Source organism: Streptomyces sp. P9(2023), assembly GCF_032436795.1.
In the GTDB taxonomy this organism is placed as follows: domain Bacteria; phylum Actinomycetota; class Actinomycetes; order Streptomycetales; family Streptomycetaceae; genus Streptomyces.
Genome location: NZ_JAUPWM010000045.1, coordinates 1 through 56,192, shown reverse-complemented (window position 1 = coordinate 56,192; position 56,192 = coordinate 1). Strand labels below are relative to the sequence as shown.

Annotated in this window: 55 protein-coding genes, 1 tRNA gene and 1 pseudogene (1 of these 57 running past the window's edge); 27 read left to right on the top strand and 30 right to left on the bottom strand. The window is 71.2% G+C overall.

From position 1 onward, the window contains the following. Positions 1–690, bottom strand: the 5' portion of a protein-coding gene (locus Q5762_RS33100; protein WP_315895986.1) for a hypothetical protein. 597 nt of this gene lie to the left of the window's left edge; 690 of the gene's 1,287 nt are visible here — the first part of the coding sequence; the start codon lies at positions 688–690; its stop codon lies off the left edge, out of view. 308 nt (positions 691–998) lie between these two features. Here Q5762_RS33100 and Q5762_RS33095 point away from each other — a divergent pair, with 308 nt between their 5' ends. The 6 genes from Q5762_RS33095 (at position 999) to Q5762_RS33070 (ending at position 9,146) form a co-directional block, all read left to right on the top strand. Continuing rightward, positions 999–3,416 carry a bifunctional SulP family inorganic anion transporter/carbonic anhydrase gene (locus Q5762_RS33095; protein WP_315895985.1) on the top strand — a complete coding sequence of 806 codons (2,418 nt, stop codon included), beginning with the start codon at positions 999–1,001 and terminating at the stop codon, positions 3,414–3,416. A 228-nt stretch (positions 3,417–3,644) separates the two neighbouring features. Beyond that, entirely contained in the window at positions 3,645–5,600 is a 1,956-nt protein-coding gene (gene acs / locus Q5762_RS33090) for an acetate--CoA ligase (protein ID WP_315895984.1), read from the top strand. 315 nt (positions 5,601–5,915) lie between these two features. After that, complete coding sequence (nhaA, locus tag Q5762_RS33085) at positions 5,916–7,331, top strand: Na+/H+ antiporter NhaA (RefSeq protein ID WP_315895983.1); 1,416 nt, start codon at positions 5,916–5,918, stop codon at positions 7,329–7,331. Positions 7,332–7,383: 52 nt separating this feature from the next. Then, positions 7,384–7,881 carry a phage holin family protein gene (locus Q5762_RS33080; protein WP_315895982.1) on the top strand — a complete coding sequence of 166 codons (498 nt, stop codon included), beginning with the start codon at positions 7,384–7,386 and terminating at the stop codon, positions 7,879–7,881. Then, positions 7,878–8,837, top strand: a complete 960-nt coding sequence (locus tag Q5762_RS33075; protein ID WP_315895981.1) for an alpha/beta hydrolase — start codon at positions 7,878–7,880, stop codon at positions 8,835–8,837. Before Q5762_RS33080 ends, Q5762_RS33075 begins: the two co-directional genes overlap by 4 nt. Positions 8,838–8,957: 120 nt before the next feature. Then, positions 8,958–9,146, top strand: coding sequence for a hypothetical protein (locus Q5762_RS33070; protein WP_315895980.1), 189 nt, complete (start codon positions 8,958–8,960; stop codon positions 9,144–9,146). A 65-nt stretch (positions 9,147–9,211) separates the two neighbouring features. On the opposite strand, the gene Q5762_RS33065 is transcribed toward Q5762_RS33070, so the two are convergent. From Q5762_RS33065 to nth, 3 genes are all read right to left on the bottom strand, one after another. Beyond that, positions 9,212–10,411, bottom strand: coding sequence for a MarP family serine protease (locus tag Q5762_RS33065; RefSeq protein ID WP_315895979.1), 1,200 nt, complete (start codon positions 10,409–10,411; stop codon positions 9,212–9,214). A 62-nt stretch (positions 10,412–10,473) separates the two neighbouring features. Beyond that, positions 10,474–11,220, bottom strand: a complete 747-nt coding sequence (locus tag Q5762_RS33060; protein ID WP_315895978.1) for a CoA pyrophosphatase — start codon at positions 11,218–11,220, stop codon at positions 10,474–10,476. A 94-nt stretch (positions 11,221–11,314) separates the two neighbouring features. Continuing rightward, positions 11,315–12,262 carry an endonuclease III gene (nth, locus tag Q5762_RS33055; RefSeq protein ID WP_399495322.1) on the bottom strand — a complete coding sequence of 316 codons (948 nt, stop codon included), beginning with the start codon at positions 12,260–12,262 and terminating at the stop codon, positions 11,315–11,317. A 230-nt stretch (positions 12,263–12,492) separates the two neighbouring features. Here nth and Q5762_RS33050 point away from each other — a divergent pair, with 230 nt between their 5' ends. Beyond that, entirely contained in the window at positions 12,493–13,167 is a 675-nt protein-coding gene (locus Q5762_RS33050; RefSeq protein ID WP_315895976.1) for a Crp/Fnr family transcriptional regulator, read from the top strand. Positions 13,168–13,347: 180 nt separating this feature from the next. Here the strand turns inward: Q5762_RS33050 and Q5762_RS33045 are convergent, their stop codons facing one another. From Q5762_RS33045 to Q5762_RS33025, 5 genes are all read right to left on the bottom strand, one after another. Continuing rightward, positions 13,348–14,232, bottom strand: a complete 885-nt coding sequence (locus tag Q5762_RS33045; RefSeq protein ID WP_315895975.1) for a prohibitin family protein — start codon at positions 14,230–14,232, stop codon at positions 13,348–13,350. Positions 14,233–14,325: 93 nt separating this feature from the next. Then, positions 14,326–15,156 carry an MBL fold metallo-hydrolase gene (locus Q5762_RS33040; protein ID WP_315895974.1) on the bottom strand — a complete coding sequence of 277 codons (831 nt, stop codon included), beginning with the start codon at positions 15,154–15,156 and terminating at the stop codon, positions 14,326–14,328. Further along, the gene (locus Q5762_RS33035) at positions 15,153–16,103 is read right to left on the bottom strand and encodes an NUDIX hydrolase (protein ID WP_315895973.1); all 951 of its coding nucleotides are present in this window, start codon (positions 16,101–16,103) and stop codon (positions 15,153–15,155) included. Before Q5762_RS33035 ends, Q5762_RS33040 begins: the two co-directional genes overlap by 4 nt. Positions 16,104–16,199: 96 nt before the next feature. After that, positions 16,200–16,700 (bottom strand): RidA family protein, encoded by a 501-nt coding sequence (locus Q5762_RS33030; RefSeq protein ID WP_315895972.1) that lies wholly within the window; start codon positions 16,698–16,700, stop codon positions 16,200–16,202. After that, complete coding sequence (locus Q5762_RS33025) at positions 16,700–16,858, bottom strand: DUF4177 domain-containing protein (RefSeq protein ID WP_164409936.1); 159 nt, start codon at positions 16,856–16,858, stop codon at positions 16,700–16,702. Before Q5762_RS33025 ends, Q5762_RS33030 begins: the two co-directional genes overlap by 1 nt. 72 nt (positions 16,859–16,930) lie before the next feature. On the opposite strand from Q5762_RS33025, the gene Q5762_RS33020 reads away from it, so the two are divergent. Together Q5762_RS33020 and Q5762_RS33015 are read left to right on the top strand one after the other, a co-directional pair. After that, positions 16,931–17,893 carry an ArsA-related P-loop ATPase gene (locus Q5762_RS33020; protein ID WP_315895971.1) on the top strand — a complete coding sequence of 321 codons (963 nt, stop codon included), beginning with the start codon at positions 16,931–16,933 and terminating at the stop codon, positions 17,891–17,893. Then, positions 17,890–19,221 (top strand): ArsA family ATPase, encoded by a 1,332-nt coding sequence (locus Q5762_RS33015; RefSeq protein WP_315895970.1) that lies wholly within the window; start codon positions 17,890–17,892, stop codon positions 19,219–19,221. The genes Q5762_RS33020 and Q5762_RS33015 overlap by 4 nt, the downstream gene beginning before the upstream one ends. A 169-nt stretch (positions 19,222–19,390) precedes the next feature. On the opposite strand, the gene Q5762_RS33010 is transcribed toward Q5762_RS33015, so the two are convergent. Then, the gene (locus Q5762_RS33010; protein WP_015034550.1) at positions 19,391–19,735 is read right to left on the bottom strand and encodes a WhiB family transcriptional regulator; all 345 of its coding nucleotides are present in this window, start codon (positions 19,733–19,735) and stop codon (positions 19,391–19,393) included. Positions 19,736–20,277: 542 nt separating this feature from the next. Between Q5762_RS33010 and Q5762_RS33005 the strand changes: the two genes are divergently transcribed. Beyond that, a complete protein-coding gene (locus Q5762_RS33005) occupies positions 20,278–22,509 on the top strand; it encodes a transglycosylase domain-containing protein (RefSeq protein ID WP_315895969.1) in 2,232 nt (743 codons plus the stop codon). A gap of 119 nt (positions 22,510–22,628) precedes the next feature. Here Q5762_RS33005 and Q5762_RS33000 read toward each other — a convergent pair whose 3' ends face one another. Then, the gene (locus Q5762_RS33000; RefSeq protein WP_315895968.1) at positions 22,629–23,093 is read right to left on the bottom strand and encodes a GatB/YqeY domain-containing protein; all 465 of its coding nucleotides are present in this window, start codon (positions 23,091–23,093) and stop codon (positions 22,629–22,631) included. Between the two features lie 73 nt (positions 23,094–23,166). Between Q5762_RS33000 and Q5762_RS32995 the strand changes: the two genes are divergently transcribed. The 3 genes from Q5762_RS32995 to Q5762_RS32985 all read left to right on the top strand — a co-directional run bounded on the left by Q5762_RS32995 (position 23,167) and on the right by Q5762_RS32985 (position 25,067). Next, the gene (locus Q5762_RS32995; protein ID WP_315895967.1) at positions 23,167–24,105 is read left to right on the top strand and encodes a metallophosphoesterase; all 939 of its coding nucleotides are present in this window, start codon (positions 23,167–23,169) and stop codon (positions 24,103–24,105) included. Between the two features lie 112 nt (positions 24,106–24,217). Next, complete coding sequence (locus Q5762_RS32990) at positions 24,218–24,955, top strand: Pr6Pr family membrane protein (RefSeq protein ID WP_315895966.1); 738 nt, start codon at positions 24,218–24,220, stop codon at positions 24,953–24,955. Between the two features lie 38 nt (positions 24,956–24,993). After that, positions 24,994–25,067: transfer RNA gene (locus tag Q5762_RS32985), tRNA-Pro, on the top strand. Between the two features lie 77 nt (positions 25,068–25,144). Here Q5762_RS32985 and Q5762_RS32980 read toward each other — a convergent pair. Further along, positions 25,145–25,384, bottom strand: coding sequence for a hypothetical protein (locus Q5762_RS32980; protein WP_315895965.1), 240 nt, complete (start codon positions 25,382–25,384; stop codon positions 25,145–25,147). 97 nt (positions 25,385–25,481) lie between these two features. Between Q5762_RS32980 and Q5762_RS32975 the strand changes: the two genes are divergently transcribed. The 3 genes from Q5762_RS32975 (at position 25,482) to Q5762_RS32965 (ending at position 27,726) form a co-directional block, all read left to right on the top strand. Next, positions 25,482–26,591, top strand: coding sequence for a protein kinase domain-containing protein (locus Q5762_RS32975; protein WP_315895964.1), 1,110 nt, complete (start codon positions 25,482–25,484; stop codon positions 26,589–26,591). 101 nt (positions 26,592–26,692) lie between these two features. Then, positions 26,693–27,385, top strand: a complete 693-nt coding sequence (locus Q5762_RS32970) for a TetR/AcrR family transcriptional regulator C-terminal domain-containing protein (protein WP_315895963.1) — start codon at positions 26,693–26,695, stop codon at positions 27,383–27,385. A gap of 122 nt (positions 27,386–27,507) precedes the next feature. Then, on the top strand, positions 27,508–27,726 hold the full coding sequence (locus Q5762_RS32965) for a hypothetical protein (RefSeq protein ID WP_315895962.1): 219 nt from the start codon (positions 27,508–27,510) through the stop codon (positions 27,724–27,726). A 19-nt stretch (positions 27,727–27,745) separates the two neighbouring features. On the opposite strand, the gene Q5762_RS32960 is transcribed toward Q5762_RS32965, so the two are convergent. Beyond that, a complete protein-coding gene (locus Q5762_RS32960; protein WP_315895961.1) occupies positions 27,746–28,012 on the bottom strand; it encodes a hypothetical protein in 267 nt (88 codons plus the stop codon). A 23-nt stretch (positions 28,013–28,035) separates the two neighbouring features. On the opposite strand from Q5762_RS32960, the pseudogene Q5762_RS32955 reads away from it, so the two are divergent. The 3 genes and pseudogenes from Q5762_RS32955 to Q5762_RS32945 all read left to right on the top strand — a co-directional run. Then, a pseudogene (locus Q5762_RS32955) lies at positions 28,036–28,551 on the top strand (Lrp/AsnC family transcriptional regulator); the annotation flags it as partial. A gap of 175 nt (positions 28,552–28,726) precedes the next feature. Then, positions 28,727–30,577, top strand: a complete 1,851-nt coding sequence (locus Q5762_RS32950; protein WP_399495324.1) for a S9 family peptidase — start codon at positions 28,727–28,729, stop codon at positions 30,575–30,577. Positions 30,578–30,599: 22 nt separating this feature from the next. Beyond that, positions 30,600–31,340 (top strand): SURF1 family protein, encoded by a 741-nt coding sequence (locus Q5762_RS32945; RefSeq protein WP_315895959.1) that lies wholly within the window; start codon positions 30,600–30,602, stop codon positions 31,338–31,340. A gap of 108 nt (positions 31,341–31,448) precedes the next feature. Here Q5762_RS32945 and Q5762_RS32940 read toward each other — a convergent pair whose 3' ends face one another. The 9 genes from Q5762_RS32940 to Q5762_RS32900 form a co-directional block, all read right to left on the bottom strand. Then, complete coding sequence (locus Q5762_RS32940) at positions 31,449–32,711, bottom strand: hypothetical protein (protein ID WP_315895958.1); 1,263 nt, start codon at positions 32,709–32,711, stop codon at positions 31,449–31,451. Beyond that, on the bottom strand, positions 32,708–33,445 hold the full coding sequence (locus Q5762_RS32935; protein WP_315895957.1) for a SigE family RNA polymerase sigma factor: 738 nt from the start codon (positions 33,443–33,445) through the stop codon (positions 32,708–32,710). The genes Q5762_RS32940 and Q5762_RS32935 overlap by 4 nt, the downstream gene beginning before the upstream one ends. A 280-nt stretch (positions 33,446–33,725) precedes the next feature. Further along, a complete protein-coding gene (locus Q5762_RS32930) occupies positions 33,726–34,805 on the bottom strand; it encodes an aspartate-semialdehyde dehydrogenase (RefSeq protein WP_315895956.1) in 1,080 nt (359 codons plus the stop codon). Then, positions 34,802–36,073: an aspartate kinase gene (locus Q5762_RS32925; RefSeq protein WP_315895955.1), complete on the bottom strand. Its 1,272-nt coding sequence runs from the start codon at positions 36,071–36,073 to the stop codon at positions 34,802–34,804. The genes Q5762_RS32930 and Q5762_RS32925 overlap by 4 nt, the downstream gene beginning before the upstream one ends. Positions 36,074–36,297: 224 nt before the next feature. Next, a complete protein-coding gene (locus tag Q5762_RS32920) occupies positions 36,298–37,743 on the bottom strand; it encodes a tetratricopeptide repeat protein (RefSeq protein WP_315895954.1) in 1,446 nt (481 codons plus the stop codon). Continuing rightward, positions 37,668–38,375, bottom strand: coding sequence for a hypothetical protein (locus Q5762_RS32915; protein WP_315895953.1), 708 nt, complete (start codon positions 38,373–38,375; stop codon positions 37,668–37,670). Before Q5762_RS32915 ends, Q5762_RS32920 begins: the two co-directional genes overlap by 76 nt. Positions 38,376–38,385: 10 nt before the next feature. Next, a complete protein-coding gene (locus tag Q5762_RS32910) occupies positions 38,386–39,045 on the bottom strand; it encodes a DUF5063 domain-containing protein (protein WP_315895952.1) in 660 nt (219 codons plus the stop codon). A gap of 44 nt (positions 39,046–39,089) precedes the next feature. Next, positions 39,090–39,689, bottom strand: coding sequence for a recombination mediator RecR (gene recR / locus Q5762_RS32905; protein ID WP_315895951.1), 600 nt, complete (start codon positions 39,687–39,689; stop codon positions 39,090–39,092). Positions 39,690–39,796: 107 nt separating this feature from the next. Beyond that, positions 39,797–40,153, bottom strand: coding sequence for a YbaB/EbfC family nucleoid-associated protein (locus tag Q5762_RS32900; RefSeq protein ID WP_315895990.1), 357 nt, complete (start codon positions 40,151–40,153; stop codon positions 39,797–39,799). Between the two features lie 302 nt (positions 40,154–40,455). Between Q5762_RS32900 and Q5762_RS32895 the strand changes: the two genes are divergently transcribed. After that, positions 40,456–41,232 carry an SLATT domain-containing protein gene (locus Q5762_RS32895; RefSeq protein WP_399495323.1) on the top strand — a complete coding sequence of 259 codons (777 nt, stop codon included), beginning with the start codon at positions 40,456–40,458 and terminating at the stop codon, positions 41,230–41,232. Between the two features lie 77 nt (positions 41,233–41,309). Here Q5762_RS32895 and Q5762_RS32890 read toward each other — a convergent pair whose 3' ends face one another. The 3 genes from Q5762_RS32890 to Q5762_RS32880 all read right to left on the bottom strand — a co-directional run bounded on the left by Q5762_RS32890 (position 41,310) and on the right by Q5762_RS32880 (position 44,242). Beyond that, positions 41,310–41,960, bottom strand: a complete 651-nt coding sequence (locus tag Q5762_RS32890; protein WP_315895949.1) for a hypothetical protein — start codon at positions 41,958–41,960, stop codon at positions 41,310–41,312. A 131-nt stretch (positions 41,961–42,091) separates the two neighbouring features. Beyond that, positions 42,092–42,787 (bottom strand): GntR family transcriptional regulator, encoded by a 696-nt coding sequence (locus Q5762_RS32885; protein WP_315895948.1) that lies wholly within the window; start codon positions 42,785–42,787, stop codon positions 42,092–42,094. 93 nt (positions 42,788–42,880) lie between these two features. Further along, a complete protein-coding gene (locus Q5762_RS32880) occupies positions 42,881–44,242 on the bottom strand; it encodes an aspartate aminotransferase family protein (protein ID WP_315895947.1) in 1,362 nt (453 codons plus the stop codon). 149 nt (positions 44,243–44,391) lie between these two features. On the opposite strand from Q5762_RS32880, the gene Q5762_RS32875 reads away from it, so the two are divergent. From Q5762_RS32875 to Q5762_RS32865, 3 genes are all read left to right on the top strand, one after another. Next, entirely contained in the window at positions 44,392–44,985 is a 594-nt protein-coding gene (locus Q5762_RS32875; RefSeq protein ID WP_315895946.1) for a DJ-1/PfpI family protein, read from the top strand. After that, on the top strand, positions 44,982–45,464 hold the full coding sequence (locus tag Q5762_RS32870; RefSeq protein WP_315895945.1) for a MarR family winged helix-turn-helix transcriptional regulator: 483 nt from the start codon (positions 44,982–44,984) through the stop codon (positions 45,462–45,464). Before Q5762_RS32875 ends, Q5762_RS32870 begins: the two co-directional genes overlap by 4 nt. A 150-nt stretch (positions 45,465–45,614) precedes the next feature. Beyond that, entirely contained in the window at positions 45,615–46,820 is a 1,206-nt protein-coding gene (locus Q5762_RS32865) for a serine hydrolase domain-containing protein (protein WP_315895944.1), read from the top strand. Here the strand turns inward: Q5762_RS32865 and Q5762_RS32860 are convergent. Together Q5762_RS32860 and Q5762_RS32855 are read right to left on the bottom strand one after the other, a co-directional pair. Next, positions 46,711–48,339 carry a DUF4157 domain-containing protein gene (locus Q5762_RS32860; RefSeq protein ID WP_399495321.1) on the bottom strand — a complete coding sequence of 543 codons (1,629 nt, stop codon included), beginning with the start codon at positions 48,337–48,339 and terminating at the stop codon, positions 46,711–46,713. The two genes, Q5762_RS32865 and Q5762_RS32860, sit on opposite strands and share 110 nt — an antisense overlap. A gap of 108 nt (positions 48,340–48,447) precedes the next feature. Next, complete coding sequence (locus tag Q5762_RS32855; protein ID WP_315895988.1) at positions 48,448–48,840, bottom strand: hypothetical protein; 393 nt, start codon at positions 48,838–48,840, stop codon at positions 48,448–48,450. A gap of 182 nt (positions 48,841–49,022) precedes the next feature. On the opposite strand from Q5762_RS32855, the gene Q5762_RS32850 reads away from it, so the two are divergent. Next, entirely contained in the window at positions 49,023–49,859 is an 837-nt protein-coding gene (locus tag Q5762_RS32850) for a helix-turn-helix transcriptional regulator (protein ID WP_315895943.1), read from the top strand. Then, the gene (locus Q5762_RS32845) at positions 49,856–50,092 is read left to right on the top strand and encodes a DUF397 domain-containing protein (RefSeq protein ID WP_315895942.1); all 237 of its coding nucleotides are present in this window, start codon (positions 49,856–49,858) and stop codon (positions 50,090–50,092) included. Before Q5762_RS32850 ends, Q5762_RS32845 begins: the two co-directional genes overlap by 4 nt. 75 nt (positions 50,093–50,167) lie before the next feature. Here Q5762_RS32845 and Q5762_RS32840 read toward each other — a convergent pair whose 3' ends face one another. Next, positions 50,168–51,052, bottom strand: coding sequence for a glycoside hydrolase family 19 protein (locus Q5762_RS32840; RefSeq protein WP_399495320.1), 885 nt, complete (start codon positions 51,050–51,052; stop codon positions 50,168–50,170). Positions 51,053–51,211: 159 nt separating this feature from the next. Next, complete coding sequence (locus tag Q5762_RS32835) at positions 51,212–52,153, bottom strand: NADP-dependent oxidoreductase (RefSeq protein ID WP_315895941.1); 942 nt, start codon at positions 52,151–52,153, stop codon at positions 51,212–51,214. Between the two features lie 188 nt (positions 52,154–52,341). On the opposite strand from Q5762_RS32835, the gene Q5762_RS32830 reads away from it, so the two are divergent. Next, positions 52,342–53,886, top strand: coding sequence for a substrate-binding domain-containing protein (locus tag Q5762_RS32830; RefSeq protein WP_315895940.1), 1,545 nt, complete (start codon positions 52,342–52,344; stop codon positions 53,884–53,886). A 38-nt stretch (positions 53,887–53,924) separates the two neighbouring features. Beyond that, positions 53,925–55,787, top strand: a complete 1,863-nt coding sequence (locus Q5762_RS32825) for a serine/threonine-protein kinase (RefSeq protein ID WP_315895939.1) — start codon at positions 53,925–53,927, stop codon at positions 55,785–55,787. Here the strand turns inward: Q5762_RS32825 and Q5762_RS32820 are convergent. After that, complete coding sequence (locus tag Q5762_RS32820) at positions 55,784–56,122, bottom strand: hypothetical protein (protein ID WP_315895938.1); 339 nt, start codon at positions 56,120–56,122, stop codon at positions 55,784–55,786. The genes Q5762_RS32825 and Q5762_RS32820 overlap by 4 nt on opposite strands. Positions 56,123–56,192: the final 70 nt, after the last annotated feature.

The window sequence follows — 56,192 nt, the reverse complement described above, 5'->3', positions numbered from 1 at the left end:
CTCCTTGTCGTAGTCGAACGGCAGCGGCTGCTCGGCGGTCAGACCGGAGTTGGTCTTCCAGTTCTTCACGAAGGACTTGGCCTGGCGGATCTCGCTCTTCCAGTCCTCGACCGACCACGCGCCGACGCCGCTCTCCGGTCCGCAGAAGTGGCCGTTGAAGTGCGTGCCGACCTCGTTGCCCTCCTGCCAGGCGCCACGCAGCTCGCGCACGGTGTCGCGGATGCCCTGGGCGTCGTTGAAGCCGATGTCGGAGCGGCCGGCGGCGTGCTGCGGCGGGTCGTAGAGCTTCCGCTTCTCCTCCGGAAGCAGGTACACACCGCTGAGGAAGTACGTCATGGTCGCGTCGTACTTCTGGCCCACCTTGCGGAAGTGGGAGAAGAGCTTCTGGCTGTCCTCGCCCGCGCCGTCCCAGGAGAACACCACGAACTGCGGCGGCTGCTGACCCGGCTTCAGCTTCTCCCAGACGGGCTGACGCGGCTGCGCGCCGGTGAAGGCGGTGGAGCCGTCGCCGATCAGGCGCACCGCGTTCGGCGGCGCGGCGGCGGGCTTCTTCGCTCCGGGGGCGCCCTTGGGCGGGGCCGTCCCGGTGGAGTCCGAGCATCCGGCGAGCCCGGTCATCAGGGCGACGGCGAGAGCGCCGACGCCGAGTGCCCTCCTACGGACAGTGGTCCTTCTCCCGGCGGCTGACATCCGCCCACCTCTCCTCGGATTCCGTACGGCGTGCGAGCGGCGTCAACGTCGCACCACGGACACCGGAAATATGAAACGACAAGCGGCATGGCGACCGACTGTCACTCCAACCGGTGAATCATTGCCCTGTTTGCCCCGAAAATAATGCCGCAGTCTTTACTCTCCATTACGATCCATTTACCGAGCGTTGATAGAGGGTTGATCGTCGCCCGGTCATCCCGCCACTGCACGCCGTGACCCACGGCCGCGACCCCCACGTTCGTCCCGCACGAGCCGCGACCGCGCAGCCCCGGAGAAGACGGGAACACATGACTCTCTGCCCACCCATCCGCCGCACCCCCGACCAGCGACCGCACAGCCCGCCGCCCGGCGGCCGCGCACGCCGCTTCCGTATCGCGGGCGCCGACGTGTCCGCGTCGATCGCCGTCTTCCTGATCGCGCTGCCGCTCTCCCTCGGCATCGCGCTCGCCACCGGAGCCCCGCTCCAGGCAGGCCTGGTGGCCGCCGCCGTCGGCGGCATCGTCGCCGGCCGGCTCGGCGGGTCGCCGCTCCAGGTCAGCGGCCCCGCCGCAGGCCTCACAGTGGTCAGCGCCGAACTGATCCAGCGCTACGGCTGGCGCACCACCTGCGCGATCACCGTCCTCGCCGGGCTCGCCCAACTCGGCCTGGCCACCCTCCGGGTGGCCCGGTCCGCCCTCGCAATCTCCCCCGCGATCGTGCACGGCATGCTCGCCGGCATCGGCGTGACCATCGCCCTCGCCCAGCTCCACATCGTGCTCGGCGGCACCCCGCAGAGCTCCGCCGTGGACAACGTCCTCGGCCTGCCCGCGCAGCTGGCCGACGTCCACCCGGCCGCGCTGGTCATCAGCGCCCTCACCGTCGGCCTGCTCCTGCTGTGGCCGCGCCTGCCCGGCCGTACGGGACGACTCCTGCGGAAGATCCCGGCCGCCCTCGCCGCCGTGGCCGCCGCGACCGCCGCCGCCGCGCTCGCCGGTCTCGCCGTCCCGCGCGTCGACCTGCCGTCCTGGAGCAGCCACGCCCTGCCCGGACTGCCGGAGGGCCCCGTCCTCGGCATCGCCGCCGGCGTCCTCACCATCACGCTGGTGACCAGCGTGCAGTCGCTGCTCTCCGCCGTCGCCGTCGACAAGCTGGTGGCCACCCGCGCGGACCGCGGCCACGGCATCCCCCGGTCCAGGCTCGACCGCGAACTCGCGGGCCAGGGCGCGGCGAACGTCGTCTCCGGAGCCCTCGGCGGGCTCCCCGTCGCCGGGGTCGCGGTGCGCAGCGTCGCCAACGTCTCCGCGGGCGCCATGAGCCGTAACTCCACGATGCTGCACGGCCTGTGGATCGTGCTCGCCGCGCTGTTCCTCGTCCCCGTCCTCGACCTGATCCCGCTGCCCGCGCTCGCCGCGCTCGTCATGGTCGTCGGCATCCAGATGGTGAGCATCACCCACATCCGCAGCGTCACGCGGCACCGCGAGGTCCTCGTCTACGCGGGGACGCTGAGCGGAGTCGTCCTCGTCGGCATCCTCGAAGGCGTCGCGCTCGGGATCGCGGTGGCCACCGCCGTCGCCATGCACCGCCTGACCAAGACCCGCATCACCCGCGAGGAGCGGGACGGCGGCCACCTGGTGTGCGTCCGCGGGCAGTTGACCTTCCTCGCCGTCCCCCGGCTGAGCCGGGCCCTGCACCAGCTGCCCCAGGGAGCCCGGGTGGTCGTCGAACTGGACGGGTCCTTCATGGACCACGCGGCGTACGAGGCCCTGCACGACTGGCAGGCGAGCCATCTGCGGCACGGCGGCGCGGTCGAGATGACCGGCCCGTCCGGCGCCCGGATCGCCGAGTCCGACGCGGCGCCCCACGCCTGTTGCCGCCCCTGGACCCCCTGGCGCAACCACTGCGGCGAACACCACCACCCCCACCACCACCCCGTCGACGAGACGCGCGCGACGACCGGGCACCAACTGGCGAGCGGCATCGGCAAGTTCCAGCGCAACACGGCCCCGCTGGTCCGCGACGAGCTCGCCCGCCTCGCCCGCGAGGGCCAGCGCCCCTCGCAGCTCTTCCTCACCTGCGCCGACTCCCGGCTGGTCACGAGCATGATCACGTCCAGCGGGCCGGGTGACCTGTTCACCGTACGGAACGTGGGCAATCTGGTGCCGCTGCCCGGCGAGGAGAGCGGGGACGACTCGGTGGCGGCGGCGATCGAGTACGCGGTGGAGGTGCTGCGGGTCCAGTCGATCACCGTCTGCGGACACTCCGGCTGCGGCGCGATGCAGGCCCTCCTGAGCAGCGCGCCAGACGCCCCGCAGACCCCGCTGCGGCGCTGGCTGCGGCACGGCCGGCCCAGCCTGGAGCGGATGGCCAGCCGCCGCCACACCTGGGCCCGGATCTCGGGCCGGCTGCCGGCCGACGCGGTCGAGCAGCTCTGCCTGACCAACGTGGTGCAGCAGTTGGAGCACCTGCGGGCGTACGAGTCGGTGGCGCGGCGGCTCGCCGAGGGCACGCTGACGCTGCACGGGATGTACTTCCACGTCGGCGAGGCCCAGGCGTACCTGCTGGCCGAACCGGACGAACAGCACCGCTACGAGGACGTCTTCGACCAGGTCGCACCGTCGACGCCGACACCGACACCGACGCCGACACCGGCCTCGGCCTCGGCGACCACCGACGGCCGGATCGCGCCGACCATGATCGGAGATCGGACGGAGGCCCGCGCGTCCTGAACCTTCCGGGCCGCGCGTCCGTGAAACTGAGTGGCCCCTTCGTCCCACCGCTCGGGACGGAGGGGCCACCCGCGCATCCCGTGGGGTCACCCGTCAACCCGTCGGGGCCCCCGGCACCTCACAGGTCTAAACCAATTGCCCGGAGGCTCTTGTCACCCGGCCCTCTGACTGATGAGCTATGACGCGGGACACATAGGCACATAGGACGCCCTGGGAAAGGGAGATGTCGTGAGCAACGAAAGCCTGGCCAACCTGCTCAAGGAGGAGCGGCGGTTCGCGCCGCCCGCCGAGCTGGCCGCGCACGCCAACGTGACGGCGGAGGCCTACGAGCAGGCCGCGGCGGACAGGCTTGGCTTCTGGGCCGAGCAGGCGAAGCGCCTCACCTGGGCCACCGAGCCGACCGAGACCCTCGACTGGTCGAACCCGCCGTTCGCCACGTGGTTCGCCGACGGCACTCTCAACGTGGCGTACAACTGCGTGGACCGCCATGTCGAGGCCGGCAACGGCGACCGGATCGCCATTCACTTCGAGGGCGAGCCCGGCGACAGCCGCGCCATCACCTACACCGAGCTCAAGGACGAGGTCTCCCGGGCCGCCAACGCCCTGACCGAGCTGGGCGTCACCAAGGGCGACCGGGTCGCGATCTACCTCCCGATGATCCCCGAGGCCGTCGTCTCGATGCTGGCCTGCGCCCGCATCGGCGCCGCGCACTCCGTGGTCTTCGGCGGCTTCTCGGCCGACGCCATCGCCACCCGTATCGAGGACGCCGACGCCAAGCTCGTCATCACCGCCGACGGCGGCTACCGCCGCGGCAAGCCGAGCGCGCTCAAGCCCGCCGTCGACGAGGCCCTCGGCCGTACCGACAAGGTGAACAAGGTCCTCGTCGTGCGCCGTACGGGCCAGGACGTGGCCTGGACCGAGGGCCGGGACGTGTGGTGGGACGACATCGTCGCCCGCCAGTCCGCCGAGCACGCCCCCGAGGCGTTCGAGGCCGAGCACCCGCTCTTCATCCTCTACACCTCCGGTACGACGGGTAAGCCCAAGGGCATCCTGCACACCTCCGGCGGCTACCTCACCCAGGCGGCCTACACCCACCACGCCGTCTTCGACCTCAAGCCGGAGACCGACGTCTACTGGTGCACCGCCGACATCGGCTGGGTCACCGGCCACTCGTACATCACGTACGGACCGCTGGCCAACGGTGCGACGCAGGTCATGTACGAGGGCACCCCGGACACCCCGCACCAGGGCCGGTTCTGGGAGATCGTGCAGAAGTACGGCGTCACGATCCTCTACACGGCGCCCACCGCGATCCGTACGTTCATGAAGTGGGGCGACGACATCCCCGCGAAGTTCGACCTGTCGAGCCTGCGCGTGCTCGGCTCGGTCGGCGAGCCGATCAACCCCGAGGCGTGGATCTGGTACCGCGAGCACATCGGCGCCGGCAAGACCCCGATCGTGGACACCTGGTGGCAGACCGAGACCGGCGCGATGATGATCTCGCCGCTGCCCGGTGTCACCGAGACCAAGCCGGGCTCCGCCCAGCGCGCGCTTCCCGGCATCTCCGCCACCGTCGTCGACGACGAGGCGAACGAGGTCCCGAACGGGGGCGGCGGCTACCTGGTCCTGACCGAGCCGTGGCCGTCGATGCTCCGCACGATCTGGGGCGACGACCAGCGGTTCCTGGACACGTACTGGTCGCGCTTCGAGGGCAAGTACTTCGCCGGCGACGGCGCGAAGAAGGACGAGGACGGCGACATCTGGCTGCTGGGCCGGGTCGACGACGTCATGCTCGTCTCCGGGCACAACATCTCGACCACCGAGGTCGAGTCGGCGCTCGTCTCGCACCCGTCCGTCGCCGAGGCGGCGGTCGTCGGCGCGGCCGACGAGACGACCGGCCAGGCGATCGTCGCCTTCGTCATCCTGCGCGGTACGGCGAGCGAGGACGAGGGCCTCGTCGCCGAGCTGCGCAACCATGTCGGCACGACGCTCGGCCCGATCGCGAAGCCGAAGCGGATCCTGCCCGTGGCGGAGCTGCCGAAGACCCGGTCCGGCAAGATCATGCGGCGGCTGCTGCGGGACGTGGCGGAGAACCGGGAGCTGGGTGACGTGACGACGCTCACCGACTCGTCGGTCATGGACCTCATCCAGACGAAGCTGCCGAGCGCGTCCTCGGAGGACTAGGGCCCGTCCGGAGGACTAGGGTCCGTCCGGCGGACCCGGCCATGATCCGCCGGACAGGCCCCAGGGCTCAGCACCACAAAGGCGCCCACTCCAGGCCACCTGGGGTGGGCGCCTTCGTGTGTGGCGGCACCCAGTCCCGTGAACCCGCAGAGCAAAGGCGACATTCCGGCCCTAAAGTGAGGTTCGCCGGACACGACCCGACCTCGTTAGGTAAAGTAAAGGTCGCGTCAGAGACGCGACAGAAACGCCTAGGTGCGCCGGGAAGTCTGGTCGGCATGTGTTTTGTGCTGCCCAACCGACCGGAGGTCGCTCACCGTGCCCGCGCCCACGCCCACCCCCACCCCCACCCCCACCGACCGTAAGTTCCTCGGCCGTCTGTCGCTGCCCGAGCGGCAGTTCGTGGCCGACGCGCTGCGCACCGAGACCGTCGGTGGTGTGCTCCTGCTCGTCGCCGCCATCGCCGCACTCGTCTGGGCCAACACCCCGCTCAGCGGCAGCTACGAGACGGTACAGAACTTCCACATAGGCCCCGCCGCCCTCGGCCTGGACCTGTCGATCCAGCACTGGGCCGCCGACGGGCTCCTCGCGATCTTCTTCTTCGTCGCCGGCATCGAGCTCAAGCGTGAGCTGGTCGCGGGCGAACTGCGCGACCGCAAGGCCGCCGCGCTGCCCGTCATCGCCGCCATCTGCGGCATGGCCGCACCGGCCCTCGTCTACGTCCTGGTCAACGCCATCGGCGGCGGCAGCATGGACGGCTGGGCCGTGCCGACCGCGACCGACATCGCCTTCGCGCTCGCGGTCCTCGCCGTCATCGGCACCTCGCTGCCGTCCGCGCTCCGCGCGTTCCTGCTCACGCTCGCCGTCGTCGACGACCTCTTCGCGATCCTGATCATCGCGGTCTTCTTCACCAGCGACCTGAACTTCGCCGCGCTCGGCGGCGCCGTCGCCGGCCTCGCCGTCTTCTGGCTGCTGCTGCGCAAGGGCGTCCGCGGCTGGTACATCTACATCCCGCTCGCCCTGGTCATCTGGGGCCTGATGTACAACAGCGGCGTCCACGCCACCATCGCCGGTGTCGCCATGGGCCTGATGCTGCGCTGCACCAGGCACGAGGGCGAGGAGCACTCCCCCGGCGAGCACATCGAGCACCTGGTCCGGCCGCTCTCCGCCGGCCTCGCCGTGCCGCTGTTCGCCCTGTTCTCGGCCGGTGTCAGCGTCACGGGCAAGACCATCGCCGACATCTCCACCAACCCCGTCACCCTCGGTGTGATCCTCGGCCTCGTCGTCGGCAAGACCCTCGGCATCTTCGGCGGCACCTGGCTCGCGGCCCGCTTCACCCGCGCGGAGCTCAACAGCGACCTGGCCTGGCCGGACGTCTTCGCCGTCGCCTCCCTCGCCGGCATCGGCTTCACCGTCTCCCTCCTCATCGGCGAACTCGCCTTCGAGGGCGACGCCGCGCTGACCGAGGAGGTCAAGGCGGCCGTCCTGATCGGCTCGCTCACCGCCGCCGTCCTCGCGACGATCCTGCTGAAGATGCGCGTCCGCAAGTACGAGGCGCTGATGGCGGAGGAGGAGCGCGACGAGGACCAGGACGGCATCCCGGACATCTACGAGGAGGACAACCCGGAGTACCACCTCCGGATGGCCGCGATCTACGAGCGGAAGGCCGCCGAGCATCGTGAGCGCGCCCAACTGGCGGGGGCATCGCGCGACGAGGGCGACAGTCCGGCATGATCTGAGGTCGGACCGTAGAACGTCGGACCGCAGAAGAGAAGAGGGAGCAGCGATGAGCGACCCGGTCAACGGAGCCGAGCGCAGCCTCGGTCAGCTGGTCGCCTCGGCGACCGCCGAGATGTCCGCGCTGGTGCACGACGAGATCGCCCTGGCCAAGGCCGAGATCCGGCAGGACGTGAAGCGGGGCGCCCTCGGCAGCGCCGCCGTCCTGACGGCCGCCACGGTGCTCCTCTTCTCGCTGCCGATGCTGAGCTTCGCACTCGCGTACGGAATCAACACCTGGACCGGCGGGCACAACGGCGAGGGCGGCTGGAACCTCGCCTGGTGCTTCCTGCTCTCCTTCGCGGCGAACGTGCTGCTCGCGGGCCTGCTCGGGCTGATCGCGTACGCCAAGTTCAAGAAGGTCAAGCCGCCGGAGAAGTCCATCGCCTCGGCCAAGCAGACCGCCGCGATCCTCCAGAACGCCAAGCCGCACCCCCGCCCCGAACGGGCGGCTCTGCCCGGCGCGGTCCAGGACGAGGCCGCCGCTGTGGCACGCTCGACTGCATGACCGTCCCTGAGAGCAGCAACGGCAACGGCGGAACCTTCGCGGGTACCGGCGGCAGTCCCGTACGCATCGACGGGCCCTGGACCCACCGCGACGTGGCCGCCAACGGCGCCCGCTTCCACATCGCCGAGATGGGCGACGGGCCGCTCGTCCTGCTGCTGCACGGCTTCCCGCAGTTCTGGTGGACCTGGCGCCACCAGCTGCCGGCGCTCGCCGAGGCCGGTTTCCGGGCCGTCGCGATGGACCTGCGGGGGGTGGGCGGCAGCGACCGTACGCCCCGCGGTTACGACCCGGCCAACCTGGCGCTCGACATCACCGGCGTCATCCGCTCCCTCGGCGAGCCGGACGCCGCGCTCGTCGGCCACGACCTGGGCGGCTACCTCGCCTGGACGGCGGCGGTCATGCGGCCGAAGCTGGTGCGCCGGCTCGCCGTCTCCTCGATGCCGCACCCGCGCCGCTGGCGCTCGGCGATGCTGGCCGACTTCTCGCAGTCCCGCGCCGGATCGCACGTGTGGGGCTTCCAGCGCCCGTGGCTGCCGGAGCGTCAGCTGGTGGCGGACGAGGCGGCCCTGGTGGGGCAGCTGATCGAGGACTGGTCCGGCCCCGGGCTGCCTGACGAGGAAGCGATCGCGGTGTACCGGCGGGCGATGTGCATCCCGTCGACGGCGCACTGCTCGATCGAGCCGTACCGGTGGATGGTGCGGTCCCTCGCGCGTCCGGACGGCATCCAGTTCAACCGGCGGATGAAGCGTCCGGTGCGGGTGCCGACGCTGCATCTGCACGGCTCGACGGACCCGGTGATGCGTACGCGCAGCGCCGCCGGTTCGGGCGAGTACGTGGAAGCGCCGTACCGCTGGCGGCTCTTCGACGGCCTCGGGCACTTCCCCCACGAGGAGGACCCGGTGGCGTTCTCCACGGAGCTCATCAACTGGCTCAAGGACCCCGAGCCCGACCGCTGACACACCGTCGGTGTACGTCCGCGTACTTCCGTTCTACGAACGGCCATGTGCCCGGCGCATACTCCGATTGGCGGGCCCCGGAACGGTTACCGACCTTGGGCCACGGGCAGACGTCGGGGTATGGGCTGGACGCACGACTACGGTGACACAGCACGCAACCGCCGCTCGGCCGCTGGGCCGGGCTCCTACGAGAGGAGCGGCCAGCAGGAACAAGGCCGCTCGCATCCCGTGCGCGAGATGGGTATCCCGCGCATCCTGCGCCGCCGGGCCCGCTGGGTCTCGGCCCGGCTCAGGCACACCCGGGACTGAGCCCGGGCGTACGCCCTCCCCTCCTCGGCTGCGACCCTAGAGCCCTCGAGTCCTCGGCTGCGGCCCTAGAGCGCGCACCCCTGGCTGTCGACCTGCTGGGTCGCCGCGCGGCCCTGGACGATGTCCTCGCGGATCTCGTCCACCGTCAGCGCGTAGCCGGTGTTCTTGTCGTCGAGGGAGCGGGCGAAGATCACGCCGGACACCTTGCCGTCCGCGGTGAGCAGCGGGCCGCCGGAGTTGCCCTGACGGACCGTCGCGTACAGGGAGTACACGTCCCTGCGCACCTCGCCCCGGTGGTAGATGTCCGGGCCGTTGGCGTTGATGCGGCCCCGGACACGCGCCGAGCGGACGTCGTACGAGCCGTTCTCGGGGAAGCCCGCGACGATCGCGCTGTCGCCGCTGCGGGCGTCCTCGTCGGTGAACTTCAGCGGCTCCACGTCCAGGTTCGGCACGTCCAGGACGGCGATGTCGCGCTGCCAGTCGTAGAGGACGACCTTCGCGTCGTACAGCTTGCCCTCGCCGCCTATCTGGACGGTCGGCTCGTCGACGCCGCCGACGACATGGGCGTTGGTCATGACGCGGCGTTCGTCGAAGACGAAGCCGGTGCCTTCGAGGACCTTGCCGCAGCTCGGGGCCGTACCGACGACCTTGACGATGGCGCGCTTGGCCTCGGCGGCGACCGGGCTGCCGGCGAGCGCCGGGTCCGGCGGCCGGACCTCGGTGATGGGCTCGTTGGCGAACGGGCTGAACACCTGCGGGAAGCCGTTCTGGGCGAGCGTCGAGGTGAAGTTCGTGAACCAGGAGGACGCCTGATCGGGCATCACCTGCTCGACGCCGAGGAGCACCTTGGAGCTGCGCACCTCCTTGCCGAGCGTGGGCATCGAGGTGCCGGCGAGGGCGGAGCCGAGCAGCCAGGCCACGAGGAGCATCGCGACCACGTTGACCAGCGCGCCGCCGGTGGCGTCCAGGGCGCGCGCCGGTGACCAGGTGATGTGCCGGCGCAGCTTGTTCCCGAGGTGGGTGGTGAAGGCCTGGCCGACGGAGGCGCAGACGATCACGACGACCACGAAGACGACCGTTGCCGTGGTCGAGACCTCGGAGTTGTCCGTCAGCCAGTCCCAGATGATCGGGAGCAGCAGGACGGCGACGAGACCGCCCCCGAGGAAGCCGATGACCGACAGGATGCCGACGACGAACCCCTGGCGGTAACCGATGATCGCGAACCAAACGGCGGCGAGCAGCAACAAGATGTCCAGCACGTTCACCGTCAATAGCCTCGCAGATTCGTCTTCGGTCACCCCGGCCACGGGCCGGCCTGATCAGCCTGTCATGAGCGCCAGTCCAGCGGGACCTGCTTCGCCCGGTCCCACGGTCGCTCCCAGCCCGCGTAGTGGAGCAGCCGGTCGATCACACCGGCGGTAAAACCCCAGACCAGGGCAGACGCGACAAGGAACGCGGGGCCGGCGTGGCCGCTGGGGTGGATCGCGGTCGCGCGGTTGGCGGGATCCGTGAGATCCGCCACGGGGACGGTGAAGACCCGGGCTGTCTCGGCGGGGTCGACGACTCCGACCGGGCTGGGGGTGCGCCACCAGCCGAGGACGGGGGTGACGACGAAGCCGCTGACCGGGATGTACAGCTGGGGCAGGACGCCGAAGAGCTGGACGCCCGAGGGGTCGAGGCCGGTCTCCTCCTCGGCCTCGCGCAGGGCGGCCCGCAGCAGGCCTCCGTCGGCCGGGGCGCCGTCCTCGGGGTCCAGGGCGCCGCCGGGGAAGGAGGGCTGGCCGGCGTGCGAGCGCAGGGAGCCGGAGCGCTCCATGAGCAGCAGTTCGGGGCCGCGCTCGCCCTCGCCGAAGAGGATGAGGACGGCGGACTGGCGCCCGGCGCCGCTCGCGGGCGGCAGGAAGCGGCTGAGCTGCTCGGGCTCGACGGACCGCGCGGCCCGGTCGACGGGCGCGAGCCAGCCGGGCAGCCCGTCCCGCGCCAGCAGGCCCCCGGTGCCGACGCCGCGCGGCACGCCGTCGGTGGTCCTCGGCGTCGCGGCCGCCGCTCCGGTCTCTTCCTCAGTGCGCGTCATAGGCAGGCACCCCCGTGATTCACAACGCGGTCAGTGCGTGGGTTCGTTCCCCACGGGCGCCGGGTGCGGCGACGGCTTCGGCTTCGGCGTCGGCTCACTCGGCCCCCGGGGCCACGCCGGTGGCGGGGGCGGCCGGGCGGCCCGGGTAGTCCGGCGGCGGGTTGAGCCGCTGGCCGGGGTAGCCGCCCTTCTCGTACTTCAGGAGCTTCTGCGCCTTCTCCGGGTCCGTCTCGCCCTCTCCGTACGCCGGGCAGAGCGGGGCGATCGGGCAGGCGCCGCAGGCGGGCTTGCGGGCGTGGCAGATCCGGCGGCCGTGGAAGATCACCCGGTGCGAGAGCATCGTCCACTCGCTCTTCGGGAAGATTTCCGCGATCTCGGCCTCGATCTTGACCGGGTCGTCGCTCTCGGTCCACTTCCAGCGGCGCGCGAGGCGCATGAAGTGGGTGTCGACGGTGATCCCGGGCACCCCGAAAGCGTTGCCGAGGACCACGAAGGCGGTTTTACGGCCCACGCCGGGCAGCTTGACCAGGTCGTCGAGGCGGCCGGGAACCTCGCCGCCGAAGTCGTCCCTGAGGGCCTTGGCGAGGCCCATGATCGACTTGGTCTTGGCCCGGAAGAAGCCGGTGGGCCGGATCAGCTCCTCGACCTCCTCGGGGACGGCGGCGGCCAGGTCCTCGGGCGTCGGGTACGCGGCGAAGAGCGCGGGGGTGGTCTGGTTGACCCGGAGGTCGGTGGTCTGGGCGGAGAGGACCGTGGCGACGAGGAGCTCGAACGGGTTCCGGAAGTCCAGCTCCGGATGGGCGTACGGGAAGACCTCGGCCAGCTCCCGATTGATCTTCCGGGCCCGGCGGACCATCGCGAGCCGGGATTCCGGTTTCGCGGCCTTCGCAGCGGCCTTGGCGGCGGGCTTCGCACCGGCCTTCGCACCGGCCTTCGGACCGGCCTTCGGAGCCGTCACGCTCGCCTTCACAGGGCGTTTTGCGGCTTTTGTTCGCTTCGGCGCACCCTGTTCGCCCACAGCGGAATTACCCTTGGCCGACACTCTCCCAGCCCCCTTGGCCTGCGCTCTCACCGGCGAGTTGGACACCCGGCCAGCCTAAGCGCCGCCACCGACATCCGCCCCGGGCACGGCCGATGACGACCCAATCGGGGCCCTGGCGTACGGATGGGCGGTTCGGTACGTCAAACTTGTTGTGATTGATCGCACTGTTTTGTGCGTCCGGCATCATGGGATCAAGGTCCCCTGAGCAGGTCGACATAGGAGAGAAACTCGTGGACGACGTTCTGCGGCGCGCCCCGCTCTTCGCGGCGCTCGATGACGAGCAGGCCACGGAGCTGCGCGCCTCGATGAGTGAGGCGACGCTCGCCCGTGGCGACGCGCTCTTCCACGAGGGAGACCCCGGCGACCGCCTGTACGTGGTCACCGAGGGCAAGGTGAAGCTGCACCGCACATCCCCGGACGGCCGCGAGAACATGCTCGCCGTCCTCGGCCCCGGCGAGCTCATCGGTGAGCTCTCGCTCTTCGACCCGGGCCCGCGCACCGCCACCGCGACCGCGCTCACCGAGGTCAAGCTGCTCGGCCTCGGCCACGGCGACCTCCAGCCCTGGCTGAACGTCCGCCCCGAGGTGGCCACGGCCCTGCTGCGGGCCGTCGCGCGCCGGCTGCGCAAGACCAACGACCAGATGTCCGACCTGGTCTTCTCCGACGTGCCGGGCCGTGTCGCCCGCGCGCTCCTCGACCTGTCGCGCCGCTTCGGTGTGCAGTCGGAGGAGGGCATCCACGTCGTCCACGACCTCACCCAGGAGGAGCTGGCCCAGCTGGTCGGCGCCTCCCGCGAGACGGTCAACAAGGCCCTGGCGGACTTCGCCCAGCGCGGCTGGCTCCGCCTGGAGGCCCGCGCCGTGATCCTGCTGGACGTGGAGCGGCTCGCGAAGCGCTCGCGCTAAGCACTCCCGTACGTCGTTCTCGTACGTCGTTCTCGTACGTCGCTCTCGTACGTCGCTCTCGTACGTCGCTCTCGTACGTCGCTCTCGTACGTCGCTCTCGTACGTCGCTCTCGTACGTACGAGGAAGGCCGCCCGGTCCATGACCGGGCGGCCTTCTCGCGTCCGTACGCGCCTACGTGATCAGCGCTTCGTCCCGTCCACGATCAGCGGGTTCCCCGTGCCGCCGCCGCACGGAACCGCGTACACCGGGTTCTTCGCCGCGGCCTCCTTGTACGCCTCGATGCACTGGTTCATCAGGACCTTGTCGGTCAGCGAGTCGTTGAGGATCTTGTTGGCGCGGGCGATGCCCTCGGCCTCGATCCGGCGCCGGTCGGACTCGGCCTTGGCCGTACGGGAGGCCTCGGTGGCGCGCTCGGTCGCCTGCTGCTGCTGGATCTTGCGGTCGATCTGGTCCTGCAGGGCCTTCGAGGGCTTCACGTTGCGCAGGTTGACGGCGGTGACGTCGATCCCGCGCGGGGCGAGGCGCTCCTTGATGAGCGTGCCGATCTCGGCGTTGATCTTCTCGCGGTCGCTCGCGTAGCCCTGCTCGCTCGTGTAGCGCGCGAAGACGTTACGGATGATCTCCCGGCTGTCCGGGTAGACCAGCCGCTGCTGGATGGACTCCTCGCTGCCCGCGAGGCGGTACAGCTCGACCGCCTTGCCCGGCGTGACCGCCCACTTCACGGTCACCTCGACCTCCATCACGCCGCCCTGCGAGGAGCGGACCTCGACCACGTCCTTGTCGGAGAGGTTGAGGTCGACGGGGCGGGTGGAGAAGGTCGTGACGTCGGTGAACGGCGACTTGACGTGCATGCCGGAGGTCATCGGCTGGCCGACCTTGCCGAACGCGACCGGGACGCCGACCTCGTACGCGCTGACGACGTACGTCATGCTGACGATCAGTGAGAAGACACCGGCGAGAACGGCGCCGAGGGCACCGAGCCGCAGTCCCTTCGAGTCGTTGGACCGGCCGACGAAGAACAGCACGACCGCCGCGATGAGCAGCAGGATCGATATGACGAACACGGGCATTCCCCCCGAGAGCTACGGTCAGAAGTAAGCGGAGCGTAAGGCACGGACCGTACGCCCTGGGGGGTGGGGGTGTGGGGTGCGAGGGGGTCAGATCAGTCCGTGCTCCCGCAGGTACTCCAGCTGCGCCCGTACGGAGAGTTCGGCGGCCGGCCATAGCGAGCGGTCCACGTCCGCGTACACATGGGCGACGACCTCCGAGGGCGTCCGGTGGCCGCTCTCGACGGCCGTCTCGACCTGTGCGAGCCGGCTGGCGCGGTGCGCGAGGTAGTACTCGACCACGCCCTGGGCGTCCTCCAGGACCGGCCCGTGGCCCGGCAGCACGGTGTGGACTCCGTCGTCGACGGTGAGCGAGCGCAGTCGGCGCAGGGAGTCCAGATAGTCGCCGAGCCGACCGTCGGGGTGGGCGACGATCGTCGTGCCGCGCCCCAGGATCGTGTCGCCCGTCAGGACGGCCCGGTCGGCGGGCAGATGGAAGGAGAGCGAGTCGGAGGTGTGGCCGGGTGTCGGCACGACGCGCAGCTCCAGGCCGCCGACCGTGACCACGTCCCCGGCACCGAGCCCCTCGTCGCCGAGGCGCAGCGCCGGGTCCAGGGCCCGTACCCGCGTCCCCGTCAGCTCGGCGAACCGGCCCGCGCCCTCGGCGTGGTCGGGGTGGCCGTGGGTGAGGAGGGTGAGCGCGACGCGCTTGCCGAGCCGCTCGGCGGTCGCGACGACGTGCCGGAGGTGGCCGTCGTCGAGCGGACCGGGGTCGATGACGACGGCCAGGTCGGAGCCGGGCTCGGAGACGATCCAGGTGTTGGTGCCGTCCAGGGTCATCGCGGACGGGTTGGGCGCGAGGACGTTGACGGTACGGGCGGTCGCGGGCCCGGAGAGGACCCCGCCCCGCGGCTGCCCCGGCAGCGCTCCGGCGTCGGTCATCGCGCGCCTCCTCCCTCGGAGCCGGAACCCGTACCCGAACCGGAACCCGAACCGGAACCCGAGCCGGACCCGGACCCCGAACCGGAACCCCCGCGCGTCGGGATGTGCTTGGTGAACTCCTCGTGGCCCGGCCAGCTCAGGATCAGCTCGTCGCCCTCCAGGCGGGCCTGTGCCAGTACGGGAGTCAGGTCCTGGTCCCCCGCCGCGGCCAGCGCCTCCGCGGCCGAGCCGAAGCGGGTCAGGCCCCGCAGGGTCGAGATCGTCGGCGGCATCATCGTCAGCTCGCCCCGGTCGTAACCGGCCGCCGCCTCGGCCGGCCGGATCCAGACCGTACGATCGGCCTCCGTCGAGGCGTTACGGGTGCGCTGGCCGGCCGGCAGGGCTGCCACGAAGAACCAGGTGTCGTACCGCCGGGGCTCGAACTCCGGCGTGATCCAGCGCGCCCACGCGCCGAGCAGGTCCGAGCGCAGCACGAGCCCGCGCCGGTCGAGGAAGTCGGCGAAGGAGAGTTCGCGGGCGACCAGCGCCTCGCGGTCCTTCTCCCACTCCTCGCCCGTGGTGTCGCCGACCACGGAGTCGGCCGTCTCCCCGGCGAGCAGCACGCCCGCCTCCTCGTACGTCTCGCGCACGGCCGCGCAGACGATCGCCTGGGCCTCTTCCGTACCCGTCACGCCGAGGCGCCCGGCCCAGCTCTCCAGGGAAGGCCCGGCCCAGCGCACGGGGTGCTCGTCGCGTGGGTCGACGCCGCCGCCGGGATAGGCGTACGCGCCGCCCGCGAAGGCCATCGAGGCGCGGCGCCGCAGCATGTGGACGCTCGGCCCGTCCGTGCCGTCGCGCAGCAACAGGACCGTCGCCGCCCGCTTGGGTGTCGCGGGGGTGAGCTCGCCCGCGGTGAGGGCGCGGATGAGGTCGGGCCATTCCCGTGGGTACCACTGACCATTCGGCATGGCCGGATGGTATGCGCAACTACCGCAACGCACGAGAGCCGATTCCCCCTGGACGGGAGAACCGGCTCTTGACGCACGTACGGGTGGGACGGGTGGTCAGGCCTTGGCCTCGGCGTCGACGAGCTCCACCTGGACCTCGACCTCGACCGGGGCGTCGAGCGGGAGGACCGCCACGCCGACCGCGCTGCGCGCGTGCACGCCCTTGTCGCCGAGGACGGCGCCGAGCAGCTCGCTGGCGCCGTTGATGACGCCGGGCTGGCCGGTGAAGTCGGCGGCCGAGGCGACGAAGCCGACGACCTTCACGACCCGCTTGATCCGGTCCAGGTCACCGGCGACCGACTTCACGGCCGCGAGCGCGTTCAGCGCGCAGGTGGCGGCGAGCTGCTTGGCCTCCTCGGCGGTGACCTCCCCGCCGACCTTGCCGGCTACCGGAAGCTTGCCGTCCACCATCGGGAGCTGGCCCGAGGTGTAGACGTACACGCCCGACTGCACGGCCGGCTGGTACGCGGCCAGCGGCGGCACGACCGACGGCAGGGTCAGGCCCAGCTCGGCGAGCTTCGCCTCGACGGCCCCGGTGCCGTTCGCGGCGGCGCCCATCAGGACTTCTCCCGCTTCAGGTAGGCCACGAGCTGCTCGGGGTTGTTCGGGCCGGGAACGACCTGGACGAGCTCCCACCCGTCCTCGCCCCAGGTGTCCAGAATCTGCTTCGTCGCGTGCACGAGAAGGGGCACGGTCGAGTATTCCCACTTGGTCATGGAGCCGACTGTATCCGCTGCCACAGGCAGCCTCCTGCTTAGGCGGGCGCTCCAGTGGTTAGGCTCGAAGGCGTGAGCAGGCTCCAGGTCGTCAGCGGCAAGGGTGGTACCGGTAAGACGACGGTCGCCGCCGCCCTCGCGCTCGCCCTCGCGACGGAGGGCAAGCGGACCCTCCTCGTCGAGGTCGAAGGCAGACAGGGCATCGCACAGCTCTTCGAGACGGAGGCCCTTCCGTACGAGGAGCGCAAGATCGCCGTCGCGCCGGGCGGAGGAGAGGTCTTCGCGCTGGCCATCGACGCCGAGCGGGCCCTCCTGGACTACCTCCAGATGTTCTACAAGCTGGGCGGCGCGGGCCGGGCCCTGAAGAAGCTCGGCGCGATCGACTTCGCGACGACGATAGCGCCGGGCGTACGGGACGTACTGCTGACCGGCAAGGCGTGCGAGGCGGTCCGCCGGCGCGAGAAGCACGGCGGCTACACCTATGACCACGTCGTCATGGACGCGCCGCCGACCGGCCGGATCACCCGCTTCCTGAACGTCAACGACGAGGTGGCGGGGCTGGCCCGGATCGGCCCGATACACAATCAGGCGCAGGCCGTGATGCGGGTGCTCAAGTCCCCGGAGACGGCCGTGCATCTGGTGACCCTGCTGGAGGAGATGCCGGTCCAGGAGACCGCGGACGGCATCGCGGAGCTGCGCGCGGCCGAACTGCCGGTGGGCGGCGTCATCGTGAACATGGTCCGTCCGCACGTCCTCGACGAGGCGGCGGTACGGGCGGCCTCCGGCGACCACCGGGACGCGGTCGCGCGGACGCTCGCGGCGGCGGGCGTCCGCGGCGGTACGAAGCTGGTGGAGCCGCTCCTGGAGCAGGCGGCCGAGCACGCGCAGCGGGTGGAGCTGGAGCGCGAGCAGCGGGCGGTGCTCATGGAGCTCGACGTACCGGCGTACGAACTCCCGTTCCTGGGGGACGGGGCGGACATCGCGGGCCTGTACCGGCTGGCGAAGGAGCTGCGGAAGCAAGGGGTGGGCGTGTGACGGGTTGGGTGAACACGGCGGCGAACGGTCTGGACTCCGTACCCGTCCTCGAACTCGACCCGCTCATCGACGACCCGGGCACCCGGATCATCGTCTGCTGCGGCGCGGGCGGCGTCGGCAAGACGACGACCGCGGCGGCCCTGGGCGTACGGGCGGCGGAGCGGGGCCGCAAGGTCGTCGTCCTGACGATCGACCCGGCGCGGCGGCTCGCGCAGTCGATGGGGATCGACTCGCTCGACAACGTCCCGCGCAAGGTGGACGGGATCAAGGGGTCCGACGGCGGGGAACTGCACGCCATGATGCTCGACATGAAGCGGACCTTCGACGAGATCGTCGAGGCGCACGCGGACGCCGAGCGGGCCCGGGCGATCCTGGAGAACCCCTTCTACCAGTCCCTGTCGGCCGGTTTCGCCGGTACGCAGGAGTACATGGCGATGGAGAAGCTCGGCCAGCTGCGGGCCCGCGACGAGTGGGACCTGATCGTGGTCGACACCCCGCCGTCGCGTTCCGCGCTCGACTTCCTGGACGCGCCGAAGCGGCTGGGGTCGTTCCTGGACGGGAAGTTCATCAAGCTGCTGATGGCCCCGGCGAAGATGGGCGGCCGGGCGGGGATGAAGTTCCTGAATGTCGGCATGTCGATGATGACGGGGACGCTGGGGAAGCTGCTCGGCGGTCAGTTCCTGAAGGACGTGCAGACGTTCGTGGCCGCGATGGACACGATGTTCGGCGGCTTCCGGACCCGCGCGGACGCGACGTACAAGCTGCTGCAGGCGCCGGGCACGGCGTTCCTGGTGGTCGCCACGCCCGAGCGGGACGCGCTGCGCGAGGCGGCGTACTTCGTGGAGCGGCTGGCGGCCGAGGAGATGCCGCTGGCGGGACTCGTCCTCAACCGCGTGCACGGCAGTGGCGCCGCCCGGCTGTCGGCCGAGCGGGCGCGGGCCGCGGCGGAAAATCTTGACGAGGGGCGCATTGTGGATCAAGGGGCTGGGAAGACTGGTGGGGGTGGCTCCCGCGCCACCGCCCCCGAGCTCTCCGACTCCACGACCGCCGCCGCACATTCCGCGCACGCCGAGGCTGCCCCCACAGCCGACGACGACGCGACCACCGACGCACAGGACATCCAGCAGCTGACCGCCGGTCTGCTGCGGCTGCATGCCGAGCGCATGCAGGTGCTCGCGCGCGAACAGCGCACGCGCGACCGCTTCACGGCGCTGCACCCCGAGGTGGCCGTCGCCGAAGTGGCGGCCCTGCCCGGGGACGTACACGATCTGTCCGGACTGCGGGCCATCGGAGACCGCCTCACGGCGGGCCGCATGCCGCAGGCCTGACGCGCCCGGCGGGGGGCGGGCGGTCTTCCCGCGTCCCTGCGCACGGTCGCGTACGTCCGCGTACGTCCGCGTACGGTGACGTATGTCCGCGCACGTTCGCTTATGGCACGTACCGCGTGTTCCGTCAGGTGGGGGTTGGCCCACCGCCGCGTACACGTGACCGGCGGGCTCAGCCCACCGCCGCGTACGCCTCGTACGTCGCGTCGTCCTCGATCGCCACGGGCAGCAGGCCCGCTCCCCGCTCGTACTCCGTCCGCGCGGTCTCCAGCAGGCGCCGCCACGAGGTGACGGTCGGCCGCCGGCGCAGCAGGGCACGGCGCTCGCGCTCCGTCATGCCGCCCCACACGCCGAACTCCACGCGGTTGTCGAGGGCGTCGGCCAGGCACTCGGTCCGCACCGGACATCCGGTGCACACCGCCTTCGCCCTGTTCTGCGCCGCTCCCTGCACGAAAAGTTCATCCGGATCGGTAGTGCGGCAGGCCGCCTGCGCACTCCAGTCAGCTACCCAGCCCATACCGGCGCCGTCCTCTCCCGAATCGAGGCTCCCCCACGGCGGTAGCGGCATATTCACCGCTGCCAGTTGGTGACGTTACGGAAGGTGGGCACAGCGCAACACCCCCTTCGGGCCCAATCTTGAATGGCCCGAACGGACTATGCGTACGCGGCAGATCACCCAGGGGAGTGACCCCTGGACATGCGTGTCGAAACCGACGAACCGGTACAGTTCGCCCGGCTGCGACGGAGGCACTTGGGGCGTCGAGTGACGCATGGGGCGGAATCGGGCAGGGGTTCCCAAGGTTCGGGGCCAAGGGAATTCCTGCCGATGTCACGCCCGGCCCTTGATGCGGAACCGCACTGCTGTGACAGTTGGGAGCAGCTTAGGCCAAGGCCTGTACGCGTGTCCGGCAAATGAGAACGTAGCCAGGTAGACGCCTCACGTCGTCATGCCGCCATCCCGCCAGGATGCGGGGCCGGATGTCACGGTCTCGTACGCGAACGCTCCGAGGGGCCCCCGCTCCTGCGGAACGCACAGAGTTACGGATTAGGCTGCCCCCCATGGCAAAGAAGCGCTCGGGCGGAGGTCTGACCGGGACCCAGCAGGCCGCCAAGTTCCTCGGTGTCAGTGTGCTCTCCGGAGCCGTGCTGGCAGGCATCGCCCTGCCCGCGGCCGGAGCACTGGGGCTGGCGGCGAAGGGGACGGTCGAGGGGTTCGACGAGATCCCGTCCAACCTGAAGACGCCACCCCTGAGTCAGCGGACCACGATCCTCGACTCGGAGGGCGGCACCCTCGCCACCGTGTACTCGCGCGACCGGAAGGTCGTGCCGCTGGAGAAGATCTCCCCGTACATGCAGAAGGCGATCGTCGCGATCGAGGACTCGCGCTTCTACGAGCACGGGGCGATCGACCTCAAGGGCGTGCTGCGCGCGATCAACCGCAACGCCCAGTCGGGCGGCGTGGCCCAGGGCGCGTCCACGCTCACGCAGCAGTACGTGAAGAACGTCTTCGTCGAGGAGGCCGGTGACGACCCCGAGAAGGTCGCCCAGGCCACCCAGCAGACCATCGGCCGCAAGGTTCGCGAACTGAAGTACGCGATCCAGGTCGAGGAGGAGCTGGGGAAGAAGAAGATCCTCGAGAACTACCTCAACATCACGTTCTTCGGCCAGCAGGCCTACGGCATCGAGGCGGCGGCCCAGCGCTACTTCTCCAAGCCCGCCGCCGACCTGAAGCTGGAGGAGGCCGCCATGATGGCCGGCCTCGTCCAGTCGCCGAGCCGGTACGACCCGATCAACGACCTCCAGGAAGCCACCAAGCGCCGCAACACGGTGCTCCAGCGGATGGCCGACGTGCGGGACGTCAGCCAGGCGGAGGTGGACAAGGCGAAGGCCGCCCCGATCAGGCTGAAGGTGAAGACCCCGAAGAACGGCTGCATCACCGCCGTCGACGGCGCCGGCTTCTTCTGCGACTACGTGCGCAAGACGATCCTCAACGACCCGGTCTTCGGCAAGACGGTCGAGGAGCGGCAGAAGCTGTGGAACCTGGGCGGTCTGACCGTCCGGACGACGCTCGACCCGCGCGCCCAGGAGGCGGCCAACGAGGCGGCCGTCGCGAAGATCTACGAGAACGACAAGGTCGCCGCCTCGGTCGTCCAGGTCCAGCCGGGCAGCGGCAAGATCCTGTCGATGGGTCAGTCTCGCCCGTACGGCCTGGACCAGAAGCAGTACCAGACCACGCTCAACCTCGCCGTCGGCAGCAAGATGGGCGGCACGACCTACGGCTTCCAGGTCGGCTCGACGTTCAAGCCGATCACGGCCGCTGCGGCCCTGGAGAAGGGGCTGAGCCCCGCGCAGAGCTTCTCCTCCGGGTACGAGATCACCATCCCGGAGAACTCGTACACGCGCTGCGACGGCAAGCCGGCGGGTTACGCCCAGTGGGAGGTCGGCAACGAGCTCAAGTCCGAGACCGGCACCTGGGACATGACGAGCGCGCTCGGCAAGTCCATCAACACCTACTTCGCCAAGCTGGAGCAGATGGCCGGCCTCTGCGAGACGGTGCAGATGGCGAAGAACGTCGGGTACGAGCGCGAGCTGGGCAAGAAGGTCAAGGAGAGCCCCTCGATCACGCTCGGCGCCATCGAGGCCACGCCGCTCGACATGGCCGCCGTCTACGCCACCTTCGCCAACCGGGGCACGTACTGCACCCCGATCGCCATCGAGTCGATCAAGTCGGCCGACGGCCAGCAGCTGAAGGTGCCTCAGACCGAGTGCTCGCGGGCGATGACCGAGCGCACGGCCGACACCATCAACCAGATGCTGAAGGGCGTCGTCGAGGACGGCACCGGTACGAAGGCGGGTCTGAGCGACCGCGACAACGCCGGCAAGACGGGTACGACGAACGACCGCAAGGACGCCTGGTTCGTCGGGTACACCCCGAACCTGTCCACGGCCGTCTGGGTCGGTGACGACGTCGGCGAGAAGGTGTCGATGTTCGACATCACCATCGGCGGCGAGTACTACCCCAAGGTCTGTGGCGGCTGCCTCCCGGGCCCGATCTGGAAGATCGCGATGACCGGAGCGCTGAACGCCTCCGAGACACCGCAGTTCGCCCCCATCTCCGTACCGCGCGGCGAGAAGCCGCAGGACAAGGAGAAGGAAAAGCCCGGCGACGACAACAAGCCGGAGAAGCCGGGCGACCGGCCCGACCTCCCGGGAATCACCCTCCCGCCGGGCATCATCGGCGGGGGCGGCGGGAACGGCGGCGGCCGGGGCGGCGGCGGCAACGGCCCGTAGGGCGTAGTACGTAGGGCCTACGAGTGAGGGCGCTTCCCGCGTGACGGGAGGCGCCCTCAGTCGTACGTACGTCAGCCGGTGTCCAAGCCGGCTCGGCAGGCTCAGCCGTTTCGGCAGGCTCAGCCCGCGAGGAGCTTCTTCACGGCGGCGGCCACGCGGCCGCCCTCCGCCTGGCCCGCGACCTTCGGGTTCACGATCTTCATGACGGCGCCCATCGCGCGCGGGCCCTCGGCGCCGGCGGCCTTGGCCTCGGCGACGGCCGCCGCGACGATCTGCTCCAGCTCCTCGTCACCGAGCTGCTTCGGCAGGTACGCGTCGAGGAGCACGCCCTCCGCCTTCTCGCGCTCGGCCGACTCGGCGCGACCACCCTGGGCGAAGGCCTCGGCGGCCTCGCGGCGCTTCTTCGCCTCGCGGGCGATCACCTTCTGCACCTCGTCGTCGGAGAGCTCGCGCTTGGTCGTACCCGCGACCTCCTCCTTGGTGATCGCGGTGAGGGTGAGCCGCAGCGTCGAGGAGCGCAGCTCGTCGCGCTCCCTGATGGCGGCGTTGAGGTCGTCCTGCAGCTTGGCCTTGAGCGTGGTCATGCCCCAAGTGTGTCAGGTGCCCCGCCCCACCCGCCCGCGCATTTCCGCCCATCGGGTCTGCGACGATGGGGTGATGCGCGCACGGTACGGGATCCCCCTGAAGATCACGGCAGGTGTCACGGCGACGGCCGCGGCCGGAATCGTCTACGCGGCGGGCTTCGAGGCCCGCTCGTTCCGGCTGCGCCGGGTGACGATCCCGGTGCTCCCGCGCGGGATGCGGGATCTGCGGGTCCTTCAGGTCTCCGACATCCACATGGTGTGCGGTCAGCGCAAGAAGCGGGCGTGGCTGCAGAAGCTCGCGGGGCTGCGCCCGGACTTCGTCGTGAACACTGGCGACAACCTCTCCGACACGGACGCGGTCCCGGAGGTCCTGGACGCGCTCGGGCCGCTGATGGAGTTCCCGGGCGTGTACGTCTTCGGCTCCAACGACTACTACGGGCCGCGGCTGCGCAACCCCGCCCGCTACCTCCTGGAGAAGGCCCAGGGGCGCCACGGTCTGAACGGCAACAAGCCGGTGGTGGGCGCAGTGCACAACCCGTGGGAGGGGATGCGGGACGCCTTCGACGACGCGGGCTGGGTGAACCTGACCAACACCCGCGGCCGGCTGAAGCTGCCGGGGCTCGACCTGGCCTTCACGGGCCTGGACGACCCGCACATCAAGCGGGACCGTTACGAGCGGGTGGCCGGCGGTCCGGACGTGACGGCGGACTTCTCGATGGCCGTGGTGCACGCCCCGTACCTGCGGACGCTGGACTCTTTCACGGGGGACGGCTACGGGCTGATCCTGGCGGGGCACACGCACGGCGGTCAGCTGTGCGTCCCCTTCTACGGCGCGCTGGTGACCAACTGCGACCTGGACACGGACCGGGTGAAGGGCCTGTCGACGCACACGGTGGCGGGCCGGACCTCGTACCTGCACGTCTCGGCGGGGTGCGGCACGAACCGGTTCACCCCGGTCCGCTTCGCCTGCCCGCCGGAGGCGACCCTGCTGACGCTGACGGCGCGCGACTGAACGGTTTCCCCGTATACGGCTCTACGGGCAAACGGGCAAACGGGCTGTACGGGCAAGCGGGCTCTACGGGCTTTACGGGCTTTACGGGCTTTACGGGCTTTACGGTGGGGGAATGCTCACGCCGAACACCGCTGCGGCCGTGCCCGCATCCGCCGTCATACCCGCCGTCCGACGCCCTTACGCGGCGGCCTTCGGCGGCCTGATCGCGCTTGCCGCGGCGACGGGCGTGGTGATCGAGTGCGTGCTGGGGAGCGTGCCGGTCGTCCTGAGCTTCTTCACGATCTGGTCGAACATCGCGGTCGCGGTCGTCTTCGCGCTCTCGGCCCGCCGGGCCTGGACCGGCCGGCCGCCGCTCGCGGCGCTGTGGACAGGCGGGGTACTCCTCTGTATCTCGGTGGTCGGTCTCGTCTTCCACTTCGTCCTGGCGAACGGTTCGAGCGAGTTCAACCAGGCGGCGGAGATCGCGAAGCTCACGGGCGGCAAGGCGGTCGCCAACCAGCTCCTGCACACGGTGACCCCGATCGGCACGGCCCTCGACTGGCTGCTCCTCACCCTCCCCGGCGCCCTCCGGTGGCGCCACGCGGCCCAGTGGCTCGCGGCCCCGGCGGCGTACCTGACCTTCGCCCTGATCCGTGGCGCCCTCCTGTCCCCGGACGTCCCGACCCGGTACACGTACCCCTTCATCGACGTCACCGAGTACGGCTACGGCGGCGTGGCCCTCAACGCGCTGATCCTGGGCCTCGCCTTCTACGCCCTCGGCCTGACGATCGTCGCCCTGGACCGTGTCCGACCTGCGGTGAGGGGCCGCGAAAACCGGATTTCGTCTCAGGGCGTGGGTGGGCTAAAGTAATCGATGTCGCCGCGACGTGAAGAACAACGCAGTGACATCGGGGTGTAGCGCAGCTTGGCAGCGCGCTTCGTTCGGGACGAAGAGGTCGTGGGTTCAAATCCCGCCACCCCGACAGCTGAGTACCAGGTCAGGCCCACCTAGTGACGTCACTAGGTGGGCCTGATTCGTTGTGCGTGACTATCTGCGTGACTACGGCTTCTGATCTTGCTTGAAGATGGCGTCCATCGCGGTCGCCCCCGTCTGGATCACAGGGCGGATCGTCTCGGGCTCCCTGCCGCCCAGGGCCTCGGTGAACAGCTTGACGGCCTTCTTGGCCGCCTCGACAGCTTCAGGGCTTCGCCCCAGGCCCGCATCGGCCGCAGGATCACTCCCCTGGAGGTCTCGCAGCGCGCCCCGCTTGCACCGGGCCGTGTGCGGCAAGTGGATCAAGCGGCTCTACCCTGATACGGCATCGGTGCCGGACGGCGGAGTACGGCGACGCGTGCTTGCTGTCAGGTTGTCGACCGTCGAAAGGCTGGGTTCTCAGGTGCTGGTCGCGGACCGATATCGGCTCCACGTGTGTGTCGGCCGTGGCGGCATGGGCGAAGTGTGGCAGGCCACCGACGAGGTGCTCGGGCGGGCGGTGGCCGTGAAGTTGATGCTCGGTCACGAGACCGACCCCTCCGCCTCCGACCGGTTCCGGCTGGAGGCCCAGACCGCCGCGCGGCTGAGTCATCCGCATGTCGTCGGCGTCTTCGACTTCGGTACGTGGGACGGAAAGCTGTTCCTCGTCATGGAGCTGGTCGAAGGGGCCAGCCTCGCCTCCGAGCCGGGCGGGCCGCCCATGGTGCTGCCGGCCGAGCGGGTGGCCGTCGTGGCCGCGCACGCCGCCGCCGGGCTGGCCGCCGCGCACCGGGAGGGCGTGGTGCACCGGGACATCAAGCCCGGGAACCTGCTGCTCGACGGGGACGGGACCGTGAAGCTCGCGGACTTCGGGATCGCCCGCTTCGTCGACGATCCGTCCGCCGCTCTCACGACCACCGGCCAGATCGTCGGCACCGGCCTCTACCTCGCCCCCGAGCGGGCGCTCGGCCGGGCCGCGTCGCCGGCCTCCGACGTGTACTCGCTCGGCTGCGTGCTGTACCAACTCCTCACCGGGCGGCCCCCGTTCCGCGGCGACACCGCCACGGCCCTGCTGTACCAGCACATCGACACGCCGCCGGCGCCGCCCCGGCAGCTCGGGGTGGGGCTGCCCGCGGCGTTCGAGGCGTACCTCCTGACGATGCTGGCGAAGGAACCGGAACAGAGACCTCCGGCCCAGGCGATCGCGGACTGGTTCACCTCGGGCGCCTGGCGTGAGCATGCGCAGCCTCAGGCCGTGTCTCGGTCCAGGACCGGGGCGACCCGGTCCGCGCCGCACGCGTCGCGCCGTGCACCGGCCCGGCCCGCGCAGCACGGTGGGCGCGCGGCGGCGCATCGACCGGCGGCCTCGGGCCCGCCCCGTACCGCCGTCGCGTCCCGGCGGCAGGGCTCGGCGCGGCGTGGCGAGAGCGGCCTCGCGGCCCTGTCCCGGCGCCGCCCCCGGAAGACGGCGGCGGTCGCGGGCGGCATAGCCTTCGTCGTCTTCCTCCTGATCGGCATGGCCTGGCTGTCGTGAGCCGCGCTGCCGTGAGCCGCGCTGCCGTGGGCCGCCCGGCCGTGGGCCCGCCCCCGCTCCCGAATTGAACGCCGTGCAAGAAACTCGGCTACCCTAGGGGCATGGCGCGGGAGACCTTGAGCAAGGACCAGATCGTCCGAGCCGCCGTCGAGCTGCTCGACAGCGAGGGCATCGACGGCCTGAGCATGCGCCGGCTCGGCAAGCGGCTGGGTTCGGCGGCGACGGCCATGTACTGGCACGTCGCGAGCAAGGAGAGCCTGGTCGTGCTGGCCGCCGACGCGGTGTGGGGCGAGCTGAAGTTCCCCGACCCGGCCGAGGTCGGCTGGCGCGCCGCCGCCCGCGCGCTGGTCCACGACACGTACGCGCTGGGCAAGCGCCACCCGTGGCTCGTCCCGGCGATCAGCTCGCACTTCGTCTACGGCCACGGCATGGCCCGCTTCCAGGACCACTCGTACGCGATCTACGAGGCGGCCGGGTTCAAGGGCTGGGAGCTCGACTGGGCCGTGAACTCCGCCTTCACGTTCGTGACCGGCACCCTGCTCGTCGACGCGACCGAGGCCACGCTCGCCACCGCGCAGGTGCCGCGAGGCAAGGGCGACGAGGCCAAGCCGGCGCTGAGCGTCGCCGACTGGGCGTACGGGATCGCCTCCCAGTACCCCCGGCTGCTGGCCCGGATCGAGGAGCAGCGGGGTACGGACCCGGCGGCGATGACCAGCGAGAAGTTCGAATTCGGCGTCGAAGCCATCCTCGACGGCCTCGAAGCCCGGCTGGGCGGCGCGGATCCGCGCCCGTAGGGGGCCGGGGGATGCGTCCGTAGGGGGCGGGGCCGCGCCCTTAGGGGCGGGGCCGTGTGGAGTCTGACCCGAACGGGGTCCGTCAGGTGGCCCCCGGGGGTCCCGTCCGGTCCCCTGGGGACATGCATCCCCTCCGGACAGCCGCCGAGGCGGCGGCAACCGTTCCCGCCGAGGTCGTCTCCGACTCCGGTCCGTCCGCGCTCGCCCTGGGCCTCGGCGCCGCCGCCGTCGCGGGGGCCATCGGCACCGCCGTCGTCCGCAGCCGGCTGTCGAAGGCGCTCAGCCGCGCGACCGACCACCGGGCGCCCGGCGCCGGGTCTTCGGAGCGGCCCCGCAATTAGAGCGACCGGGCCGTCGCCGTCACAGGGTGTCGTGCGCCAGGGCGTTCAGGCCGCGGCGGGCGCCTTCCTCGTAGGCCCGGGTCAGTTCGGGGGCCGGGAGGGCGTCGCGGAGGGCGTGGTCGCTGTGGCGGCGGGCCGGGGCGCGGAACTGGGCCGCGCGGTACGTGCCGTCGAAGGCCGAGGCCCTCAACCGGTCCACGGCGCCCAGCAGATGGGCCGCATCCTTCGGGCGGCCGGACAGGATCCGTAGCCGGGCGACGAGTTCGGCGGCGCAGGTCGCCCCCACGACGCAGGCAGGTGGTCACGCGGATGCACCACCTCCGCAACACCTGGCAGCTCGACCAGCTGACGCCCCAGCAGACACAGCGGCTCAGCGAACTCGCCGCCCCCGCCTCGGGTCCCGGCCGCAGGCCGCACCGGCTCACCCACGTGGACCGCAGGCTCATCGCGGCCATGGCCGGGGACGCCCGGGTCAGCGCCGCCGAACTCGCCCGCCAGGTCGGTACGAGCGAGTCGACGGTCCGCAGGAGGCTGGAGGCACTCGCGGTGGCCCGGGCGCTCTACCACCACTGCAAGCCCGCCCCCCACCCCCCGGTTCTCCGGTTCTCCGGACGGCCGGTGTTCGCGCTGGTCAAGGCGGACGTCCCTCCCCTGGAGGCGACGTCGGCCGCGGCGGCGGTGGGGCGGCTGCGGCAGACCCGCCTTGTCACCTCGGTGACCGGGTCGCACAACCTGAGCGCCGAGCGGCAGAGCGCCCTCGTCCTGCGCGACGACGAGGAGGACGGCGCGCCGCCGCACCGCTCGACGGTGGATCTGGCAGGCGGCCGCGCGGTGATCCGGACGGCCGCGCGGACGAGCGCGCGGACGGAGCCGCTGACCCAGCCGGCAAGCGCTCGGGCATGGTCGGGCAGCGCGCTGCCCGTACGCGAGCTGCCTGGCGTCCGCGAGTTATCCACAGGCTGCGGACGAGGCCGACGGAATGTCCGCCGGTCGGAGCATGATGGGGGGCATGACCGAGAGCAACGAGATCACCGACACCCCCGACATCCCTGCCGTCGCCGACATCCCCGCCTGGGAGCAGCGGTTCCGGGCCCCGCGTGTGTCCCTGCCCGAGTGGGCGGAGGAGGCCCCCGACCGTTCGCTGTTCGTGTCCAACGCGACCGGGACGTACGAGCTGTACGCCTGGGACCGGGCGAGCGGTGCCCAGCGGCAGGTCACGGACCGGCCGAACGGGACGACGGACGGCACGCTGTCGCCGGACGGCCGGTGGATCTGGTGGTTCTCGGACAAGGACGGGGACGAGTTCGGGGTGTGGATGCGCCAGCCCTTCGAGGGCGGCGCGGACGAGCCCGCGGTGCCCGGGCTCGCGCCCTCGTATCCGGCGGGGCTCGCGATCGGCCGGGACGGCACGGTGGTCGTCGGGTGCTCGACGGACGAGGAGGGGTCGACGATCCATCTCGTACGGGCCGGGGCGGCGCCCGTCGAGGTCTACCGGCACCGGGAGTCGGCCGGCGTCGGGGACCTCTCGCACGACGGCTCGCTGATCGCGATCGAGCACACCGAGCACGGCGACGCCATGCACTCGGCCCTGCGCGTGCTGCGCGCCGCCGACTCCTCGGTGGTGGCCGAGATGGACGACTCCAAGGGCGGTACGAAGGAGCTGGGCCTGTCCGTGCTGGGCTTCGCGCCGGTGGACGGGGACACCCGGCTGCTCGTCGGGCACCAGCGGCGGGGGCGCTGGGAGCCGCTGCTGTGGGACGTGGCGACGGGCCGGGAGACCGATCTCCGGCTCGACCTGCCGGGCGACGTCTCGGCGGAGTGGTACGTGGACGGCACGGGCCTGCTGATCGTGCACAGCTTCGAGGCGCGCAGCGAGATGTGGCGGTACGACATCGCGACGGGAGCGCTGGTGCGGGTGGAGACCCCCGCCGGGTCGGTGTCGGAGGCCACGGCCCGCCCGGACGGCAGCGTGGAGTACCTGTGGTCCTCGGCCGCCGAGCCGCCGCGGGTGCGCTCGACGGACGGCGGGGTCGTCCTGGACCCTCCGGGTGCGCGGGCGCCCGGGTCCGTGGCGGTGGAGGACGTGTGGGTGGAGGGTCCGGGCGGCCGGATCCACGCCCTCGTGCAGCGGCCGGCCGAGGGCGAGGGCCCTTTCCCGACGGTCTTCGAGGTGCACGGCGGCCCGACCTGGCACGACAGCGACGCCTTCGCGTCCGGCCCGGCGGCCTGGCTCGACCACGGCTACGCGGTGGTCCGGGTCAACTACCGGGGCTCGACCGGTTACGGCCGGGAGTGGACGGACGCGCTCAAGCACCGCGTCGGTCTGATCGAGCTGGAGGACATCGCGGCGGTCCGTGCGTGGGCGGTCGACTCGGGGCTCGCCGACCCGGCGAAGCTGGTCCTGTCGGGCGGTTCGTGGGGCGGGTACCTGACGCTGCTCGGGCTCGGCACGCAGCCGGACGCCTGGTCGCTGGGGCTCGCCGCGGTCCCGGTCGCCGACTACGTGACCGCGTACGAGGACGAGATGGAGGCGCTGAAGGCGCTGGACCGGACGCTCTTCGGCGGCTCGCCGGAGGAGGTGCCGGACCGGTTCGAGGCCTCGTCCCCGCTGACGTACGTGGACAAGGTCACGGCCCCGGTGTACATCTCGGCGGGCGTCAACGATCCGCGCTGCCCGATCCGCCAGATCGACAACTACGTGGACCGGCTGGCCGGCCGGGACGCGGTCCACGAGGTGTACCGGTACGACGCGGGGCACGGCTCCCTGGTGGTGGAGGAGCGGATCAAGCAGGTCCGCCAGGAGCTCGCCTTCGCCGCGCGTCACCTGGGGACCCGGCCGGTCGGGGGGTGAGGCGGCTGCGTACCGTGGAGGGGTGTACCGGTTCCTGAAAACGCCCCGCTGGTGGGGGATCAACGTCTTCGTCCTGCTGGCGATCCCGTTCTGCCTGTTCATGGGGACATGGCAGATGGGCAAGTTCGACGACCGCGTCGCCTCCTACCGGGAGGCGGAGCGGGCCCCCGACCCGGGCACGCTCCGGACCGAGCCGCTGGACGCGCTGCTGCCGGTGGACAAGGAGACCTCGGGCCGGCACGCGCAGGTGAACGGCCGGTACGCGGAGCAGTTCCTGGTACCGGACCGTGAGCTGGACGGGCGCGCGGGCGCGTACGTCCTGACGATGCTGGAGACGGGCGGCGGCAAGTCCCTGCCGGTGGTACGGGGCTGGCTGCCGGCCGGCGCGAAGGCGCCGGCCCCGCCGGCGGGGGAGGTCACCGTGGTGGGCGCCCTCCAGGCCTCCGAGACCACGGGGACGAAGGGGGTCCGCGCGGCGGGCGGCCTCCCGGAGGGCCAGCTCTCCATGATCAGCGCGGGGTCCCTGGTCAACCTGGTCCCCGACGAGGTCTACGACGCGTGGGTCACGCTCACGGACTCGCCCACCGGGCTGACCCCCGTCCCGGCGGCGGCCGCGGCGGGCACGTCGCTGGACATCAAGGCGTTCCAGAACCTCGGCTACACGGCGGAGTGGTTCGTCTTCGCGGGCTTCGTCGTCTTCATGTGGTTCCGCCTCCTGCGCCGCGAGGCGGAGGCCCACCGCGACGAGGCCTTGGGGCTGTAGCCGAGGCCGGGGGGCACGGCCCTGGGTTCATCGGGCCTGGCCCGCTCCGGCCCCGGCGGGTACCTCGGGCGCCCCCGGCTCCCAGGCCCCCGCCCCCGCACCCGGGCGCTAGGACGCGTCCAGGACTCCCGTGCGGTAGATGGTGCCCGCGCAGGCGTTGGTGATCGTCGTGGCCGCCTGCGGGCCGCCGGGCTCGGCGGTGTGGCTGACCGCGATGCTGCCGTCGGCGGGCGTCCCCTCCGTACCGAGCTGCGGGGCCGTGCCTTCGGCCGAGTCACCCGTACCGGTCGAGCCCGAGCCCCCCTCCGAGGCGCCCTCGCCTTCCTTCGAAGGGGTCGGGCTGGGGTCCACGCTCGGGGTGGGTTCCGGGTCCGGGTCCGGGCCGGGGTCCGGGGTCACGCCCGTGGTCGGGCAGGTCTCCGCGGGGACCCAGGCGAACTTCACCTCGTACGCGTTGTCCGGCCCGAGGACCAGCGTGGCCGCCTCCTGCGAGGGGTCGGGCAGTCCGCTCGCCGCGTCCCCCGCGGTGTGCGCCACGACCGTGATCTTGGCCGGGTCCGCCGCTCCGAGCGCCTGGAAGCCGATGCTGCCGTCGCCGCTCACCACGCACTCCTTGCCGGAGACGTTGGAGATGCGGAAGGTGCCGTAGACATTCCCCTGGGCGTCGGGTCCGCCCGACTGCGACGAGCCGATGGCCAGCTGCCCGGCCTCGCAGGTCGGCAAGGAGCCCGCCGGTGACGTGGAGCCTTCGCCGGTGTTCCCGTCCGTGGCGTCCTTGTCCTCGCCCTTGCCCGCCCCGGCGCCCTGGCTCGGAGCCGCGGTGCCGCTCGGTGTGCCGGCGCTCGGCCCGCCGTCCTCGACACCGGCCTCGGAGCCGGTACCGCCCTGGGCCTGTTCGCCGTGGCCTGCGTTGACGGCCTGGTCGGCGGTGATGCCGCCGGAGTTGGCGACGTGCACGAAGGCGGGGACGGCCGTGCCGAGCAGTACGGCGGCCGCGGCGAAACCGACGACCGCCTGGCGCTTGCGGGTGCGCCGCGCGGGTACGGCACGGCGCAGGTGGTCGAGGGCGCCGTCGGTGGGCTGGAGGTCGCCCACGGCGCCCTGGAGCAGCCGTCGCAGGGCCAGTTCGTCGCCGTCGAAGGGGTCCTCGTGGCCGTCGGCCCGCTCGTTGTCCGGCCGGTCGTTCACAGTCGCGTGTCCCATGTCGTCGCGTTCACCGTCGGGCAGTCCACTCGTACCGCCGCTGCTCGCATCGCCGGAACCGTCCGCACCGCGCGGAACATCCGTACCGCCGGAACTGTCCATACCGCCGGAACTGTCCATACCGCTGGAGCTGTCCATACCGCCCGGGGTCATGCCGTCGGAGCTCATGCCGTCGCCTCCATCGCGACGCGCAGCGCCGCGATGCCACGCGAGCCGTACGCCTTCACCGACCCCAGGGATATCCCGAGAGTCTCGGCCACCTGGGCCTCCGTCATGTCCGCGAAGTATCGCAGGACGAGCACCTCGCGCTGCCGCCGCTGGAGTCCGCGCATCGCCTTGATGAGGGCGTCCCGTTCCAGCTGGTCGTACGCGCCCTCCTCCGCGCTCGCCATGTCCGGCATCGGCTTGGAGAGCAGCTTGAGCCCGAGGATGCGGCGGCGCAGCGCGGAGCGCGAGAGGTTGACGACCGTCTGGCGCAGATAGGCGAGGGTCTTCTCCGGGTCCCGGACGCGTTTGCGCGCGGAGTGGACGCGGATGAACGCCTCCTGGACCACGTCCTCGCAGGAGGCCGTGTCGTCGAGGAGCAGCGCGGCGAGGCCGAGGAGCGAGCGGTAGTGCGCTCGGTAGGTCTCGGTCAGGTGATCGACGGAGGTGCCCGCGGACACGACGCCTTCAGTGCTCTCGCGGGGCGAGGGTATGCCGGTCACACCGGCCGCCCGGGTCCCTGCGGGCATGGGGGCGATCACCGGCATGCCGCCGGCCGGACGCGGACGCCGGAGCGGGCGCACCACAGGGACGCCGCCGCCCGCGGCGTAGCCGCTGCGTGCCGGAGCCTTGAGTGCGGGAGCCTTGAATGCGCCGCGGAGCGGGACGACCGCCGCGATGTCGAGTACCTCTGCCACGTCTGTTGGACACGCTTCCCCCCGTCAGGGTTGTACGAGTACGCCACCGTTCTTGACGGTGCACCAATTACCCTCATGCGTACCCGTTCTTCCCCAATGCCCCGTTTTCACAGCCCGTTCGTCGACACACCACATGGGCGCGCGAAGAGACGCCTCTCACCCAACTACCGGTTGCAGCAAGGGGTGAAGAGCATCGTCGAACATGGCGTCACCCCAGTTCAAGGGGCATGTGGCGCCGACTTGCTCACAGGCCTTTCACAGATCCTACAAACTCGAACGATCAGTCGTCGCCGATTTCCGGACGCTCCGGGCGCTCGGGACGAATGATCGACTCCGCGATCTGTACGGCGTTCAGCGCCGCGCCCTTACGGAGGTTGTCGCCGCAGACGAAGAACTCGAGCGCCCGCTCGTCGTCCATCGACCGCCGCACCCGTCCCACCCAGACCGGGTCCGTGCCCACGACGTCGGCGGGCGTGGGGAAGTCGCCGGAGGCCGGATCGTCGAAGAGCACCACGCCCGGCGAGGTCGCCAGGATCTCGTGCGCCCGCCCGACGCTCACCGGCCGCTCGAACCGTGCGTGTACGGAGACCGAGTGCGCGGTCACCACCGGGACACGGACGCAGGTCGCGGCGACGGGCAGCCCGGGAAGGCCGAGGATCTTGCGGGTCTCCGCGCGCAGCGCCAGCTCCTCGGAGGACCAGCCGTCCGCCGTCAGCTCCCCCGACCAGGGCAGCACGTTGAGCGCGACCGGCCCGGGGAAGGGCCCGGTCTGGTCGCCGACGGCCCGCCGCACGTCACCGGGGTGCGTGCCGAGTTCGGTCCCGGCCACCAGCGAGAGCTGCGCGCGCAGCGCGGCGACACCGGCCTGCCCGCCCCCGCTCGCGGCCTGCTGGGCGGTCACCACCAGCTCGGCGAGCCCGAACTCGGCGTGCAGCGCGCCCACCGCGACGATCAGCGCGAGCGTGGAGCAGCCGGGGCTCGCGACGATGCCCCGGGGCCGTACCCGTACGGCGTGCGGATTGATCTCGGGGACCACCAGCGGCACGTCCGGGTCCGCCCGGAAGGCCGCCGAGGTGTCCACCACCACCGCGCCCTTGGCGGCGGCGATCGGCGCCCAGCGCGCCGCGATGTCCTCGGGCACCAGGAAGAGGGCGAGGTCGACGCCCTCCAGTGCCTCCTCGCTCAGCGCGAGGACCTCGGTCTCCTCGCCGCGCACGGCCAGCTTCCGGCCGGCCGAGCGCGGCGAGGCGACGAGTCGGATCTCGCCCCAGACGTCCGCGTGCTGCGTGAGCATCTGGAGCATGACCGCACCGACGGCTCCGGTCGCGCCGACGACCGCGAGCGTCGGTTTACGGGTCATCGGCCGGTGCCTCCATAGACGACGGCCTCGTCGGAGTCGCTGTCCAGACCGAAGGCGGTGTGCACGGCGCGCACCGCCTCGTTGACGTCGTCGGCGCGGGTGACGACCGAGATGCGGATCTCGGAGGTAGAGATCAGCTCGATGTTCACGCCCGCGTCCGACAGTGCGCGGAAGAAGTCCGCGGTGACGCCCGGATTCGTCTTCATACCGGCGCCGACCAGCGAAATCTTGCCGATCTGGTCGTCGTAGCGCAGCGAGTCGAAGCCGATCGCGCCCTTCGCCTTCTCCAGGGCGTCGATGGCCTTGCGGCCCTCCGCCTTGGGGAGGGTGAAGGAGATGTCCGTCAGACCCGTGGAGGCCGCGGACACGTTCTGCACGATCATGTCGATGTTGACCTCGGCGTCCGCGATGGCCCGGAAGATGGCCGCGGCCTCGCCCGGCTTGTCCGGCACGCCGACGACGGTGATCTTCGCCTCGGAGGTGTCGTGGGCGACGCCCGAGATGATGGCCTGCTCCACCTTGCGGTCCCCTTGCGGCTCGTTGCTGACCCAGGTGCCCTGCAGCCCCGAGAAGGAGGAGCGCACGTGGATCGGGATGTTGTAACGGCGTGCGTACTCGACGCAGCGGTGCAGCAGCACCTTGGAGCCGGAGGCGGCGAGCTCCAGCATGTCCTCGAAGGAGATCCAGTCGATCTTCTTCGCCTTCTTCACCACGCGCGGGTCGGCCGTGAAGACACCGTCGACGTCGGTGTAGATCTCACAGACCTCGGCGTCGAGCGCGGCGGCCAGCGCGACGGCGGTCGTGTCCGAGCCGCCACGGCCGAGCGTGGTGATGTCCTTCTTGTCCTGGGACACACCCTGGAAGCCCGCGACGATGGCGATGTTGCCCTCGTCCAGGGCGGTACGGATGCGGCCCGGCGTGACATCGATGATGCGCGCTTTGTTGTGGACCGAGTCGGTGATGACACCGGCCTGGCTGCCCGTGAACGACTGGGCCTCGTGGCCCAGGTTTTTGATCGCCATGGCCAGCAGGGCCATGGAGATCCGCTCCCCGGCGGTCAGCAGCATGTCGAACTCACGCCCGCCCGGAATCGGGGATACCTGCTCGGCGAGATCGATCAACTCGTCCGTCGTGTCGCCCATCGCGGAGACCACGACGACCACCTGGTGGCCGTTCTTCTTGGCTTCCACGATTCGCTTGGCGACGCGCTTGATGCCTTCGGCATCGGCAACGGAGGAGCCTCCGTACTTCTGCACGACAAGGCCCACGTGCGCTCCTCGGTCAGTCTCTGCCGCAGTCATTACTGCGGTCGGCTCAGTCTAACGAGCGGCCCGGAATCGCCGACCGTATATCGCATCCTGAGATGTCCCGCTCAGGACGTGATCACGGCCGCGGAACCCGGGCCGCCCGTGGAGGACCGCATGCCCGGGAGGGGCGGGGGTACGCGGGTGAGGGCGAAGGTGTGCGCGGGCTCACAGCGTGTCGGCGGGTGTCACCAGGAGCTCCCCGGGGGCCGTACGTGCAGCAGGTGCAACGTGAAGGGGTGCTCGTCCCCCAGCGCCCGTACGGCGTCGGCGACCACCGCGTCGAAGTCGGCCACCGCCCGCTCGACCTCCCCCACCGCCTCGTAGAGCTGGACGAGGTTGAGCCGGGAGGTGAGCGTCTCCGGGTGGTCCGGACCGAGCAGCCGTACGCGCTCGGCGAGCGTCCCCTCGTGCAGGGCGATGGCCTGCTCCAGGCGCCCCGCGTCCTGGTAGGCGACGCCCAGGTTGTTCCGGACCCGCAGGGTGTCGGGATGGGCGGGGCCCCGCAGCCGCTCCAGCCCGGCGAGCGCCGTGCGGAGCAGGGTGACCGCGCCGTCGTCATCGCCCATGTGCCGCAAGGTGACCGCGAGCCGGCCACGGGCCAGATGCGTCTCGGCCCGGTCCTCGCCGAGCACCCGTTCCAGATCGGCGACGACCCGCTCCTGGAGGTCGGCCGACGCCCACAGCTCCCCTGCGAGGGCCCAGCACTCGGCGATGCCCTCGCGGCTGCACACGGTCTGCGGGTGGTCCTCGCCCAGCAACCGCTCCCGGCTCGCGACGGCCCGGTCGAACCAGTGCACCGCCCGCTGCGAGTCGCTGTGCTCCTTCAGGAACCAGGCCGCCCGGTCCACCAGCTCAGCCGTACGCACCGTGTCGGCCGCCGGGTCGACCTGATCGACGTACGTCTCGACGTGCGGAAACAGCTCGCGCCACGCCCGCCACTCCGCCGCACCCCTGCCACGCTGGGGCACGACCGCCGTCAGCGCCTCCTCCGCCAGGGCGCGGGCCGCGTCGATGTCCTCGGCGCGCCGGTGCGGATCGTTCGCGTCGGGCGTGCGCGCGACGGCCTGCACGAGCCGGTGTACGGAGACGGCCCGGTCCTCGTGCAGCGTCACCATGCTGTGCGTGGCGAGCCGCCCGACGGCAAGCCGCACGAAGAGCGGGGGGCCGAGCCGGTCGAGCAGCTGCCGGGGGATCCGGTCGGGCCCCCACCAGGCGAGGACGCGCAGGATGGTCCCGGTGAGCGCATCGGCGGCGACGAGCCGGTCGAGGGTGAGGCGCCAGGTCCAGGCGACGGCGTGCTCCGCCGGGTACTGCGTCAGCTGGTCGAGGTACTCGCCCGGTGTCGTACGGGTCTCGGCGCAGTAGGCGGCGGCCTGGGCGACGGCGAGGGGCAGGTGCCCGAGGGTCGCGCAGAGGGTCCGCACGGGGGCGGTGTCCCGGGCCGCGAGGCCGGTGACGGCACGGGTGAACATCTCGTACGAGTCGTCCACGTCGGGCACGGTCAGGGCCAGCACCTCGGCGAGTCCGTGCCAGCCGCCCGCCTGCCGGGTCGTGATCAGGATCCTGCCGCGCCGGGCGACCCGCGAGAGGAGGGCCTCGACGTCGGCGGCCTCGGTGACGTTGTCGAGCACGAGCAGCCACCCGTCGTGCGTGGCCAGCCACTGCAACGCCCGCTCGCGCAGGGCCTCTTGGGGCAGTAGTCCTGCCAGCCGCTCGCCCTCCGCGACGTCACCAGGATCCGGCCGCCGTCGCCCGCACGGGCCAGCAGGGGGCGGAGGTCCGACGGGGTCGAGACGTTGTCCAGGACCAGGAGCCAGCCCTCGTGGGTCGCCAGCCACTGCAACGCCCGTTCACGCAGCGCGTCCTCGGGCAGTACGCCCACCACCGCCGGCTGCATCGCCCGCGCCAACTCCGCCAGGCCCGCGTCGAGTTCGGCCGGGGTCTCGGCCGTGATCCACCAGACCACCGTGTGGTCGGCCACCCGGTCCGCCGCCCACCGTGCCGCCAGCGTCGACTTGCCTATGCCTCCCAGGCCGCAGATGACCTGGATCCCCTCGCCTTCGTCCAGCAAGGTCAGTTCGCGGGCCCTGCCCACGAATAACTTCGTGCGCTCCGGGAGATGGACCAGCCCCTCCGGGGCGACCGTCAGCGCCTCCGCCGGCAGCAGCGTCGCGCGCTCGACCTGCGTGACGTGATCGCCCGTGTTGACGCGGCCGATCCCCCCGCCGGCCGCCACCGACCGTTCGCCGGACGCCTCCGTCATCGACCTACGGCTACTTCTTCAGGCCCAACCCCAGCGGACCCGCGATCTCCTCCGCCATCACCCGGCCCGCCTCCTCCGCCAGGGCGTCCTCCGTCAGGTCCTCGTCCGTGTCCAGGCCGTCGAGGGCCGCCAGGGGCTGGTCGAGGCGGACGTGGGCGACGAGGGACTGCAACGCCCGCAACGTCGCCGAGGCCGTCGGGCCCCAGTTGGAGAAGTACGAGAACTGCCACCACCACAGCGCCTCGCTCGTACGCCCCGCCCGGTAGTGGGCCAGGCCGTGCCGGAGGTCGGCGACGATGTCGGCGAGGTTGTCGGAGATCCGGGCCGGTACGGGCGCCTTGCGCGGCTCGTACGGGTCGAAGACCTCGGAGAAGACGTCCACCGGCTCCAGCATCACCGCGAAGCGCTCGCGCAGGTCGTCCATGTCCGGCTCCGGGCCCGTGTCGGGCTCGTACCGCTCGTCCGGGAGGATGTCCTCGTGCGCGCCGAGACGGCCGCCCGCGAGCAGCAGCTGTGAGATCTCCAGGAGCAGGAAGGGCACCGCACTGTCGGGCTCGTCGCCCTTGGCGACTTCCGTGGTCGCCACGATGAAGGATTCGATCGAGTCGGCGATCTGGACGGCGAAGTCGTCCGGGTCCTGCGTGATCGCGTGCAGTGTGGCGTCAGACATCGCGGGTGCCTCCTCCGTGGGGCGCGGGCGCGCGAACCCTGTCGTCATACATCTAGCAGTCGCCGCCCCTCGAAGGCACGCCCCAGGGTGACCTCGTCGGCGTACTCCAGATCGCCGCCGACCGGCAGGCCGCTCGCGAGCCGCGTGACCTTCATACCCATGGGCTTGATCATCCGCGCCAGGTACGTCGCGGTGGCCTCGCCCTCGAGATTCGGGTCGGTCGCCAGGATCAGCTCGGTGACCGTCCCGTCCGCGAGCCGCGCGAGCAGCTCCCGGATGCGCAGGTCGTCCGGGCCGACGCCCTCGATCGGGCTGATCGCGCCGCCGAGCACGTGGTAGCGGCCGCGGAACTCACGCGTCCGCTCGATCGCCACGACGTCCTTCGGCTCCTCGACCACGCAGATGACCGACAGGTCCCGGCGCGGGTCGCGGCAGATGTTGCACTGCTCCTGCTGTGCCACGTTGCCGCAGACCGCGCAGAACCTGACCTTCTCCTTGACCTCCAGGAGCGCGTGCGCGAGACGGCGTACGTCGGTCGGCTCGGCCTGGAGGATGTGGAAGGCGATCCGCTGGGCGCTCTTGGGACCGACGCCGGGCAGCCTGCCCAGTTCGTCGATGAGGTCCTGAACCACGCCTTCGTACAACGGAACGCCCTTCTCAGAAGTGCTTGTTTCTTACGGTAGTGGCTGCCGGGGCGCCGCAGTAGCCCAAGCCCCGGAAGCGGCTCGGTGGAGCAAGCCCCGTAAGCGGCTCAGAAGCCCAGGCCCGGCATTCCGCCCAGGCCCTGCGCCAGCGGTCCCAGCTTGTCCTGCTGGAGCTGCTGGGCGTTGTCGTTGGCGGCCTTCACCGCGGCCACGACCAGGTCGGCCAGGGTCTCGCCAAGCTCCTGCAAGGAAGACGCAGCCTCCGGGTCGACCGCCTTGGGGTCGATGACCAGGCCCCGCAGCTCGCCCGAGCCGGTGACCGTCGCCGTCACCAGGCCGCCGCCCGCCTGGCCCTCGACCTCGGTCGCGGCGAGCTCCTCCTGGGCGCGCGCGAGGTCCTGCTGCATCTTCTGGGCCTGCTGGAGGAGCTGCTGCATATTGGGCTGGCCACCACCGGGAATCACGGTCACTCCTGGCATTTCGACGGTATACGGATGACATCCGGACGACTGATGTGACGACTGACGTTCGGTACCGCCGAGCCTACGTGGTCCATGCCCGCCCTGCCGCCACAACTCTTTCGAGTGAGAAACTGCGGGCTCCTCTACCTGATCAAGACCCTCTTGCGGGCGGAAATCCCGGGATTCCGGGCCCACAGCCCACCATTCGGCGGTAGGAAGGGCAGGCACCACGTGCACCGCACGTCACAGAGCGATACCAGCGCTGAGCTGAACAGAGGAGTGCCCCGGTGAGCCAGCAGCCGGAGATGCCGCCGCCGCAGCCGCCGCCCGGGCAGCCGGGACAGCCCGGGCAACCGGGGCAGCCCGGGCAGCCGGGAGAACCGGGCCGGCCCGGGCGGTCCGCCGCGCGCCGCGATCTGACCGGGACGCCGTTCCCGCTCGGCGACTGGGGCGAGCCCGCGGAGCGTCTGGACGAGCTGTACCGCTGGGTCGAGTCCAATGCGCTGCGCACCGCGGAGTGGTACCTCTCCGACCGGGTCTGGAAGCGCCGCTGCGCCCGGGCCCTGCGCATAGGTACGGCTCTGGGCGTCATCGCGGGCGCCGCGCTGCCGCTGCTCGACCTGACCGACGTCGCCCCGGACGGCGCGGCGGGCTGGGGGTACCTGTCGCTGCTGCTCGGCGCGGCCTGCATCGCCTGCGACCGGTACTTCGGCCTCACGTCGGGCTGGATAAGGGACGTCGCGACCGCCCAGGCCGTGCAGCGCCGACTCCAGGCCCTCCAGTTCGACTGGGCGTCGGAGAGCGTACGGGAGGTCCTCGGGCCCACCGAGGGGACCGCGAGCGAGGCGGCGGAGCGGTGCCTGGCGGTGCTGCGCCGGTTCTCCGAGGACGTGACCGAGCTCGTACGGGCGGAGACGGCGGACTGGATGGTCGAGTTCCGTTCCGGCCCGATGCCACTGGCCCTGCAGTCCGTGGGCGCGGGCCCGTCCCGTCCCGAGGGCGGCCACTCCTCGGCCCGCTTCCCGCTCCCGCCGGGCACCCGCCCCAACATGCCGAGGCAGCGCCCGCCCGAGCCGCGCTGACCGTACGTACACGAATACGCAGAAGGGCGCTCCCGTACCCCGGGGCGCCCTTCCGTCCGTTCGATCGTCCGGCGGCGTCAGCTCAGGATGATCATCGAGCCCTGGCTCAGGCTCCGGGTCGCCGCCGCGTGCAGCCCCAGCCACACATGACGCTCGCGCGCGAACGGACTGTCGTCGTACGCGATCGGCCGGGCCGGCTCCTCCAGGGAGGTCGGCCGCTCCGGCGGCAGGGGCGCGGCGGGCGGGTTGGCCGGGTCGATCCCGATCGCGGGCGCGACGAACTCCAGTTCCCGCAGCAGCCCGTGCGAGGAGCCCAGCGGGCCGCCGCCCTCCAGGAGTTCGTCGGTGGAGAGGGGGGCCGGGAAGTCCACGGGGACGTACGCCCCGGCGTGGTCGTAGTGCCAGACGAGGTGGGACTGCTGCGCCGTCGACTCGAACATCTCCAGGAGCTGTTCGTAGTCCCCGCCGAGCTCGTCGACCGGCTCGACGGGCAGGCCGCACAGGTGCAGCAGGTAGGCGCGGCGCAGGAAGTGCAGGGCGTCGTAGTCGAACCCGGCGACGGGCGCGACGTCACCGGAGAGCCCCGGCATGTAGGCGTACACGGGGACGGTGGGCAGACCGGACGCGGTCAGGGCGCTGTCGTAGGCGGCGATCTCTTCGGCGAAGGGATTGTCGGGGCTGTGGCACAGCACGTCGACCAGAGGGACCAGCCACAGGTCACAGGCCAAGGGACGCTCGCTCTCCGTCAGTTGCAGGGACGGCCAGGGTAGTCGGCGCGGTCCGCGCCGCACACCCGGTGGGGACCTGCCCCTCCGGGCCCCGCCCGACACACCCACACCGGAGGTTCCGGTCGGTCCCGTCAGGAGGTCCGGGCCTCCAGGCGGTCCGCCCACGCCAGGCACTGCCGGTTGTACGCCTGCATGACCCCGGCCGCCGCGTCCGCGTCGCCGAGGGTCAGGGCATCGACCAGCTCCACGTGTTCGCTCCAGAGCCAGCCGAGGACGTCCCGGTCGGCGCGCAGGTGCGGCACGGAGAACACCCAGGCCTGGACGCGCAGCCGGTGCAGGAAGTCGGCGATGTAGTCGTTGTCGGAGACCAGCCGGGCCAGCTCGCGCCAGTAGCGGATGTCGTACCCGATGAGGATCTCCAGGTCCCCGGCGCGGGCCGCGCGGGCCGCCGCCTCGCCCCGGCGCCGTACGGAGACCAGCGCGACGCCGCGGGAGACGTCGGGGCCCGGCGGCTGGGCGACGGGGTCGTGGCGGCGGAAGATGCCGTCCACGACGAGCCTGCGGGCCTCGACCATGCCGCGGTAGTCGGCGACCGTGAACTGGTGCACGCGGAAACCGCGGTGCTGGTCGGAGTCGAGGAGGCCCTGCGCGGAGAGGTCGACGAGGGCTTCGCGGACCGGGGTCGCGGAGACGCCGTACTGCTCGGCGATCTGCTTGACGGTGAATTCCTCGCCGGGGACCAGACGCCCAGCGAGCACTTCGTCACGGAGCGCGTCCGCGATCTGCCGCCGCAGGGTGTTGCGGGTGACAGCTCCGCTCGCGGGCATTGGTCGGCCCCCTCCGTCCGGCTCTGGGACACCCTAGACCAGACGGAGGGTTCGGCTCCGTGACGATTCTTACCCGGTCTTACCCGGCATCCGTCACGCGGTGTGCTCGTCGGCCACGGTCAGCGCCGCGTCGAGGGCGGCGAGGCCCTCCTTGGCCTCCGCCTCGGAGACGTTGCAGGCGGGGACGGCGTGGGTGCGGTTCATGTTGATGAACGGCCACAGGCCGTGCTTCTTGGCCGCCGCGCCGAAGGCCGCCATGGGGGCGTTGGCCTCGCCGGTCGCGTTGTACGGGACGAGCGGCTCGCGGGTCTCCTTGTCCTTGACCAGGTCGAGCGCCCAGAACGTGCCCATGCCGCGGACCTCGCCGACGGACGGGTGGCGCTCGGCGAGGTCGCGCAGGCCGGGGCCGAGGACGGTCTCGCCGATGTGGGCGGCGTGCTCGACGACCTTCTCGTCCGCCATGACCTGGATGGTCGCGACGGCGGCGGCGCAGGCGAGCGGGTGACCGGAGTAGGTCAGCCCGCCGGGGAAGGGGCGCTTGTCGAAGGTCGCGGCGATCTTCTCGCTGATCGCGACGCCGCCGAGGGGCACGTAACCGGAGTTCACGCCCTTGGCGAAGGTCAGCAGGTCGGGCACGACGTCGAAGTGCTCGGCGGCGAACCACTTGCCGGTGCGGCCGAAGCCCGCCATGACCTCGTCGAGGACGAAGACGATGCCGTACTTGTCGCAGATCGCGCGGACGCCGGCGAGGTAGCCGGGCGGCGGGGTCATGATGCCGGCGGTGCCGGGGACGGTCTCCAGGATGATCGCGGCGATGGTGCCGGGGCCCTCGAAGGCGATGGTGTCTTCGAGGTGCGTGAGGGCGCGCTCGCACTCCTGCGCCTCGTTCTCGGCGTAGAAGGCCGAGCGGTACAGGAACGGCGCCCAGAAGCGCACGACGCCCGCGGAGCCGGTGTCGGAGGCCCAGCGGCGCGGGTCGCCGGTCAGGTTGATCGCGGTGGAGGTGGCGCCGTGGTACGAGCGGAAGGCGGAGAGCACCTTGTGGCGGCCGGTGTGCAGCCGGGCCATCCGTACGGCGTTCTCGACGGCCTCGGCGCCGCCGTTGGTGAAGAAGATCTTGTCCAGGTCGCCGGGGGTGCGCTCGGCGATGAGGCGTGCGGCCTCGGAGCGGACGTCGATGGCGAAGGCGGGCGCGAAGGTGGTGAGCTTCGCGGCCTGCTCCTGGATGGCGGCGACGACGCGGGGGTGCTGGTAGCCGATGTTGGTGTAGACGAGGCCGCTGGTGAAGTCGAGGTAGCGGTTGCCGTCGTAGTCCCAGAAGTACGAGCCCTCGGCGCCGGCGACGGCGAGCGGGTCGATCAGGCCCTGGGCGGACCAGGAGTGGAACACGTGCGCACGGTCTGCGGCCTTCACGGCCGCGCCGGCGGCGGGATCGGGTACGACATGAGGGGTCATGCGTCCAGGGTAGGTACGCGCAGGTCGGAGCGGCCATGACCATCTTGTCCACCGAGACCGGGGACGACGCGACAGGTTGCCCCACAACGAGGGGCATTGACAGCAAGCTGTCGTCATGACAGGCTGCTGTCATAACCAAGGAGGCCGCAATGACCCGCACCGTGCACCTCGCCGTATACGACACCCTCGCCGACTGGGAGACCGGGCACGCCACCGCCTGGCTCGCCAGGGCCGGGCATGAGATCCGTACCGTCGGTCCCGTCGCCGACAAGGCCGTCACGACCATCGGCGGGACGCGGATCCTGCCCGACCTCGGGCTCGACGAGCTCGAACCCGACGACAGCGCGCTCCTCATCCTCCCCGGCGCCGACCTCTGGGACACGACCGACGACCTCGCCCCCTTCGCCGCCGCCGCCCGCCGGTTCCTCGACGCCGGCGTGCCCGTCGCCGCCATCTGCGGCGCCACCGCCGGACTGGCCCGCGAGGGGCTGCTCGACGACCGCCCCCACACCAGCGCCGTCTCGTTCTACCTGGCCGCGACCGGCTACAAGGGCGGCGACCACTACGTCGACGCCGACGCCGTCACCGACGGCGACCTGATCACCGCCGGGCCCACCGAACCCGTCGCCTTCGCCCGCGAAGTCCTGGGGAAGATGGGCGCCTTCGAGGGCGCCAAGCTCGACGCCTGGTACCGGCTCTTCCACGACTCCGACCCCACCGCCTACGAGGAGCTCAACTCTTGAGCCGTGAACAACAGGACGCGCTCTCCCGTACCGCCCTCGGCGTCTTCCGGCTCAACGGGCAGTTCCTCGGCCTCTCCGAGGAGCTGGCCCGCCCCGCCGGCCTGACCGCCGCCTGGTGGCAGGTCCTCGGCGCCGTACTGCACACACCCCAGCCCGTCGCCGGGATCGCCCGCGCCATGGGCATCACCCGCCAGAGCGTCCAGCGGATCGCCGATCTGCTGGTGGAACGTGGGCTCGCCGTGTACGAGGTCAACCCCGCCCACCGCCGCGCCAAGCTCCTCGCCCCCACCCCCGAGGGCCGCGCCGCCATCCAGCGCATCGAACCCGGCCACGCGGACCTGGCCGCCCGCCTCACCCACCAACTCGGCGGCCTGGAGGCCTTCGAGGAGACCGTACGAGTCCTGGAGCGGCTCTCCAGAGCGCTGGAGGAGCTGGAGGCCGTCCAGGAAGAACGCGCGGCCCCGGGAACCCCGACCTAGCACGGTGATGTTGCCCCCGTCCCTTGACGGCAGGAAGGCGCGTGATGAATTCCCATCGGCTACGGCTGCGCAGGGCCTGTGCGCGTCGCAGCGGCAAGTGTGCTCGTCCTACCGGCAGCGGCGGGCACCGCGTACGGAACGGCTCCGGCGGTGTCCCCGACGGCCATCGGCGAAGCCCCCGTCCCCGCCCCGCACACCGACGACGGCGAGTTCCCCGAACTGACACCGGCCGTCGCCGCGCGGATCGACAAGGTCGTACAGCACACCATGCGCGAGACCCAGGTGCCCGGCGTCATCGTGGGCCTGTCGGCCCCCGGCAAGGGCAGCTACGTGAAGGCGTTCGGCGTCGCCGACAAACAGACCGGCGCGGCCATGACCCCCGATCTCTACATGCGCATCGGCAGCGTGACCAAGACGTTCACCGTCACCGCGCTGCTGCGCCTGGACGACACCATCGACCGGTACGTCTCCGGTGTCCCGAACGGCGAGCGCATCACCCTGCGTCAACTGGCCGGCATGCGCAGCGGCCTGTACAACTACGCCGACGATCCGGACTTCAACAAGCAGCTCGACACGCTCCCCACCAAGCCCTTCACGCAACAGGAGCTGCTCGACTACTCGTTCAAGCACGGCGTGCAGTTCGCACCCGGCACGCAGTTCGAGTACGCCAACACCAACCTGATCCTCATCGGGCAGGCGATCGAGAAGGCCACCGGCCGACCGCTCCAGGACGTCATGGAGGACCAGGTCCTGGAACCCGCAGGGCTGAGCCGCACGACCTTCCCGACCACCCCGGAGTTCCCCGAACCGCACGCGCACGGCTACACCGAGCAGACGACCTCCGGCGAGATCGAGGACGCCACGGACCTGAACCCCTCCTGGGGCTGGGCCGCCGGCGCCATCATCTCCGACCTCCAGGACCTGCGCAGTTGGGCCCGGACCCTCGCCACCGGCACGCTCCTGACGCCCGAGACCCAGGCGGAACGCCTGGACACGCAGCCCATCGGCATCCCCAACGCCTCCTACGGCCTCGGCATCTTCGACGTCAACGGCTGGATCGGCCACGACGGCTCCACCCTCGGTTACGAGAGCCTGGTCGTCTACCTCCCCGAGGCAGAGGCGACCCTGGTCATCCTCCTCAACACCGACGTCCTGACCGAAGGCAAGGAGCCGAGCGCCTTCCTCGGCCAGGCGGACGCCGGTCGCGCCGGTGCGGTGACGCGTATCCCGCCGTCGGCCCGCCCCATCAGGCCGACGGCGAAAGGATGTCGGCGAACACGATCAGGGCAGCGGTCGGGCCGTACTTCTCCGCCTTCTCCTGCTTGTATTTGCCGCTCCGTACGAGAACCTCATTGATCTTGATCTTTGTGCCGAGGGGGAAGGTCATCTCAGCCTCGGACTTGTTGTTCTTACCGAGCTCCCTGCCCATGTGCACGTCCGGCAGCCCGAACTCCCAGATGATCTCTTTCCCTTGCACGTACGTGTGGGTCAGCGGATCGCCATAGGTGGTCGACAGGATCGCCGGCCATTCGATCGTCTGGTTCAGCGAGACGCGTCCGCCGTCCGGGTGCTTCTCCTGTTGCTTCAGGATTCCGCCGAACGACTCGTACGCGTGCTTGCTGTCGCCACGCAGCACGTTCCCCTCCGCGTTCGCGGGCGGCTGCGGGAAGTCGGCCCACACGCGGTCGATCCGGGCGAAGATGTCGAAGGTGTTCGCGAGGTGCTGCGCGTCCCAGCCCTCCACGGTGTCCTCGGTCGCCAAGCCCCGCTCAACGGCGACTCGGCGCCATTCCACGAGCAGTGGGCCCTTCTTCGACTCGTAGGAGAACGTGGGGTCCTTGATCTCGGAGGGGCTGTATCCGACGTTCTCGAGGGCCACCAGCATCGGATTTATTCGGCGGTAGTCAGCACTGAGGTAGTTCTCGCCGAGGTCCATGTCGGCCTGCTTCTGCTTGGCGGCGACGACCGCCGGATCCAGCTCCTGCGCGCGACTGGCCTCATATTCCGCGCGGGACGCCGCGCGGCCCTCCTCAGTTCCCCAAGATTTGTCCGAGGTGGACGCGCGAGGCTTCTTCTCTTCCGGGTTGCTGGGCGCGATCAGATAGGAACCGAAGCCGAAACTCTGGATCGTGTAGCCGTCCTTGTCCCCGCCGTCCTCGTGCTTGACGACTTTTGTCCCCTTCGCGAGCCCCTTCGCCAGAACGCGCTGCACGGGCGCCTCCGCCTGGGTGGCCGCCGGCGTTTCGGGGGCGACGGAACGCTGGACATCGGACGACTGCGGTGCCGGACGACTCATCACCGCATGGGCGTTGGCCTCGGCCTCGCGTTCGAAGCGGTCGGACGGGTCGGAGACCTTCAGTCCGCTGCCGTTGTCCGTGCCGGTGACGGGGCCTTGGCGTTGCTGGATGACATGGGTGAGTTCGTGGGCGAGGGTGTGCGCGTCGCCGCCGCCGTCGCCGATGACGACGTGGCTGCCGGAGGTGTAGGCACGGGCACCGACCTCGGCGGCGGAGGCCTTCGCGGCGCCGCCGGTGTGGATGCGGACGTCGGAGAAGTCGGCACCGAGGCGGGATTCCATGTCCGTACGGGTGGACGTGTCCAGGGGCCGACCGGGCGCGCGCAGGACATCGTGGACGGCGGAGCGCTGCACGGCGGGGGGAGCGGTGCCCTCGTGGCCGCAGCCGGCGCCGTGCCGGTGCTCCTCCTGGGCCATGCCATGGCCGGCCTGGCGGAGCATCTGGACCACCGCCGCGTTACCCACGGTGCCCTGCAGTGCGTGCAGCCCCTGCTGCGCGGCCGACACGTCCTTCGTCGAGACGGGGGCCTGTTTCGGGCTCCGCTCGTCACCCTTCCTGTCGTTGCCCTGACTCCGCACTGAGCACATCCCTACGTCAAACGTCGCGAACTTCCTTGATACACGGGCGTGGCACTCCACCGCGCCCGTTGCGGGGGCAGACCTTGGAGCCCGATCGGGCAAGGGCGGTCACCCGTCGACCCGCGTGAGCACCTCCGTGCACGCGCTCCGCAGCAGCAGGGTGTGCACGAACCGGTCCGGCTCCGTCGGCGGGAACCGCCACGACAGCGGCCAGGTCCGCCCCGTCAACGCCGGCACCGGTACGTAACCCACGTGAGCCGGACCGGAAGTGAAGCGGACCGCACCCCTGGGCCAGGACCGGTGCGCGGTCGTACCGGGCGGCACCAGGAAGTAGACCCCGCGCCTGCCGTTCGCCTCGATGACGACGGGCCCCGGATCGCCACCGGTGAGCAGCTCCAGACGGTCCGCGAGACGGCGCCCGTCCTCACCGTCCACGCGAACGGCGTCGAATTGTACGCCCGCCTTGCGGAGTTGGAATCCCGAATGAGGAATCCAGCACATGTTTGCCGCGCGATTATCTGAATTCACGGGGACATTCTCGCGCGTCACCGCTAGCGTTTTCCACGACTGAGAGGACGCGTCGGCAACCCCTCGACCTGCGCCAACGCCCCTTGCAATCAGTCGAATTCGGCGGGGAGCAGTTGAGACCGGTTGAGTCCGGTTGAGTTCGAATGGGGAGCGCTATGGCGCAAGCGGAGAACAAGGAAACAGTGGGCCCTGCGGCGCGGATGGTGGCAGCCGTGGCGAAGAGAATGCGGCTGCGAAAAGGACTGACGCAGGAACAGCTCGGCACCCGCATGGGGTACACGGGCGCGGCGATCAGCGCGATGGAGCGGCTGGTGCATCCGGTGAGCGACGAGATGATGGTCAAGCTGGAGGAGGAACTGGGCGACAGGACGGGCATCTTCGAGGAGATGCGGGAGCTCGTACGGCTGGAGAAGCTGCCGGAGCAGTTCCGCGGGTACGCGCCGATCGAGCAGAAGGCGGTGGCACTGTGTCTGTACGCGAGCCACGTCGTGCACGGCCTCTTCCAGACGGAGGCGTACGCGCGGGCCCTGATCGCGGGCGGGCACCCGGAACCCACCCCGGAACGGACCGAGGAACTGGTCGTCGGTCGGATCGCACGGAAGACGCTGTTCGACCGCAAGCCGGTGTGCGAGATCGAGCTGATCCTCGACGAGTCGGTACTGCGGCGGCCAATCGGGAGTGAGGAGATCATGCGGGAGCAGTTGGCCTACCTGGCGGAGTGCGCGCGGAAGAGTAACGTGAACCTTCAGGTGCTGCCGGTGGACGCCGGGCTGGAGGGCCATTACGCGGGCGATCGGGGCAACCTGGAGATCGTTGAAACCGCGGCCCACGACCACGTGTCCTACCTGGAGATGCAGAGGGAGAGCCTTCTGATCACCGACCGGGCGAAGGTCAGTTCGCACAGGCAGCAGTATGCGAAGATCCGGGCACAGGCCCTGGATCCGCGCAGGTCGCTGGGCGTCATCGAGGAGTTGGCGGGAGTACAGAGATGAGCGACACCCTGCACTGGTTCAAGTCCAGCTACAGCGACAGCAGCGGCGGAAGCTGCATCGAAGTCGCCTTCGACTGGTACAAGTCCTCCTACAGCGACAGTGGCGGCGGTGACTGCGTCGAAGTAGCCACCTGCCCCCACTCCGTCCACCTCCGTGACTCCAAGGTCACCGACGGCCCCACCTTCGCCGTCGCGCCGGCCACCTGGAGCGCGTTCCTGGACTGGCAGGACTGAACGACGTACGACGATTCCCGGGGCCCTCCGCCGAGGGTCCCGGGAACCGCCATGTCCGTACGCCGTACGGGGCGATCAGCAGTACAGGTTCGCGCCCGTCGGTACGCCCAGGATCTGGGCGAACTGCTGGTACTTGGTGACCCGGCTCTGGACCTGCGCCGGGTTCTTGCCGTCGCATTCCAGCGAGCCGTTGATCGAACGGATCGTCTGGCCGAAGCCCGCGCCGTTGACCATGGCGTTGTGGCCGGTCATCGTGCCGGGGCCGTTCTGGGTGTTCCAGTACCAGAGGCCGGTCTTCCAGGCGACGGCCGCGTCGCGCTCGACGCGGTACGGGTCGCTCAGGAGGTTGATGCCGAGGGCGTCACCCGCGGCCTTGTAGTTGAAGTTCCAGGAGAGCTGGATGGGGCCGCGGCCGTAGTACGCCGCCTGGCCCGCGGGGCAGCCGTAGGGCTGGCTGCTGTCGCAGTAGTGCGGGTAGTTGGCCGTGTTCTGCTCCACGATGTGGACCAGACCGCCGGTCTCGTGGTGGACGTTGGCGAGGAACGCCGCGGCCTCCTGCTTCTTCACCGTGTCGCTGCCGGTGTTGGCGAACGCGGGGTAGGCACTGAGGGCGGCCGTGAGACCGCTGTACGTGTAGAACGAGTTCCGGCTCGGGAACATCTGGTTGAACTGGGCCTCGGAGACGACGAATCCGGACGGCTGCGGCGGGTTCGTACCGCCGCCGCCGCACGCGCCCTCGTCGCGCCAGACGTCCGCGGAGCCCGGACGCTCGTTCTGGGTCCACCACTTGGCGAACCAGTTGCGGCCGTTGTACGAGGCGGTCATGCCGTTCGTGTAGACGCTGGAGGAGCTCCAGGCGCCGACGCAGGCGGGGGCCGCGCCGGCGGTGGTGGCGGGGACGATGACGGCCAGACCGACGGCCGTGAGAAGTGCGGACAGGAGTATGAGCAGTCGTCGCATGATGCGCTCGCCCTTCCGTGGGGGAACGCCAGCGAAGCGTCTTTGGTCTGAACCTGTCAAGGTCTAGACCAGCAATTGGGACACCGGCACGGTGAACGCGACGAAGGCGCCGAACACCCAGTGGTGTTCGGCGCCTTCAGGCGCGTACGGTCTCCTCGGTCAGATCATCAGCACGATGCGGCCCGGCCGGTGTCCCGCCTCCGCCCTGCGGTGCGCCTCCGCGACCTCCTCCAGGGGCATGACGTCCGCCACCCGGGTGACCAGCTCGCGGGCCGCCACCTTCTCCAGGGTCTCCTTGAGCCGGGCGGCGTCCGGCCTGCCCAGGACGGTCTCCACCCGGATGTTCCGTTCGGGCGCCGGCGCGCGGTCGGCGACGAGCGCGACGAAGGCGCCGCCGTCCTTCACCGTCGCCAGCAGCGGGGTGCCGTGGAACGCGCCGTCGAAGACGGCGTCCACCCGCTCCGGGACCGCTTCGACCACCCGCCCGATGATCTCGTCGTGGGTACCCCGCTCGACGCTGTGCTCGGCGCCGAGGACCTTCAGCTCGTTCTGGTCGCCCTCGTGGGCGATGGCCACGACCCGGATCCCGGCCGCTGCGGCGAACTGGACCGCGAAGCGGCCCACCACCCCGCTCGCCCCGGAGACGAGCAGCGTCGCCCCCGCCGGGAGCGCGAGCTCGTCCAGGCCCCGCTGGGCGGTGGCGGCGGCCAGCGGGACGGAGGCGGCCACGGTGAAGTCCACGTCGTCCGGGATCGGGGCCAGCCAGTCCGGGGCGGACCAGATGACCTCGGCGTACGTGCCCTCGCCGGTCAGCTCCTCGAACCAGGGGACGAAACCGGCCACCCGGGTCCCCTCCGGCAGGCCGGGCACCGGATCGACCAGCCGGCCCGCGAAGTCCGTACCGAGGACGAACGGGGGCCGCAGCGGACCGACGACGTCCGCGTATCGGCCGGCCCGGATCCGCAGGTCGGCCTGATTGACCCCGGCCGCCTTCAGCTTTACCCGGACCATTCCGGGCCGCTCACCGGCCTCGGGTTCCGGCCGGCGGGCCATTCTCAGGACCTCAGGGCCGCCGTAGGCGGTCACTTCGACGACACGCATGGGGTTCCTCTCCGCCTGGCCCCCTCGTGGCCATTACACCCACGGTCCACACCCCCGGCAACCGTTGTTCGGCCAACCCGTGCGCGCCGTGCCGATCGACCCGTCGTCACCTGAACGAAGGGAGAACTCCTGGTGGCGGGAAGCGACCTCCCGTACCGGACCGCACACACGTCCGTACCGTCCCTTCCGTGGACTGGGTAACCGCCGAGAACGTCATCGCCGTGGTCACCGCGCTCCTCGGTGTCCTCGTCTCCGCCGGTGTGGTCGCGTACGAGCGGTTCCTCCAGCGGGGCAGGAGGCTGGGGTACCGCGTCCAGCTGAACACGCCCCTGCGCGAGGCGGACGAGAACGTCGGCGACCTGACCCTGCGGGATGGCGACATCGGCGCCGCCAACGGCTCCACCCTCGTCCTGATCCGGATCGAGAACGACGGCGCCCGCGACATCGGCCAGGCGGACTACGAGCAGTCCGACGTGTTCGAGGGGCTCAAGGTCTCCTTCGACGGCAAGACCGTGCAGGCCGTCGTCGCGACCGTGCCCCGCGTCTTCCCCCGGGTCAGGCGCCACCTGGCGGTGGCACCCGGGCTGCGCAAGGAGAACGACGCCGTCCTGATGCCCAAGGTGTCGCTGGCGCGCGGGAGCTACTTCAAGCTGCTCGTGCAGCTCTCGGACCGGGTGGCCGAGGACGAGATCGAGCTCGCCAGGACGCTCAAGGAAACCGAGATCCACCGGAACCACAGCCGGAGCGTCGACGACAAGACGCCGACGTTCAGCCCCGCCGCCCGGAACATCGCCCTCGTCCTCGCCGCCTGCGTGGTCACCCTCGCCACCATCATCGTCGCCCGCGACAACCCGCCGCCGATCGGCTGCGCCAAGGGCACCCTCAAGGTGACCGGCTCCACCGCGTTCGCCCCGGCGATGCGCCAGCTGAAGACGAAGTACGAGGAGGACTGCGAGGGGGCCACGATCACGGTGGAACCGCACGGCTCGACGGCCGGGATACGGGAGCTGGCCACGGCCGGCGAGGCGAGCGGGTCCGGCGGGTCCGGCGGGACCGGCGGCTCGCCCGCGATCGTCGCGTTCTCCGACGGGCGCAAGCCCGGGGGCTTCCCGCAACTGCGCGAGAACATGGTCGCGGTCTCGCTCTTCACGCTCGTCCTCAACGACAGGACCCCGGTCGAGAACCTCTCCGTCGACCAGATCCGCCGCCTCTACAGCGGCGAGATCGACAACTGGAACCAGCTCCCGGGCGGCCCGAACCTCCCCGTGCTGCTGATCAGCCGGGACGCCAACTCCGGTACCCGCGAGGTCTTCCAGCGCCGGGTCCTGGGCCGCAACGAGCCCGCGAACTCCTCCCGGGACTGCGAGAACCGGGACGACCGTACGGCCCCGGTCACCCGCTGCGAACTCGACAGCACCGCCCAGGTGCTGGCGATGGTGGCCCGGCTGCCCGGCGCCATCGGGTACACCGAACTCCGCGCGGTGAGCGGGCAGAAGGGCCTGCACAAGGTGGCCATCGACGGCCGCGTACCGAACGTGGACGAGCTCGGCGCGTCCACGTACCCGTACCGGGAGATCGAGTACGCCTACACCTGGGGCGAGCCCCCGGCCGACTCGCTGACCTCCAGTTTCCTCACGTACATCCGGCAGGGGCGGGGCCAGGACGTCGTCCGCGGCCAAGGCCACCTGCCGTGCGCGACACCCAAGGGTCTGCGGATCTGCGGCGAAGGATGACGACACCGGCACCCGATGGTCTGGCATCCTCTCTGGTCGTGGAGCCTTTGAACGCGGAAGACCCGGTCAGCGTCGGGCCGTTCCGGCTGCTCGGACGCCTTGGCGCGGGCGGGATGGGCCGGGTGTTCCTGGCGCGCTCGTCGGGCGGCCGGACGGTCGCGGTGAAGGTGGTGCACGCGGAGCTGGCGGCGCAGGACGAGTTCCGGCGCCGGTTCGCCCGCGAGGTCGCCTCCTTGGAGCGGGTCGGCGGCACGGGTACGACCCCGGTGCTCGGCTCGGACACGACGGCCGAGGCGCCCTGGGTGGCGGTCGGCTACGTCCCCGGGCCGTCGCTGCGGGCCGTGGTGGGCGAGGAGTTCGGGCCGTTGCCGCCCGCGACCGTACGTACGCTCGCCGCCGGGACGGCCCGCGCGCTCACCCATGTGCACGAGGCCGGGCTCGTCCACCGCGATCTGAAGCCGTCCAACGTGCTGCTCACGGTCGACGGCCCGCGGCTCATCGACTTCGGCATCGCGCGGGCCGTGGAGACGGTCACCGACGGCGGACTGACCAGCACCGGCGCGCTGGTCGGCTCGCCCGGCTTCATGTCCCCCGAGCAGGTGCGCGGCGAGAAGCTGACGGCCGCGTCGGACATCTTCTGCCTCGGTTCGGTCCTCGTGTACGCGGCGACCGGCCGCTCCCCCTTCGGTACGGCGGACAGCGGCGTCCACGCCACGATGTTCCGCATCGCCCACGACGAACCGGACCTGACGGACCTCCCGGCCGAGCTGAGCGGCCTGGTCCGGGCCTGCCTCGCCAAGGACCCGGCGCGCCGGCCCTCGGCCGCCGAGCTCGTCGAGACGATCACGGTCTCCGACCCGTGGCTCCCGGCGGACGTGCTGGCCCGGCTCGGCCGGCACGCGGCACGGATCCTGGAGGCGGAACCGACGACTTCCGCTGCGGGCCCGGACGACCCGACCCCCGTACCGGGGGCGGCGCCCGTGCCGAGGCCGCCGCGCCATCGCCGTACCGGGCTGATCGCCGCTGCCACCGCCCTCGTGGTCGCGGCCGCCGCCGGGCTCACGTACACCTTCTGGCCGGAACCGGGCACCGGGGACGACGGGCGGAAGAACCGGGCCGGGGCTCCGGGGGCCGAGGGCGCGAGCGGGTCGCCCCGTCCGGCGGGGATCGTCCCGGCGGCGTTCCTCGGCGCCTGGGAGGGCGTGCTGCGGGGCTCCGTGGACAGCCCCAGGGACGCGGCGCGGATCGAGATCAGCCAGGGCCCGGCGGGCGCCAAGGCCGCCGTCTACACCCGTACGACGGAGGAGCAGATGTGCATGGGCCGCTCGCGGCTCGTCTCCGCCGACGAGGACAAGGTGGTCCTCGGGGAGTCCGACGTCACCACCTCCATCCCGGCGCAGCGCTGCACGCCGCCCGCCCACCAGACCCTGACCCTGCGCTCCCCCGAGGTCCTGGAGTGGTCCTCGGGGGCGGTGAAGACCACCTTCCGCAAGGCGCGCACCGGGGCGGCGATGGTCCCGGCGCAGTTCGTCGGGGCCTGGAAGCAGGAGAACGACCCGCTGATCTACGGCGACAACGCCGACCGCTACACCGACGAGGTCACGGTCACCCAGGGCCCCGTCGGCTCCCCCGTCCTGCGCATCCAGCGCGGCTTTCCCCGGCTCGACGAGGAGGGCGCCCTGACGGCGGACACGGTCAACTGCAGCTTCACAGCGCTGCTGTCCGCCGCGGGCGTCCCGATGGTCGTCGGCCCGGGAACCGCCGACCCGGACTCCTCGGACTCGGACTGCGAACGCATCGGCACCGGCAGCTATGTGGTGGTCGACCGCTTCGAGGGCCGGGAGCGGCTGCTGCTCTATCCGATGCTGGACGGGGAGCCGGGGGAGTACTACCGGCGCTAGCCGCCGAGGAGTTGGAGTGCGGCGCGGGTGGCGTCGAGGAGGGGCTGCCCGATGCTGCCGGCCGTTCCCGCGACGGCCCGGATGACCTCCAGGGCGCTGCGCCGGGCCTCGGGCGAGGCCCCGGAGTCCGTGGCGAGCACCGGGAGGGCGCCGTCGAGGGACTCCTGCGCCTCGGCCGGAACGCCGCACCGCAGCTCCCCCACCCGCTCGAGCACGCGCACCAGCGCCTGTTCCAGGGCCGGGGAGCCGTACTGGTTCTTGTTGATGCCCACGTTGTCCTGGCCGCCGTGCATGATCACGGCGTCGCCGTAGTAGGTGTTGTTGTCGCCGCTCATTAGAGGACCATCCCTTCTGCAGCCCTCACGAGTAGGGTTGTGACCTCTCGGTCCCGGCGGGTGCATGGCC

Excerpts from the sequence above, each read along its gene's own strand:
- Q5762_RS33095 (WP_315895985.1), top strand. The coding sequence starts at position 999 with ATGACTCTCTGCCCACCCATCCGCCGCACCCCCGACCAGCGACCGCAC.
- Q5762_RS33080 (WP_315895982.1), top strand. The coding sequence starts at position 7,384 with ATGAGCGACCCGGTCAACGGAGCCGAGCGCAGCCTCGGTCAGCTGGTC.
- Q5762_RS33075 (WP_315895981.1), top strand. The coding sequence starts at position 7,878 with ATGACCGTCCCTGAGAGCAGCAACGGCAACGGCGGAACCTTCGCGGGT.
- Q5762_RS33070 (WP_315895980.1), top strand. The coding sequence starts at position 8,958 with ATGGGCTGGACGCACGACTACGGTGACACAGCACGCAACCGCCGCTCG.
- Q5762_RS33060 (WP_315895978.1), bottom strand. The coding sequence starts at position 11,220 with ATGACGCGCACTGAGGAAGAGACCGGAGCGGCGGCCGCGACGCCGAGG.
- Q5762_RS33040 (WP_315895974.1), bottom strand. The coding sequence starts at position 15,156 with ATGACCGACGCCGGAGCGCTGCCGGGGCAGCCGCGGGGCGGGGTCCTC.
- Q5762_RS33035 (WP_315895973.1), bottom strand. The coding sequence starts at position 16,103 with ATGCCGAATGGTCAGTGGTACCCACGGGAATGGCCCGACCTCATCCGC.
- Q5762_RS33030 (WP_315895972.1), bottom strand. The coding sequence starts at position 16,700 with ATGGGCGCCGCCGCGAACGGCACCGGGGCCGTCGAGGCGAAGCTCGCC.
- Q5762_RS33025 (WP_164409936.1), bottom strand. The coding sequence starts at position 16,858 with ATGACCAAGTGGGAATACTCGACCGTGCCCCTTCTCGTGCACGCGACG.
- Q5762_RS33010 (WP_015034550.1), bottom strand. The coding sequence starts at position 19,735 with ATGGGCTGGGTAGCTGACTGGAGTGCGCAGGCGGCCTGCCGCACTACC.
- Q5762_RS33005 (WP_315895969.1), top strand. The coding sequence starts at position 20,278 with ATGGCAAAGAAGCGCTCGGGCGGAGGTCTGACCGGGACCCAGCAGGCC.
- Q5762_RS33000 (WP_315895968.1), bottom strand. The coding sequence starts at position 23,093 with ATGACCACGCTCAAGGCCAAGCTGCAGGACGACCTCAACGCCGCCATC.
- Q5762_RS32995 (WP_315895967.1), top strand. The coding sequence starts at position 23,167 with ATGCGCGCACGGTACGGGATCCCCCTGAAGATCACGGCAGGTGTCACG.
- Q5762_RS32990 (WP_315895966.1), top strand. The coding sequence starts at position 24,218 with ATGCTCACGCCGAACACCGCTGCGGCCGTGCCCGCATCCGCCGTCATA.
- Q5762_RS32970 (WP_315895963.1), top strand. The coding sequence starts at position 26,693 with ATGGCGCGGGAGACCTTGAGCAAGGACCAGATCGTCCGAGCCGCCGTC.
- Q5762_RS32965 (WP_315895962.1), top strand. The coding sequence starts at position 27,508 with ATGCATCCCCTCCGGACAGCCGCCGAGGCGGCGGCAACCGTTCCCGCC.
- Q5762_RS32950 (WP_399495324.1), top strand. The coding sequence starts at position 28,727 with ATGGGGGGCATGACCGAGAGCAACGAGATCACCGACACCCCCGACATC.
- Q5762_RS32940 (WP_315895958.1), bottom strand. The coding sequence starts at position 32,711 with ATGAGCTCCGACGGCATGACCCCGGGCGGTATGGACAGCTCCAGCGGT.
- Q5762_RS32930 (WP_315895956.1), bottom strand. The coding sequence starts at position 34,805 with ATGACCCGTAAACCGACGCTCGCGGTCGTCGGCGCGACCGGAGCCGTC.
- Q5762_RS32915 (WP_315895953.1), bottom strand. The coding sequence starts at position 38,375 with ATGACGGAGGCGTCCGGCGAACGGTCGGTGGCGGCCGGCGGGGGGATC.
- Q5762_RS32910 (WP_315895952.1), bottom strand. The coding sequence starts at position 39,045 with ATGTCTGACGCCACACTGCACGCGATCACGCAGGACCCGGACGACTTC.
- Q5762_RS32895 (WP_399495323.1), top strand. The coding sequence starts at position 40,456 with ATGCCGCCGCCGCAGCCGCCGCCCGGGCAGCCGGGACAGCCCGGGCAA.
- Q5762_RS32885 (WP_315895948.1), bottom strand. The coding sequence starts at position 42,787 with ATGCCCGCGAGCGGAGCTGTCACCCGCAACACCCTGCGGCGGCAGATC.
- Q5762_RS32880 (WP_315895947.1), bottom strand. The coding sequence starts at position 44,242 with ATGACCCCTCATGTCGTACCCGATCCCGCCGCCGGCGCGGCCGTGAAG.
- Q5762_RS32875 (WP_315895946.1), top strand. The coding sequence starts at position 44,392 with ATGACCCGCACCGTGCACCTCGCCGTATACGACACCCTCGCCGACTGG.
- Q5762_RS32855 (WP_315895988.1), bottom strand. The coding sequence starts at position 48,840 with ATGTGCTGGATTCCTCATTCGGGATTCCAACTCCGCAAGGCGGGCGTA.
- Q5762_RS32850 (WP_315895943.1), top strand. The coding sequence starts at position 49,023 with ATGGCGCAAGCGGAGAACAAGGAAACAGTGGGCCCTGCGGCGCGGATG.
- Q5762_RS32845 (WP_315895942.1), top strand. The coding sequence starts at position 49,856 with ATGAGCGACACCCTGCACTGGTTCAAGTCCAGCTACAGCGACAGCAGC.
- Q5762_RS32840 (WP_399495320.1), bottom strand. The coding sequence starts at position 51,052 with ATGCGACGACTGCTCATACTCCTGTCCGCACTTCTCACGGCCGTCGGT.
- Q5762_RS32835 (WP_315895941.1), bottom strand. The coding sequence starts at position 52,153 with ATGCGTGTCGTCGAAGTGACCGCCTACGGCGGCCCTGAGGTCCTGAGA.
- Q5762_RS32820 (WP_315895938.1), bottom strand. The coding sequence starts at position 56,122 with ATGAGCGGCGACAACAACACCTACTACGGCGACGCCGTGATCATGCAC.